The sequence below is a fragment of the Acinetobacter sp. 797_lipA genome (assembly GCF_058243025.1).
Genome location: NZ_JBZAYQ010000001.1, coordinates 173,014 through 230,684, shown reverse-complemented (window position 1 = coordinate 230,684; position 57,671 = coordinate 173,014). Strand labels below are relative to the sequence as shown.

At 41.7% G+C, this 57,671-nt stretch carries 47 protein-coding genes, 3 pseudogenes and 1 riboswitch (1 of these 51 running past the window's edge); of the genes and pseudogenes, 19 read left to right on the top strand and 31 right to left on the bottom strand.

Features of this window, described 5'->3' with window-relative positions:
- Positions 1-417, bottom strand: partial view of a methionine synthase gene (locus AC4CU2_RS01005; RefSeq protein WP_279741407.1) — the 5' end (the start) only. 630 nt of this gene lie to the left of the window's left edge; 417 of the gene's 1,047 nt are visible here — the first part of the coding sequence; it begins with the start codon at positions 415-417; its stop codon lies off the left edge, out of view.
- 36 nt (positions 418-453) lie between these two features.
- Positions 454-1,446, bottom strand: a complete 993-nt coding sequence (locus AC4CU2_RS01000; protein ID WP_438330926.1) for a DUF1852 domain-containing protein — start codon at positions 1,444-1,446, stop codon at positions 454-456.
- Between the two features lie 894 nt (positions 1,447-2,340).
- Here AC4CU2_RS01000 and AC4CU2_RS00995 point away from each other — a divergent pair.
- Positions 2,341-3,639, top strand: a complete 1,299-nt coding sequence (locus AC4CU2_RS00995) for a dicarboxylate/amino acid:cation symporter (RefSeq protein WP_490768157.1) — start codon at positions 2,341-2,343, stop codon at positions 3,637-3,639.
- 203 nt (positions 3,640-3,842) lie between these two features.
- Here AC4CU2_RS00995 and AC4CU2_RS00990 read toward each other — a convergent pair whose 3' ends face one another.
- Both AC4CU2_RS00990 and AC4CU2_RS00985 read right to left on the bottom strand, forming a co-directional pair.
- Positions 3,843-4,868, bottom strand: a complete 1,026-nt coding sequence (locus tag AC4CU2_RS00990; protein WP_081405716.1) for an IS30-like element ISAba125 family transposase — start codon at positions 4,866-4,868, stop codon at positions 3,843-3,845.
- A gap of 100 nt (positions 4,869-4,968) precedes the next feature.
- On the bottom strand, positions 4,969-5,859 hold the full coding sequence (locus tag AC4CU2_RS00985; RefSeq protein ID WP_078425068.1) for a LysR substrate-binding domain-containing protein: 891 nt from the start codon (positions 5,857-5,859) through the stop codon (positions 4,969-4,971).
- Between the two features lie 134 nt (positions 5,860-5,993).
- Between AC4CU2_RS00985 and AC4CU2_RS00980 the strand changes: the two genes are divergently transcribed.
- Entirely contained in the window at positions 5,994-7,412 is a 1,419-nt protein-coding gene (locus tag AC4CU2_RS00980) for an aspartate ammonia-lyase (RefSeq protein ID WP_490768156.1), read from the top strand.
- A 209-nt stretch (positions 7,413-7,621) separates the two neighbouring features.
- Here AC4CU2_RS00980 and ssb (AC4CU2_RS00975) read toward each other — a convergent pair whose 3' ends face one another.
- The 4 genes from ssb (AC4CU2_RS00975) to AC4CU2_RS00960 form a co-directional block, all read right to left on the bottom strand.
- A complete protein-coding gene (ssb, locus tag AC4CU2_RS00975) occupies positions 7,622-8,227 on the bottom strand; it encodes a single-stranded DNA-binding protein (RefSeq protein ID WP_406935379.1) in 606 nt (201 codons plus the stop codon).
- A gap of 347 nt (positions 8,228-8,574) precedes the next feature.
- Positions 8,575-9,159, bottom strand: a complete 585-nt coding sequence (gene ssb, locus AC4CU2_RS00970) for a single-stranded DNA-binding protein (RefSeq protein ID WP_004691666.1) — start codon at positions 9,157-9,159, stop codon at positions 8,575-8,577.
- A 51-nt stretch (positions 9,160-9,210) separates the two neighbouring features.
- On the bottom strand, positions 9,211-10,575 hold the full coding sequence (locus AC4CU2_RS00965; protein ID WP_005401546.1) for an MFS transporter: 1,365 nt from the start codon (positions 10,573-10,575) through the stop codon (positions 9,211-9,213).
- Positions 10,576-10,734: 159 nt separating this feature from the next.
- The gene (locus AC4CU2_RS00960) at positions 10,735-11,814 is read right to left on the bottom strand and encodes a DUF475 domain-containing protein (protein ID WP_058952492.1); all 1,080 of its coding nucleotides are present in this window, start codon (positions 11,812-11,814) and stop codon (positions 10,735-10,737) included.
- Between the two features lie 212 nt (positions 11,815-12,026).
- Between AC4CU2_RS00960 and tenA the strand changes: the two genes are divergently transcribed.
- The 4 genes from tenA to AC4CU2_RS00940 all read left to right on the top strand — a co-directional run bounded on the left by tenA (position 12,027) and on the right by AC4CU2_RS00940 (position 17,832).
- Entirely contained in the window at positions 12,027-12,701 is a 675-nt protein-coding gene (gene tenA, locus AC4CU2_RS00955) for a thiaminase II (protein WP_004691671.1), read from the top strand.
- Positions 12,702-12,863: 162 nt separating this feature from the next.
- Positions 12,864-13,238, top strand: a complete 375-nt coding sequence (locus AC4CU2_RS00950; protein ID WP_058870673.1) for a hypothetical protein — start codon at positions 12,864-12,866, stop codon at positions 13,236-13,238.
- Between the two features lie 320 nt (positions 13,239-13,558).
- Complete coding sequence (uvrA, locus tag AC4CU2_RS00945) at positions 13,559-16,390, top strand: excinuclease ABC subunit UvrA (RefSeq protein ID WP_490768155.1); 2,832 nt, start codon at positions 13,559-13,561, stop codon at positions 16,388-16,390.
- A 65-nt stretch (positions 16,391-16,455) separates the two neighbouring features.
- Positions 16,456-17,832: an anti-phage deoxyguanosine triphosphatase gene (locus AC4CU2_RS00940; RefSeq protein WP_419282745.1), complete on the top strand. Its 1,377-nt coding sequence runs from the start codon at positions 16,456-16,458 to the stop codon at positions 17,830-17,832.
- A gap of 87 nt (positions 17,833-17,919) precedes the next feature.
- On the opposite strand, the pseudogene AC4CU2_RS00935 reads toward AC4CU2_RS00940, so the two are convergent.
- The 4 genes and pseudogenes from AC4CU2_RS00935 to AC4CU2_RS00920 all read right to left on the bottom strand — a co-directional run.
- Positions 17,920-18,201 (bottom strand): annotated as a pseudogene (locus AC4CU2_RS00935) (diadenosine tetraphosphate hydrolase); the annotation flags it as partial.
- An 11-nt stretch (positions 18,202-18,212) separates the two neighbouring features.
- A protein-coding gene (locus tag AC4CU2_RS00930) for an IS5 family transposase (protein WP_094148576.1) occupies positions 18,213-19,035 on the bottom strand; the annotation gives its coding sequence in 2 pieces (ribosomal slippage) (positions 18,213-18,653 and positions 18,655-19,035; 822 coding nt in all).
- Positions 19,036-19,057: 22 nt separating this feature from the next.
- A complete protein-coding gene (locus AC4CU2_RS00925) occupies positions 19,058-19,270 on the bottom strand; it encodes an HIT family protein (protein ID WP_419282953.1) in 213 nt (70 codons plus the stop codon).
- A gap of 63 nt (positions 19,271-19,333) precedes the next feature.
- Positions 19,334-21,079 (bottom strand): GGDEF domain-containing protein, encoded by a 1,746-nt coding sequence (locus AC4CU2_RS00920; RefSeq protein WP_078388336.1) that lies wholly within the window; start codon positions 21,077-21,079, stop codon positions 19,334-19,336.
- A gap of 1,084 nt (positions 21,080-22,163) precedes the next feature.
- Between AC4CU2_RS00920 and omp33-36 the strand changes: the two genes are divergently transcribed.
- Positions 22,164-23,048, top strand: a complete 885-nt coding sequence (gene omp33-36, locus AC4CU2_RS00915; RefSeq protein ID WP_490768154.1) for a porin Omp33-36 — start codon at positions 22,164-22,166, stop codon at positions 23,046-23,048.
- 49 nt (positions 23,049-23,097) lie between these two features.
- Here omp33-36 and AC4CU2_RS00910 read toward each other — a convergent pair.
- Positions 23,098-24,204: pseudogene (locus AC4CU2_RS00910) on the bottom strand (glycine betaine transporter); the annotation flags it as partial.
- A gap of 59 nt (positions 24,205-24,263) precedes the next feature.
- Here AC4CU2_RS00910 and AC4CU2_RS00905 point away from each other — a divergent pair.
- Together AC4CU2_RS00905 and AC4CU2_RS00900 are read left to right on the top strand one after the other, a co-directional pair.
- Positions 24,264-24,740, top strand: coding sequence for a helix-turn-helix domain-containing protein (locus AC4CU2_RS00905; RefSeq protein WP_005262470.1), 477 nt, complete (start codon positions 24,264-24,266; stop codon positions 24,738-24,740).
- Entirely contained in the window at positions 24,736-25,275 is a 540-nt protein-coding gene (locus AC4CU2_RS00900; RefSeq protein WP_126038012.1) for an IS630 family transposase, read from the top strand. The genes AC4CU2_RS00905 and AC4CU2_RS00900 overlap by 5 nt, the downstream gene beginning before the upstream one ends.
- A 9-nt stretch (positions 25,276-25,284) precedes the next feature.
- Here the strand turns inward: AC4CU2_RS00900 and AC4CU2_RS00895 are convergent.
- From AC4CU2_RS00895 to AC4CU2_RS00880, 4 genes and pseudogenes are all read right to left on the bottom strand, one after another.
- A pseudogene (locus AC4CU2_RS00895) lies at positions 25,285-26,145 on the bottom strand (BCCT family transporter); the annotation flags it as partial.
- 157 nt (positions 26,146-26,302) lie between these two features.
- On the bottom strand, positions 26,303-26,992 hold the full coding sequence (locus AC4CU2_RS00890) for an ion channel (RefSeq protein ID WP_490768153.1): 690 nt from the start codon (positions 26,990-26,992) through the stop codon (positions 26,303-26,305).
- 251 nt (positions 26,993-27,243) lie between these two features.
- The gene (locus AC4CU2_RS00885) at positions 27,244-28,959 is read right to left on the bottom strand and encodes a cation acetate symporter (protein ID WP_490768152.1); all 1,716 of its coding nucleotides are present in this window, start codon (positions 28,957-28,959) and stop codon (positions 27,244-27,246) included.
- Positions 28,959-29,291, bottom strand: a complete 333-nt coding sequence (locus AC4CU2_RS00880) for a DUF485 domain-containing protein (RefSeq protein WP_004691685.1) — start codon at positions 29,289-29,291, stop codon at positions 28,959-28,961. Before AC4CU2_RS00880 ends, AC4CU2_RS00885 begins: the two co-directional genes overlap by 1 nt.
- A gap of 186 nt (positions 29,292-29,477) precedes the next feature.
- On the opposite strand from AC4CU2_RS00880, the gene AC4CU2_RS00875 reads away from it, so the two are divergent.
- Together AC4CU2_RS00875 and AC4CU2_RS00870 are read left to right on the top strand one after the other, a co-directional pair.
- Positions 29,478-32,975 (top strand): hybrid sensor histidine kinase/response regulator, encoded by a 3,498-nt coding sequence (locus AC4CU2_RS00875; RefSeq protein WP_490769191.1) that lies wholly within the window; start codon positions 29,478-29,480, stop codon positions 32,973-32,975.
- A 402-nt stretch (positions 32,976-33,377) separates the two neighbouring features.
- Positions 33,378-34,145: a hypothetical protein gene (locus tag AC4CU2_RS00870; protein WP_279687111.1), complete on the top strand. Its 768-nt coding sequence runs from the start codon at positions 33,378-33,380 to the stop codon at positions 34,143-34,145.
- Positions 34,146-34,204: 59 nt separating this feature from the next.
- On the opposite strand, the gene AC4CU2_RS00865 is transcribed toward AC4CU2_RS00870, so the two are convergent.
- Positions 34,205-34,855, bottom strand: coding sequence for a response regulator (locus AC4CU2_RS00865; protein ID WP_004691689.1), 651 nt, complete (start codon positions 34,853-34,855; stop codon positions 34,205-34,207).
- Positions 34,856-35,232: 377 nt separating this feature from the next.
- Between AC4CU2_RS00865 and msuE the strand changes: the two genes are divergently transcribed.
- From msuE to AC4CU2_RS00840, 5 genes are all read left to right on the top strand, one after another.
- Positions 35,233-35,961, top strand: a complete 729-nt coding sequence (msuE, locus tag AC4CU2_RS00860; protein WP_004978229.1) for an FMN reductase — start codon at positions 35,233-35,235, stop codon at positions 35,959-35,961.
- Between the two features lie 28 nt (positions 35,962-35,989).
- Positions 35,990-37,096, top strand: a complete 1,107-nt coding sequence (sfnG, locus tag AC4CU2_RS00855) for a dimethylsulfone monooxygenase SfnG (RefSeq protein WP_419282966.1) — start codon at positions 35,990-35,992, stop codon at positions 37,094-37,096.
- 127 nt (positions 37,097-37,223) lie between these two features.
- Positions 37,224-37,634: a DoxX-like family protein gene (locus AC4CU2_RS00850; RefSeq protein WP_419282969.1), complete on the top strand. Its 411-nt coding sequence runs from the start codon at positions 37,224-37,226 to the stop codon at positions 37,632-37,634.
- Complete coding sequence (locus AC4CU2_RS00845; protein WP_419282971.1) at positions 37,631-38,464, top strand: SDR family NAD(P)-dependent oxidoreductase; 834 nt, start codon at positions 37,631-37,633, stop codon at positions 38,462-38,464. The genes AC4CU2_RS00850 and AC4CU2_RS00845 overlap by 4 nt, the downstream gene beginning before the upstream one ends.
- 61 nt (positions 38,465-38,525) lie before the next feature.
- Positions 38,526-39,140: a riboflavin synthase subunit alpha gene (locus AC4CU2_RS00840; protein WP_291390577.1), complete on the top strand. Its 615-nt coding sequence runs from the start codon at positions 38,526-38,528 to the stop codon at positions 39,138-39,140.
- 119 nt (positions 39,141-39,259) lie between these two features.
- Here the strand turns inward: AC4CU2_RS00840 and acs are convergent, their stop codons facing one another.
- The gene (acs, locus tag AC4CU2_RS00835) at positions 39,260-41,203 is read right to left on the bottom strand and encodes an acetate--CoA ligase (protein ID WP_058951548.1); all 1,944 of its coding nucleotides are present in this window, start codon (positions 41,201-41,203) and stop codon (positions 39,260-39,262) included.
- Between the two features lie 454 nt (positions 41,204-41,657).
- Here acs and AC4CU2_RS00830 point away from each other — a divergent pair, with 454 nt between their 5' ends.
- Complete coding sequence (locus tag AC4CU2_RS00830; protein ID WP_004691703.1) at positions 41,658-42,629, top strand: mechanosensitive ion channel family protein; 972 nt, start codon at positions 41,658-41,660, stop codon at positions 42,627-42,629.
- Here AC4CU2_RS00830 and AC4CU2_RS00825 read toward each other — a convergent pair.
- The 5 genes from AC4CU2_RS00825 to prfB form a co-directional block, all read right to left on the bottom strand.
- Positions 42,615-43,325: a 16S rRNA (uracil(1498)-N(3))-methyltransferase gene (locus tag AC4CU2_RS00825; protein WP_419282976.1), complete on the bottom strand. Its 711-nt coding sequence runs from the start codon at positions 43,323-43,325 to the stop codon at positions 42,615-42,617. The two genes, AC4CU2_RS00830 and AC4CU2_RS00825, sit on opposite strands and share 15 nt — an antisense overlap.
- A 213-nt stretch (positions 43,326-43,538) precedes the next feature.
- Positions 43,539-44,819, bottom strand: coding sequence for a 3-deoxy-D-manno-octulosonic acid transferase (locus tag AC4CU2_RS00820; protein WP_419282978.1), 1,281 nt, complete (start codon positions 44,817-44,819; stop codon positions 43,539-43,541).
- Positions 44,820-44,918: 99 nt separating this feature from the next.
- Positions 44,919-45,998, bottom strand: a complete 1,080-nt coding sequence (locus AC4CU2_RS00815; RefSeq protein ID WP_419282981.1) for an alkene reductase — start codon at positions 45,996-45,998, stop codon at positions 44,919-44,921.
- 15 nt (positions 45,999-46,013) lie between these two features.
- Positions 46,014-46,313, bottom strand: a complete 300-nt coding sequence (locus AC4CU2_RS00810; protein WP_004978252.1) for an ArsR/SmtB family transcription factor — start codon at positions 46,311-46,313, stop codon at positions 46,014-46,016.
- 140 nt (positions 46,314-46,453) lie between these two features.
- Positions 46,454-47,549 (bottom strand): peptide chain release factor 2 gene (prfB, locus tag AC4CU2_RS00805; protein ID WP_100222790.1). Its coding sequence is split into 2 segments (ribosomal slippage): positions 46,454-47,476 and positions 47,478-47,549, totalling 1,095 coding nucleotides; the frame shifts between segments, so codons are not numbered across the junction.
- 484 nt (positions 47,550-48,033) lie between these two features.
- On the opposite strand from prfB, the gene AC4CU2_RS00800 reads away from it, so the two are divergent.
- The gene (locus AC4CU2_RS00800) at positions 48,034-48,816 is read left to right on the top strand and encodes a putative porin (RefSeq protein WP_130235401.1); all 783 of its coding nucleotides are present in this window, start codon (positions 48,034-48,036) and stop codon (positions 48,814-48,816) included.
- A 167-nt stretch (positions 48,817-48,983) separates the two neighbouring features.
- Positions 48,984-49,820 carry a putative porin gene (locus tag AC4CU2_RS00795; RefSeq protein WP_159151704.1) on the top strand — a complete coding sequence of 279 codons (837 nt, stop codon included), beginning with the start codon at positions 48,984-48,986 and terminating at the stop codon, positions 49,818-49,820.
- Between the two features lie 45 nt (positions 49,821-49,865).
- Here AC4CU2_RS00795 and recJ read toward each other — a convergent pair whose 3' ends face one another.
- From recJ to AC4CU2_RS00760, 7 genes are all read right to left on the bottom strand, one after another.
- Positions 49,866-51,572, bottom strand: a complete 1,707-nt coding sequence (recJ, locus tag AC4CU2_RS00790; protein WP_395475008.1) for a single-stranded-DNA-specific exonuclease RecJ — start codon at positions 51,570-51,572, stop codon at positions 49,866-49,868.
- Positions 51,573-52,229 carry a pyridoxamine 5'-phosphate oxidase gene (gene pdxH / locus AC4CU2_RS00785; protein WP_490768151.1) on the bottom strand — a complete coding sequence of 219 codons (657 nt, stop codon included), beginning with the start codon at positions 52,227-52,229 and terminating at the stop codon, positions 51,573-51,575.
- Between the two features lie 13 nt (positions 52,230-52,242).
- Positions 52,243-53,574 (bottom strand): phosphoglucosamine mutase, encoded by a 1,332-nt coding sequence (gene glmM / locus AC4CU2_RS00780; protein WP_395475006.1) that lies wholly within the window; start codon positions 53,572-53,574, stop codon positions 52,243-52,245.
- 122 nt (positions 53,575-53,696) lie between these two features.
- Positions 53,697-55,163 (bottom strand): IMP dehydrogenase, encoded by a 1,467-nt coding sequence (guaB, locus tag AC4CU2_RS00775; RefSeq protein WP_004691717.1) that lies wholly within the window; start codon positions 55,161-55,163, stop codon positions 53,697-53,699.
- A gap of 224 nt (positions 55,164-55,387) precedes the next feature.
- Entirely contained in the window at positions 55,388-55,753 is a 366-nt protein-coding gene (locus tag AC4CU2_RS00770) for a YkgJ family cysteine cluster protein (protein ID WP_004691718.1), read from the bottom strand.
- A gap of 94 nt (positions 55,754-55,847) precedes the next feature.
- Entirely contained in the window at positions 55,848-56,645 is a 798-nt protein-coding gene (locus AC4CU2_RS00765; protein ID WP_004691719.1) for an oxygen-binding di-iron domain-containing protein, read from the bottom strand.
- 182 nt (positions 56,646-56,827) lie between these two features.
- A complete protein-coding gene (locus AC4CU2_RS00760) occupies positions 56,828-57,403 on the bottom strand; it encodes a TMEM165/GDT1 family protein (RefSeq protein ID WP_201952863.1) in 576 nt (191 codons plus the stop codon).
- Between the two features lie 75 nt (positions 57,404-57,478).
- Positions 57,479-57,629, bottom strand: a riboswitch (yybP-ykoY riboswitch).
- Positions 57,630-57,671: the final 42 nt, after the last annotated feature.

Sequence of the window (57,671 nt, the reverse complement as noted above, 5' to 3'; positions counted from 1 at the left end):
ATCAATCATGGTCATCGGGCCAGGTAATGCCCACTTGATCGGCTGATTTGTTTGGCTACGTAAAAACTTAGCATCTTCAATAAAAACAGGCTTTTGACGGCTTACTGCACCGACTACAGACGGCACACTCGCATCATAACGATTACGGATACGCACCGTTTCGCGTTTCTCAAAATCAACGCCATCCAGATGTTCAATAAACGTCGTCACAAAATGTTGGCGGGTTTGTTCGCCATCACTAACGATATCAATGCCTGCATGGAGTTGTTCTTGCAATGACAAACGTAAAGCATCTTGTTTCGCTTCGAGTAATGCGTCACCTTCGAGTTTCCAAGGTGACCAAAGTTTCTCAGGCTCAGCAAGCCAAGAAGGTTTCGGTAAACTGCCCGCAGTTGATGTTGGTAATAAAATGGCCATTTTAAATCTCTATTTCAATATTCTGTTTCAGGTAAATTAAGCAGCGTTGCTGTTTACGGTGTAATTCGCAGCCCATTTTTCAAGGATGTCTTGATACGGCTTGATAAAGTTTTCTTCTGTCCATTTACCTTGCTTGACCGCGAGCTGACCACGTTCAACGCGGTCATAGACGATTCGCGTTAATGAGTAATCTGGGTACTCTAGGCTGGCTTGATAGACTTGAGCTGCTGATGAATTTGCATTGTAAATTTCAGGGCGATAGATCTTTTGGAAAGTTTCCATGGTGCTAATCACACTGATCAATTCAAGATCGGTGTAATCACGCAGTAAATCACCCGCAAAATAGAATGCTAAAGGTGCAGCGCTCCCTTTCGGCATAAAGAAGCGAACCTGTAAGCCCATTTTATGGAAATACTCATCGGTACGTGAATATTCATCTTGTTTATACTCAACACCTAAAACAGGATGCTCATTGGCAGTACGGTGGTACTTCTTCGCCGTTGAAACACTCAAACAAATCACAGGCTGTTGATTAAACTCTGCTTTAAACGTCTCTGAGTTCACCAAATATTGATACAGCTTGCCATGTAGATCACCAAAACCTTCAGGTGCATACGACTTCGAATTCTCTTTATTATGTTCTTTCAGCACCACGCTAAAATCGTAGTCACGTACATAAGATGAGAAGCTATTCCCAATCATGCCTTTAATACGTTGATTGGTGTGATGATCTGTAATTGTGCTTTTCAGCATTTCAATGATAGGGAAAGCTTGACCATTCCCCTCAATGTCTAAATTTGCAGAAATAATATCGATTTCAAGCGAATAACGATCACCATTCGGGTTATCTGTTTGTGCTAAGGCATTGAAACGATTATTGATCATACGAAGTGTATTACGTAGGTTCTGCTCACGACTTTCACCGCGCGCCAAGTTAGCAAAGTTCGTCGTTAGACGTGTGTTATCTGCTGGTTGATAGTTTTCATCAAAACGAATGCGTTTAATTGAACATGCAAACTCTGTACTCATGGCGATCTGTTACCCTATATTTCTGCGATAAAACTGAATTTCTTTCATGCTCTTTCTAGAGGGTCCAATTTTCTTTTTGGACCTTTCTAGCGAATCGTCTTTCCAGCCTTTTCAGTTTTTTCTGATCCTCAGGCTAAGAAGTAACGATGAATATGATCTATCGTTAAGAGCGTGGTTTAATTTATACCTGAATGATCACATGAATAAAAATGATTTAATCTCACACAAAAGTGAACTAAATTCATGTTTAGAAATTCTGTCGCTTTAACAATGAATTGCGCATAGATAATTTTTTGTGGATGTACGAAAGGAAAGAATGAAAACATCAAGCCCTTGTGCATGAGCTGTGAAAAGTCATGATATTGCTCAATCAACGTCATCAACACGCTACCTCTCTATTTTAATTATCTATTTATATCAGCAACTTAAATTCATGAGCTGATTATTAAAATATTAGATAAAACGGGCAATTCAATGGTTTTGTCCGTGGGAAAATTATGAGCGAAAGCTTGGTTTTGAGTTCGTGCATTCATTAACTTTGACTTCGCTTTCTGACCTTGGCTCTTCCTCACAGAATCAGGAAATTTAATATCTTTCCTATCACCAATCAGAATTAAAAAAACAAACATTCGGTCGTTATATTAAGAACAGCTCACCTATATCAAGTAAAACTAAAGAATCATCTCATGCATTTTTTGCATAACTGAATTAAAAATTGCATTGTCGTTTTTTTAAAAAAAGTAACACTTGCCACAGTTAAATCCCCAATCGATGATTTAGCACTCAATACCTAAAGCAATGCCTCTATAAATTGATCAACATGGAATGTCATCAATGCCTTGCTACATCAGGCCAAAAGTTGATGAAAAGAAGATTAAAGAAGGAACGATAAGTATGAAGCAGAAGAAACTACTGAAATATATTCTGATTGCCATGATCTCAGGAATACTGATTGGTTGGGCTTTTCATAGCACTTTAACGACTGCACAAACCACAGAACTTGCAGCCTATTTTAAAATTGTGACCGATGTATTCTTAAGATTAATTAAAATGATTATTGCACCCTTAGTGTTTGCAACAATCGTTTCTGGTCTGCTCTCGATGGGAAAATCCTCATCTCTGGGATCAATTACCTTAAAAGCCATGAGTTGGTTCATTGGTGCATCATTTATTTCACTTTTACTGGGCATGGGCTTAGCCATTTTATTCCAGCCCGGCGCTGGAATGAATCTCACCGTTCCTCAAACAGCGGTTGATATCGGTGTCAGTGCGACAAGTCTGAGCTTAGAAAGCTTCATTACGCATATTTTCCCGCGTAGTTTTGCTGAAGCCATGGCCAATAATGAGATATTACAGATTTTGGTTTTCTCCATTTTCTTTGGTTCTGCACTGGCCTATGTGCAACATCAAAGTGAAGTGATCGTCATTGGCAAAATTATTGATGAACTCTGTAAGGTCATGTTCCGAATTACAGATTATGTCATGGCATTTGCCCCTATCGCCGTTTTTGCAGCCATTGCTTCCGCGATTACCATCCAAGGCCCTAAGCTGATTATCGATTATAGTATTCTCATTGGACAGTTCTATGTGGGACTCTTGGTGCTTTGGACTCTCCTGATTGCATTCGGCTATATCTTCTTGAAAAAAGATATTTTTAGATTGATGCGAATCGTGCGTGAACCCACCATGTTGGCATTTGCGACCGCAAGTAGTGAATCGGCTTATCCAAAAACCATGGAAGCTTTGGATAAATTCGGTGTGCCTAAACGCATTACCAGTTTCGTTCTCCCTTTAGGTTATTCTTTCAACCTCGATGGCTCGATGATGTATATGGCATTTGCCGTGTTATTTATTGCACAAGCCTACAACATTGATTTAAGTTTTTCCCAGCAAGCACTCATACTCTTTACCCTCATGATTACGAGTAAAGGGATTGCAGGTGTTTCACGAGCATCTATTGTGGTGATTGCCTCCACTCTGGCTATGTTCCAACTTCCTGAAGCCGGTATTCTATTAATTTTAGCGATTGATCAGTTTTTAGATATGGGCCGTACGGCAACCAATGTGATTGGAAATAGTATTGCAACTGCCGTGATTGCACGTACTGAGGGCAATAAAGATGAGAGTACCGAGCAAGAAGGTATTATGGTGAACAACATTTCTCCCGCAAACCAATTAGCCGATAACACTTAGAATTATTTATAGATAAAATAAAAGGTGATTTTTAAATAGTAAGTAAAGTCCTTTATTTAATATTCATAAAATCACCTTATTTATTATTTAAATAGACCTCTTGCGAAAGTATAGTTTTATCTAATTTTTGAATTGGCTAAAACCTCACAAAATATAGCTTTCGACTGCTTAAAATTTGACTAACGCAAGAAGTCTAGGCGAATTCAAACATGAGGTGCGACAGTTTCAAAAGCCTTATGATAATCAACAAGCTGAGCAAATTTCTCTAATGGTGTAAGCCAATCTAACGCCTTTCTAGGACGAGTATTCAGTGACATGGCAACTTGATTTAAATAATGCTGATCTGCCTGATTTAAATCAATCCCTTTAGGTAAATATTGCCTAATTAAACCATTCATATTTTCGCATGTGCCTTTTTGCCAAGGTGAATGTGGGTCACAGAAATATACATCTATGCCTAAATCTTCTTCGAGTATTTTATGTTCTGACATCTCGCGTCCACGGTCATAGGTCAACGTTTTACGCAGTTCTGCAGGTAAATATTTCAGAGCTTCAGTTAAAGCCTTGCGCACTGATTCTGCCTTTGCATCAGGTAATGTTGCCAAGATACAGAGCCGTGTATTTCGTTCAATAAGTGTTGCTATCGAACTTTTATTGTCTTTACCTTTAATTAAATCAGCTTCCCAATGACCCGGTATTTTTCTTTCTTGAACTTCGGCTGGGCGCTCATGAATAGTTTTAATATCCTGTAATATAGAATCTTTTTTAGGTTCACCGTTAGCTTTTCGCTTTTTATTTTCATGACGCAGACAGGATAATAAGTCTTTTTTCAACTCACCCTTGGGTAATGCGCGTATCGTTGAATAAATCGTTGTATGGCTTACATTCATTGTTTGATCCAAATCAGGAAATGTCTTTAAACGCTTTGCTATTTGCTGAGGAGACCATAAACAACGGATCGCTTCAACAATAAATTTCCAGAGGATTGAATCGATTTTGAGTTTTCTGTGACCACGTCTACGTCTAGCAAAAGTGTTATCAGAAGCATATCGAGCTTGATAAACGTCATTGATGCTATTTCTTTTAAGCTCACGATAGATCGTACTAGGATGTCTTTTAATAAGTTCAGCAAATTTTCTGGCTGAAAAGCCTTCTTTTCTTGACTCAAGCATTAATGCAGTACGATCTTCAAAGTTAAGATGATGGTATGACAATTTTATATACTCCATAAACCCTTTAAATTAATTAGGTGGTTTATGTCGCACTTCAAGTTTTACTCTGCCCTAATATACCTCAAAACGATTAACAAAAATAATCCATAAAGTCCAATTATTTATTTTTCTGAATTAAAATATTCCAAATATAATTAATTCGATTTGAAAATGACATTTCTCGTTTAACCAGATAGACATCTTGAAATAAATAGTACTGATTACCATCCAGTACTTTTAATTTATTTTCTTGCATCTCTCTTTCAACCAATAATTTAGGCAACCATGCCACACCTAAACCTTGTAATACCAACTCTTTTAAATCACCTGCATTATCCGTCTCATATAAAGTTCTATAATCCAACTTATTTTCAATCGCTTCATCCACACAGTTTCTTAAATATGCTTGTTTACTATAAGACAACAAAGGAAAAGACTGATCGAGTGAATATTTGGCCGTCCCATCATGATCTAAGGCCGTCACCGGGAGTATTTCCATTTCAACAATTTTATGAAATTCGAACAAAGAACGATCGAATTGTTCTAATGTTTTTTGATCGCAATAGCTGATTAAAAAATCACACGAACCATCTTTTAATAAGCGCATGCCCTGTTTGAAATTTGAGGCAATAATTTCCAATTTTAAGTCCGTCATATCCATCGATAACTCATGAATAAAGCGGGGGAAAAACTGGGTAATGAGCGAGTGTGACACTGCAAACTTGACGGTTAACTCATCATGTTTCACATTCTTTTCTAAATATTTTATTGTTGTAGTGAGTTGATTTTGTATATTTTTTGCCGAAGCCAGTAAAACCTGGCCTGCTTCTGTGAAATCAATATTTTTACTGTATCTTTTCAAAATTTGGAAACCCAATGAGTTTTCAATATTCTGAATTCTGCGCGTAAAGGCAGACTGCGTGACATGTCGTAGAGCTGCTGCTTGAGATATCGATTTTTCTTGCTCTAATGCAAGTAAATCTTCAATCCATCGAATTTCTAAAGTCATAACTCATTCTTCACTCATCCTTTGATCAATTATAATCTATTATGCAAAAAATGCATGTAGTAATATATTTTTACATTAGAAAAAAAACCGTGCGCACTTTAATATCGATTTATTCGAGATTAGAGTCTATTTAAATGAACATTAAGATTAACACACGCGTTGAAAAGGATTTATTAGGGCATAAAGAGATTCCCGTTCATTGCTATTATGGCGTACAAACTTTAAGAGCTTTAGAGAACTTTAATTTAAGCCCAAATAAACTCAATCAATTCCCTGTTTTTATTAATGCCCTTGCAATGGTTAAAGCTGCATGCGCAGAAGCCAATTTTAAACTCAATAAGCTTGAAGAAAATAAATACAATGCTATTCAGTATGCATGTGAACAAGTTATTAATTATAAGTATCATGACCAATTTCCAATTGATATGATTCAAGGTGGTGCGGGAACATCCACCAATATGAATATCAATGAAGTACTGGCTAATATTGGCTTAGAACATTTAGAGCATTTAAAAGGCGAATATCAATATTTACATCCAAATAATGATATTAATATGTCTCAATCAACCAATGATGTCTATCCAACAGCAATTAAAGTGGGTTTAATTTTTGCAATAGAGCAATTGAATAGCCCGTTTCAAAATTTAATTCAAAGTTTTAAGAACAAGTCAGATGAGTTTTCGCATATCTTAAAAATGGGTCGTACCCAATTGCAAGATGCCGTTCCAATGACCTTGGGTCAAGAATTTGGCGCATTTGCAAATACCTTACAAAATGATTTAAACAAGCTCAATGACATCATGCCGTCTGCTTTAAGTGTTGTAAATTTGGGCGGAACAGCAATTGGAACAGGCATCAATACCGAAGTTAAGTATCGTGAATATGCCATCGCAGCGTTGTCTGAAATTACGCAAAAGCAGATCAGCAGCTCACCTGATTTAATCGAAGCAACCTCAGATATGGGTGATTTCGTTTTATTATCGAGCTTCTTAAAACGTACCGCGACTAAACTCTCAAAAATTGCCAATGACCTGCGTTTACTTTCTAGTGGCCCTCGCACAGGTCTGAATGAAATCCATTTGGAACCGCGTCAACCAGGCAGCTCAATTATGCCTGGCAAAGTGAACCCTGTTATTCCAGAAGCAATGAATTTAGTGTGTTTTCAAGTGATTGCAAATGATTTAGCCATTACTTTGGCGGCCGAAGCAGGTCAACTGCAGCTCAATGCGATGGAGCCATTAATTGCTTTTAAACTGTTCGAATCGATCGATTTGTTGGGTAAAGCGATGCAAATGTTCCAATATAAATGTATTGAAAACATCCGTGCCAATGCTGAACACTGTCAGGCAAATGTAGATAATTCAATCGGCATTATTACTGCACTCAACCCATATTTGGGCTATGAAACAACGACTCGTATTGCAAAACAAGCGAATGAAACGGGTCAAAGTGTATTGGCTTTAATTAAAGCTGAAAACCTATTGTCTGATCAACTTTTGGCTGATGTGCTATCCATCAAAAATATGGTTCATCCTCAGCAATCTTTATCATGATTTATTAGCATTTCGTATTTTTAAAAAGGGATCTCATCAGAGGTCCCTTTTTTATAGAGAGGAAAAGTATGCTATGTCACTCGTATTAGCTGAACATCTTTATTCTATAAAGCTCTTTTTTAAATACCAAATTTGCCTAGCCATAAAAAAAGAACTTGATATAAATCAAGTTCTTTTTCACTTCATACAATATTTAGATATTATACAAATCAGAATGGAAGATCATCATCCATATCTGCTGGTGCTGCCGCAGGCGCTGACTGAGGAGCCGCCTTTGGTGCAAAACCGCTTGGGTTATTGTTCGCATAACCACTTTGTTGGTTGTTGCTATTGCCCGCTGCAGGATTGCCGCCATAACCGCCTTGGTTGTTGTTATTGTTATAACCACCACCTTGGTTATTGTTGAAACGTGGTTGTGCATAACCATCATTTCCGCCTTGCATTTGCTCGCCTTGCTGACGGTTGTTGTCGAGCATCTGCATTTGCTCACCACGAATTTCTGTGGTGTAGCGTTCTTGACCATTTTGATCTGTCCACTGACGAGTACGCAGTGAACCTTCAATATAAACTTTCGAACCTTTACGTAGGTATTGTTGCGCAATTTCACCTAGACGGTTGTGTAACACAATACGGTGCCATTCGGTTTGCTCTTTACGCTCACCTGTGCTTTTGTCTGTCCAAGAGTCGCTCGTTGCAATTGAAAACTGGGTCAACGAACCACCGTTTGGAAAAGTTTTCGTCTCTGGATCTCGGCCTAATGTGCCCACTAATATGACTTTGCTCATATTAGTTTTACTATAAGTTGCAGTATCCATATGGGCTTTGTTGCATAAATATGTAAGCATCTGATTTAAATAAATTTAATTTTGGATCAAAAAATAATCAAAACTTTTAAAATCATATAGTTATGAAATCTTTGTGCAACAAAGCCACTTAACATTAGACCTATTGCGTTAGTCAAAATTTAAACAGCCTAAAGCTACATTTAATAAGGTTTTAGCCAATTCAAAAATTAGGCAAAACGATACTTTCGCAAGAGGTCTATTTTCTATAGTTTAAAAAATAGCCTCTCTTATTTACAACATAAAAGAAGCTATTTTTCTGTTTAAGTAATTAATTTAAAATAAATTTAAAACAAAATTATCTTAAATAACTTAACAAGTTAGAACGGAAGATCATCATCCATATCTGCTGGTGCTGCCGCAGGCGCTGACTGAGGAGCCGCCTTTGGTGCAAAACCGCTTGGGTTATTGTTCGCATAACCACTTTGTTGATTGTTGCTATTACCTGCTGCAGGATTGCCGCCATAACCGCCTTGGTTGTTGTTATTGTTATAACCACCACCTTGGTTATTGTTGAAACGTGGTTGTGCATAACCATCATTTCCGCCTTGCATTTGCTCACCTTGCTGACGGTTGTTGTCGAGCATCTGCATTTGCTCACCACGAATTTCTGTGGTGTAACGTTCTTGACCATTTTGATCTGTCCACTGACGAGTACGCAGTGAACCTTCAATATAAACTTTCGAACCTTTACGTAGGTATTGTTGCGCAATTTCACCTAGACGGTTGTGTAACACAATACGGTGCCATTCGGTTTGCTCTTTACGCTCACCTGTGCTTTTGTCTGTCCAAGAATCGCTCGTGGCAATTGAAAACTGGGTCAACGAACCACCATTTGGGAAAGTTTTCGTCTCTGGATCTCGGCCTAATGTGCCCACTAAAATAACTTTATTTACACCGCGCATCTGATGTTTACTTCCTATCTATTTCTATTATTTACTTTATAAGAGTTATGCTTAAATGGCTACCTCTTTCCCCAACAACTGCGTTAAATCTTGTCGCGTAGCATCATCTATTTGCTGCTTATCGACTTTTACATACGCTACTTGCTGATCAGACATCACCACGACCTCTTCAATACCACGAATCGCTAAAAGCTGTGAAGTCCATTCGTCCGTTTGTTTATGCTCAGGTAAACGCAATACCATCGAAGACAAATAACGTGGTTGTGCCAAGCCAAAACTAATCAATAACCAAACAATCGCAAGTCCAGTCAGGATGCTCCAACCCAAGGCAGTATTGTTTAACAACAACAACTGACCACCTGTGACACCACCAAAGAATGCGCCTAAAAACTGGCTACTAGCATTGACGCCCATCGCAGTCGCTTTGGACTGAATCGGTGCAGCTTTCGATAACCATGACGGCAACAACGCTTCCATGACATTAAAGGCAATAAAGAATAAACCCAAACCTGTCAGCAAAATATACTTCGACTCAAAGCCAAAAATTAGGATGCCTAAGCCTAAAATAATGCCGCCAATAGCCGTTAAAAAGATGCCTCGCATCTTGCGATATTTTTCAGCCAACACAATACTTGGAAAGGCAAAAAATAGGCTAACTACCAACAGCGGTAAATACACCCAGCCATGCGAATTTAGTGGAATTTTTGCAAAGTCGATGAGTTGCGATGGGACATAAATAAACATTGCCGTCAGCAATAAATGTAAGCTAAACACCGATACATGCAGACGGTTCAGATCGCCCATTTTTAAGACTTGTTTGAGCTGAGCCAAATAGCCTTGCTGATAATTACGATGATGGCGGGTGACTTTTGGCACCAAAAACAACATCGAAATGGCCGCCAAACCCATGATGGTCGTTACCCAGAATAATCCTGAAATCCCTACTAAACCGGTAAGCCACGGCCCCAAACTAAAAGCTACAGCAAAAGAAACCCCGATACTCATGCCCATGGTTGCCATGGCTTTCATGCGGTTTTCTTCACGGGTCACATCCGCCAGTAGTGCCATCACCACTGCAGACACTGCTCCACCACCCGCAATGGCACGACCAATAATCACCCCATAAATGGTGTCTGACATCGCGGCAATTGCACCACCCAAAGCAAACAGAAGTAGCCCAAAAACCACCAAGGGCTTACGACTATAACGGTCAGCAATCAAGCTGAAAGGAATCTGTAAAATAGCCTGTGTTAAACCATAAATCCCCACAGCCAAACCGAGCAGCGCAGGCGTTGCATATTCATAGGTCTGCCCTGCCACAGAAAATACAGGGATGATCATGAACAAACCCAACATGCGTAAGGCAAAAATACTGCTTAAGGCAAAAGTTGAACGACGTTCTAAAGCATTCATCATAAACGAGGACAGACTGTATTGAATTAATCTTGGATCAAGATTATAGGCTATTCAATCCGACTAGCGGCATGAATTTTATGTTTAATAAAAGCCTTCCTAATCTGAAAAACAAAAAGCGCAGCCTGAGCTGCGCTTTTCTGCGGTTTAAAGCAATCTGCTTTAAGCGGCTTGATGTTTTTTGTATTGAATAGAAGCAATAACTGCCCAAACAATAAAGGCCACACCAATTAAACCCGTGACAACTTCTGGTACATGTAGACCTGTACCACTTGCCAGCATAATGAATGCTAAAGCACCAATGGCGTAGTGTGCACCATGCTCAAGGAAGACATAGGCATCCAAAGTCCCTTTTTCTACCAAGTAAATCGTCATCGAACGCACGAAAATCGCACCAATCGCGAGACCCAACATAATAATCACGACATCGGAAGTAATGGCAAACGCGCCAATTACGCCATCAAAACTGAACGATGCATCAAGTACTTCTAGGTATAAGAAACCACCAATACCTGCTTTGACCACACCCGTGGTTGCGCCATTGGCATCATGTGTAACTGCATTGCCGTCTTCATCAACTTCAGGTTCACCACCCAACAAATGACTCAAGACTTGTACGCCAATGTAAACCACGATGCCCCAGATTCCCGCCATGGTCACCACGAGACGTTTAGCTTCATCGACATTAGCCGCCATCACCAAAAGTGCAATCAGTGCAAGGAAGACTGACATTGCAGGAACATTAGCCAAGTTCGCCAAACGGCGCTCCAACCAACGGAACCAGTGCGTATCTTTACCTTCATCCAAAAAGAAGTTAAGAAACACTAACAATAAGAACGCGCCACCAAATGCAGCTATTTCAGGGTGGTGATCCATCAGACGTTGTGAGTAGGTTTTTGGATCATTTAAAGCCAATTGAACAACTTCAACGAAGCCCATATCTGCAGTTACCGCCACAATTGCGACAGGGAAGATTAAACGCATACCAAATACAGCGACTAAAATACCCACGGTAAGGAATAACATTTTCCAAAAATGATCCCAACCTCGTAACACAGATGCATTGACAACGGCATTATCAAAAGATAACGAGACCTCCATCACCGCTAAAATTGCAGTGATGGTCAAAGCAGTAAACATGGTCTTTAAGCCCGCTTCTGGTCCATGGGTAAAACCCCAGTACGCAGACAACGCAAGACACACGATCGTAAAAATGATAGAGAAACCAAAATGTTTCATCATGACAGATCGACCTATAAAAAAATTTGGAGATGAACGAAAACTTAAAAAACAGGTTGAGTTTTATGGCCGCAATTATGACGCTTTTTGCGCCTGAAACCAAAACATCTTCGTTAATTTTTACTTATCTCACCGATGTACGGAGATGGATTGTTGTTCCGCGTAAACTGTTGTTATAGTCTTGCCCATATTTTGGCTTCCCTCAGGATCTAATCATGGCCTTTTCCCAAGACGTTTGGCAACGTAATGTCGACTTATATCAAAAAACACTGGCTTTACCTTTTAACCAAGAATTGGCTTCAGGCACACTTAATAAAGAAGCGTTTTGCCATTATGTGATTCAAGATGCGCACTACTTGGTGGCTTATGGTCGTGCTTTAGCGGTGTGTGGTGCCAAAGCGTATGAGGCTGACGACATTATTCAGTTTAGCCAAGGGGCTAAAGAAGCGATTGTGGTGGAACGCAGTTTACATGATGGCTTTATGAAAAATTTTGATATTTCAAAGCAGCAGTTTGAAGAAACACCGCTAACTTTAGCATGTCACCATTACACTTCATTTCTAACGGCAACAGCATGGTCTGAAAGCTACCCTGTAGTGTTAGCAGCACTCTTACCTTGTTTTTGGATTTATGCTGAAGTCGGTAAAGACATTGTGGGTAACTCTATCGCCAACAACCCGTACCAAGCGTGGATTGATACTTACGCGGGGGAAGAATTCAACCAAGCGGTACGTAATGTAATTGCAACCATCGATAAAGTGGCTGCACGTTGCGATGCGGATACCATTGAGAAAATGCATAAAGCCTACCGTAAAGGGGCTGAACTGGAATGGTTGTTCTGGGACAGCGCTTATAAACAGCAGCAATGGCTCGGTTTAGACCACGCTTAAAAGCGAAAATGATCCAAAAAGCCCTGAACCCTTCAGGGCTTTTTTATTGACCGAATATCGTATTTTTTCAGAAGGCGCGATTGCTATTTTAAGCATTTAAAACTAAACTCCAATAATGATAATAATTATCATTTATATAATTAACTTTCGAGGGCCGTTCTCATGCATCCTGATACTCTAGGTACTGAAGCCATTCGTGCATTTTTTACCGTACAATGTTGCTGGCTGAATAACGAAGAAATTTACCTTGAAAAAGGCTGTTTACACTGCGGTTCTGCCGCGACCTATCTCATTTATTATACCAATCCACATATTCAAAAATTGATGTTGGCTTTTATTAAAAAATATCATTGCGTTTTAAGTCGAGAACAAGACTTACTCGACCTGCCAGACTTTGAAGATGACTACGACGCCTTCTTACAAACTCTTGAGCATGAAGTCAATTTCTATGCCCGTCTCCATCATGACATTATCCGTCCCTTTGCTTTTGAGACGGTCGATTCAATCTTTGAACGTCCTTATGCGCTAGCATGCTAAATGCTGCAACCACAACAACACTCTATCCCTGAAGGCGTATGGCAAACCAAAAATAGCACAACCATGATACAACTTTTGCTCTGCGCCGAATGGGTGATCCTCTCTTTTTTAGGGAACTTATAAATACCTTTCTGTCTTCAGTCGCAGCCAATATCGATAGCTTGAGACTTGTTTCAACACTGAAATCTAGCTACAGTCTAGCAGCATCAATTTTCTTTTGGCCGACATGATTTGTCGCTATAAAATCATGTTTAACACTTGAATAAAGCATAAGTCGTTATCATATACCTCCTTCATCTGCACAATTTCGAGATAGTTTTATGAGCCAAAGTCATATCCGTATTCGAGGCGCACGTACCCATAACTTAAAAAATGTGAACCTTGATATTCCCCGCGACAAATTCGTGGTGATCACGGGACTTTCTGGTTCAGGTAAGTCATCGCTTGCATTTGATACGCTGTACGCCGAAGGCCAGCGTCGTTATGTCGAATCGCTTTCGGCCTATGCGCGCCAGTTCTTGTCACAAATGGAAAAGCCTGAAGTTGACTCAATTGAAGGTTTAAGCCCTGCCATTGCGATTGAACAGAAGTCAACCAGCCATAACCCACGTTCTACGGTAGGTACCATTACCGAAATTTATGACTATTTACGTCTGCTCTACGCACGTGTCGGCACGCCATTTTGCCCAGAGCATGATTTGCCGATGGTGGCACAGACCGTATCGGAAATGGTCGATGCCGTAAAAGGATTGGATGAAGGAACAGCGCTGATGCTGCTTGCACCTGTGGTGCGTGAGCGTAAAGGCGAATATTCCAACCTGTTTGAACAGCTACAAAGTCAAGGTTTTGTAAGGGCGCGCGTCGATGGTGAGATTGTTGATCTCGACCCAATTCCAGAACTCGATAAAAAGAAAAAACACACCATTGAAGTGGTGGTGGATCGTTTTAAAGTCCGTGATGACCTCGGCAACCGCATCGCAGAATCTTTTGAAACTGCTCTACGTTTGGGCGGTGATATTGCCATTCTCTCGTGGATGAATGGTGAACACCCAGATCGGGTCTTTTCGGCTAAACACTCATGTCCTGAATGTGACCGTGCCGTTGCAGAACTTGAGCCGCGTTTGTTTTCATTTAACAATCCCTTTGGTGCCTGCCCAACCTGTGATGGTTTAGGGACCCGTAGCCATTTTAGTGCCGAAAAACTCATTCCAAGTCCTGAGGTTTCTATTAGCCAAGGCGCGATTCGTGGTTGGGACAGACAACGTCCGTACTACTACAGCATGATTGAAAAAGTGGCAGCACATTTTGGTTTTTCTTTGGATACACCTTGGAATGAATTGGATGCCGACACCAAAAAGAAATTTTTATACGGTACTGGCAAAGAAAAAGTTGATTTAAGTTATATCGACGAACGGGGTCGCAAACATAATCGTGTGCAACCTTTTGAAGGAATTTTGCCACATTTAGAACGTCGCTATCGTGAAACAGAGTCAAACTATGTTCGTGATGATTTGGCACAATATTTGTCTAATGCGGCATGTGATGCCTGCGGTGGATCACGTCTGAATGAAATTTCACGCCATGTTCGGGTTAAAGACAAAACCATTGCCCAAATTACTAAAATGTCGATTGGTGATGCGGAAAGTTATTATCAAGATTTAAATCTTGATGGTGCAAAAGGCGAAATTGCCGATAAGATTTTTAAAGAAATCCGTGAGCGTTTACATTTCTTAGTTTCAGTGGGTCTGAATTATTTAAGCCTTTCTCGTTCAGCAGAAACATTGTCTGGTGGTGAAGCGCAACGTATTCGTTTGGCTTCGCAAATCGGCGCAGGTTTGATGGGTGTGATGTATGTCCTCGATGAACCATCGATTGGTCTGCATCAACGTGATAATGATCGCCTATTGGAAACCTTAGTCCGCTTACGTGATTTGGGGAATACCGTTTTAGTCGTTGAGCATGATGAAGATGCGATTCGTGCAGCAGATCATATTATCGATATTGGTCCTGGTGCTGGTATTCATGGTGGTCATGTGATTGCTGAAGGGACTTATGATGAAATCCTTGCGAATAGTGAATCACTTACAGGTCAATATTTATCAGGCAAACTGAAAATTGAAGTACCGAAAAAACGTACTGAACCGCCAAAGCCTGAAGAACAAATTAAATTGATGGGTGCTGCGGGTCATAACCTACAAAATGTGGATTTAACTATTCCTTTGGGTGTGATGACCTGTGTGACTGGTGTGTCTGGTTCAGGTAAATCTACGCTGATTAACCGTACTTTATTGCCTTTGGCAGCGACACAGCTTAATGGTGCAACGACATTAACGGCCGAGAAATTTGATTCGATTGATGGTCTGCAATTCCTTGATAAAGTGGTTGATATTGACCAAAGCCCGATTGGTCGTACACCTCGCTCTAACCCTGCAACGTATACGGGTTTGTTTACCCCAATTCGTGAATTGTTTGCGCAAACGCCTGAAGCCAAAGCACGTGGTTATGCTGCGGGACGTTTCTCATTTAACGTGAAAGGTGGTCGTTGTGAAGCCTGTGAAGGTGACGGCATGATCAAAGTGGCTATGCACTTTTTACCTGATATGTATGTGCCGTGTGATAACTGTCATGGTGAACGCTATAACCGTGAAACTTTAGAAGTTGGGTATAAAGGGAAGAATATTTCCGATGTACTGAATATGACGGTTGAAGATGCCATGCATTTCTTTGATGCGATTCCTGTGATTCACCGTCGTTTGGAAACGTTAAATCAAGTCGGTTTAGGCTATATTCGTTTAGGTCAGTCTGCAACGACACTGTCAGGTGGTGAAGCGCAACGTGTGAAATTAGCACGTGAATTGGCAAAACGTGATACGGGTAAAACGTTGTATATCTTGGATGAACCCACTACAGGTCTACATTTCCATGACATTGCTAAACTGTTAGATATCCTCCATGAGCTTCGTAATAAGGGCAATACCATTGTGGTGATTGAGCATAATTTGGATGTGATCAAAACTGCTGACTGGGTGATTGATTTGGGCCCTGAAGGTGGTGCAGGTGGTGGGATGATTATTGCGGAAGGTACACCTGAGCATGTGGTGAAATCTAAAGTTTCACATACTGCGAAGTTTTTGAAGCCGTTGCTTAAATAACATGCAATAAGTTTAATATAGCGGTATGATAAATCACCATTAAAACTTATTTATCATACCAATTTATGACTACCCAAGATTCTACACTGTGGTTTTCTCGTTTAAGTGACTCTGCTCAAATAACTAATAATAATGGATTTGCATCTTCATATTCACAAGATAGAGCTAGAATAATTCATAGCGCATCGTTTAGAAGGCTTCAAGCAAAAACTCAAGTTTTAGGTCTAGGTGACAGTGATTTTTATCGGACTCGCCTTACACATTCTATGGAAGTAGCTCAAATAGGTTCTGGTATTTGTGAAGGTCTTAAAAATAAATACAAGAATCAAAATTATGAAAACTTTATACCTGACTTACACTTAATTGAATCTATCTGCTTAGCTCATGATTTAGGTCACCCTGCTTTTGGACATGGTGGTGAAATAGCCTTAAATTATTGTATGAAAGACAATGGTGGATTCAAAGGAAATGGGCAAACTTTACGTATAGTTACTAAACTAGGGGAGTTTCATGATCATTATGGACTCAACTTAACACGTAGAACCTTATTGGGTTTAGTCAAATATCCAGCAATATATTCCAACGTACATAACTCAGAAATTGATAGATTCTCATCAAAGGATAGTATAAATCTTGACGCTTACAAACCGCCTAAATGCATTCATTCTGAGGAAACTGAAATTTTATCTTGGATATTGGCTCCTTTTAACAAACAAGATAGAGAAAACTTTCAAGCAATACAAAAATGTTCCATAGAATATGATGCCGATAAAGACAATCGTAATGATATCAAACACCATAAAACAAAGTATAAATCTTTTGATACTTCAATTATGGAGCTTGCAGATGATATTGCATATGGAATTCATGATTTAGAAGATGCAATCGCTTTAAATCTAGTAACCAAACAATTATGGCAAGAGAAAATTCAAACTCTTTTAGATGAAAAAATTACTTATGAAAATTTAAAGACCTTAAATATTGATAGCATTCAGTCTCTGACAAATATGCTTTTTGAGCCTGGTAAAAAACCAAGAAAACACGCTATTAGTAAATTAGTAAGACTCATGGTAACGAGTATTTATATTAATGAGAATACCGTTTTTCAAAATGAACTCTTACGCCTACAAGCCGTTTTACCGCCAAATTTGAAAGAGATACTAAATGATCTTAAAGGCTTCGTTTATGAAACTGTTATTCAAGCCCCTGAAGTGCAATTACTTGAATACAAAGGGCAAATCATCGTATTAAAATTATTTGAAACATTAAAGAGTAATCCTTCAAGATTATTACCAAAGAATATTTATGACTTATATCTTCAAGAAAATTTCTCAGATAGAGTTATATGCGATTATATCGCAGGAATGACGGATAATTATGCTACTAAGATGTATCAGAAACTATTTATTCCAACAATTGGGTCTGTTTTCGATCGGCTCTAGATACCTTCTTAGGTATTAGAATACTCAAGGGACTGAGTACAATCAAAAAATAGTTTTTTCATTTTACCCAGTGGAAAGTAAAAGAGCCTATTCCCCTCTAATCTTTTCAGCCAACTTCGCCAACTCTCTATCATCTGCTCGCTGAAAATCATGTGAAGAAATATAACCTTCGTATTGGTCAAAATACTTATCGACATTCGAGTTCACAGCTTGCCAGTTTTCATGCACTTGCTTAGTACCATGCATTGGAAATAACTTAGCGTGAACATGATCTACACCAAAACCTTCAAATACCATTGCTGTGCGCCCAACATCTTCAAAAAAGCCATCTAACTTTTTCGCAACTTTCTTGGTATATAACAGATCTCCTGCGAAAGTCATTATTGCAAGTTTATCCGGTTTACGAGTGCAGCAATTAAGTTAATGCGTAAGCCGAATCTTTTCCGTCTATTTCGATAGCGTTCACTTAATATTCTAAATGTTTTCAATTGACTATTAATGTGTTCGATCACAACTCGTATTTTTCCAACCATTTTATTGTACTTTTTCTCAACATCAAATAAAGGTAAATTCTTCTTTTTCTTTATTGGCATCAATAATTTAAAGCCATCTTGCTCTAATCCGTAGTACCCTAGATCAGTCATAACATATTCACAATGTTTGAATTTCTTAACCGTTTTTCTTGCCAATTTAATGTCATGCTGACTGCCATTCGATATATCTAGCCCTATGATTTGTTTGCTGTTCGGATGATAGATCACTTGTACTTTTAGCGTATATTTCTTCTTTTTACCACTGTAGAATTTACTCTGATTTTTTTTTCGGACGTTCTATTGAACATTCTGTCGCATCAATAATTACCCAGTTAAAGTGTTCGTCTGCCGTGGTAATGCTTCGTTTTGGCAGAGTAAAACGTCTTGATTTCATCAATGCATCTTCAACCTTTTTAATGGTTCGATTCACATTACTTTCAGCGATATGGTAATTTGCCGCTAATTCCAGTTGAGTGCTGTAGTTCCGTAAGTAATTGAGAGTTAATAACAACTGATCCTCTATATCTAAAGTATGAGGACGACCTGATTTCTTTTTGAGTGATTCTGCTTTTTCTAAAACCTCTACCATTTCAGTAAAAACATGTCGAGGTACGCCAACCAAGCGTTTGAATTCAGAATCTGAAAAACGATTTAATTTCTGATATCTCATGAAATTTATATTGAGGTGGTTTTTACTTTCGCAAGAGGTCTAACATCAAACCAGTTAAAACATCATCATCCAAATCAAAAGCATAACTTGAATAATGCTTTTTAGGGATTACAACAGCTGCACCTAACGTATTCGGAAAAATTGTTAAAAATGCCATGTAGTCATTATTACTATCAATAATATGGCAAGATATTTCATTTCGTGTCATCTGACAAAAAATACAGCCTGTTCCCATTTTCCCCTCATTTATTCTTTTGTACTGTTATTTAATTTACTTATTTATTTTGATCTAGTTCTTTTAAATATAATATGACTCATTCACTTCATCGACTGAATAAGCCACAACCTTATTTTTCCCCTGCTCTTTGGCTTGAAACAAAGCACGATCGGCTTTTTCTAACAGTGCCATCCAACTGGTCGCACCAATTGCCACCCCAATACTAATACTGACTTTCAAATCAGGGCAACGTATGCTATCAACCGACTTCGCTTCATAAATCTCAGAACGAATCTTTTCCGCAATTTTTAAAGCGCGCTCCATTCCAACATTTTCAATCAGCACAATAAATTCGTCACCACCGTAACGTACCAACAAGTCAGATGTCCGAATATTTTCTTTTAATTTTTCAGCCACAAACTGAATCACCTGATCCCCCATCAGATGTCCATATACATCGTTGACCTGTTTAAAATGATCAATGTCGATCACCATTAAACAAGTCTCCGAAAACTGAGTCGGCTGATTTTCCAAAAGTTTAATGTATTCATTCAACGCATAACGGTTTGCAACCCCGGTTAATGAATCCAAATGCGCAATATTCTTGAGTCGAAACTCCAACGCATCTCGCTGCTGAAGCGTCTGTTTTAACTGCTGAATTGCTGTAAATAAAGAATACATATTGGCTGGTTGATCTTTGGTATCCATCGGGTTGGGGCGAATACTGGAATGGGATAAATCAAACAAAATTTCACGCGCTTGAATGAGTGGACTAAACACTCTCTTACGCGCATAAATCATGGTAAACAGTGCCGCAAAAATTGAAATGAGTGAAATACCCACCGTTGTGAGCAAAATATTTTGTGCTTTATGCTTTTCAATGATGGCTTTTTCAACGCTATATTTGAGTAAATAATTTTGCAACTCCACCACGGTCGAAAATTTATCAACGATTGCTTCAGTTAACTGTGTCCCAGTTAAATAGTACGGTCGATGGTAAATACTTTCATTCATCAAGCGTTCAACAATCAATAGCCCTTTGGCTAAAAACTCGTTATAAACCGCTTGATGCAGCACTTTAAATTCTTCGGTTTTATCACGCTCGGGCTGTAAGGTATCAATGAGTTCCCACAAATACATCACTTGCTTCCGAGTCTGTAAAGAACGCGCTAAATTGGTTTCAGGAATCGGTTGTTTAAAAGCTACATGCGCCATCACATTGGATGCAGCACGACCAGCCTGATCGCGTAAGTCCGCTAATAATAAAATTTGGACATAGAAGTTTGAAACAGCGGTGTCTTTGCCTTCAGATACAGCGATTACGTCTTTTAAAACATCATGACTACGATCCCAAGCATTGAACATTTTTAGGATGGCTTGATCCATGGTCTCGGCATTACGTTGCTCACGTGGTAGAGCTGCATAAGCATCTACCTGCTGTCTGCCTTGCGTTAAAGCTTCATCTAAACGGTCAAATAAACTTAAGTCTAAATTTGGGAGGTTCGAATGCTTTAAAACCTCTAAAGTCTTTTGCATCTGCTCATCCACCGTGAGCCGATATAGTTTTAACTCAAGCACGTGTTTGGCAAAGTCTTGTTGATTACTCGACATGAGTTTGTTGGCTGGCGCACGCTCTCGTGAAATCTTATTGGCCAAGTCTGCAACAGCCTGTAAGGCTTGTATTTCAGTTAAAGCTTGGTTGGTTTTGTTGTAATCACGATAACTTTTAACTATCAACGGAATGGATAAGCTGCACAATGACAAAATAATAATGCTCATTGCAATATACAGCTTTTGACTCAAATACTCAGAGCGTATTTCTCGCATACTTCAACCACGCCCCCATTCCCAAATAAAAGAAAACTAAATTAACTGTTTATTATACGAACAGTATATCGTGTATTTAAGTGATTAATTCTTTGTTTTGCATCGTTTTAAGATTTCATCATCCCCAAATGATCACAGCTAAACTTTCACTCACCTATGAAAGCTGAGTCAATCCATCCTTAATAATATTCATGTTTAGTGTGAATTTCATTCAATATTTTTAATTCCCATTTTTTAAAGTGCCTATATTTACACATGCAACATTTAGGTGCATAATGCACATTATTGGGGCAAATTAGAGTATATCCTCAGCAAATATTCTAATTTTCCCACAAATTTTGGCGGAAAAATCCAACCTCTTTTAGAAGTTGGTTTTTTTTTGCTCAAATAAAAGTTTTTAATGAAAAATATAGCCTTAAATTCGCACCATTATTGTTCATTAAATTCCAATAGATTTTTATTAGAAAAAATAAGATCTCGAAAATTTAAATAAAAAAAAGCCCAACCTTGGGGAAAGTTGGGCAGATAAACAAAAACTGTTTGAGGAGAATTAGCTTCTCAGAAAACAACAATATTGTTAAATGATTCGCTAAAATCATTATGAAATAAATCCGTTCACTTGTAAAGCCAACTAAAGCATTATGGATTAACACAACGCTATAATTAGCGTGAAAATTATCACAAATACTCAGAGGATATGTACATTATGCAAGCAAAAAACGAGCTTTTTGCGCTAATTTTAGGCGTTTTTTAGATTTAGGACACAAAAACGCCTATATTTGAGGTACCTTATTTAACTTTTTTACCGTTTATATCTATATATTCAATCTAATTTACCAATGAAAAATCAAGTTCAGTACAATTCATTTTCCTGCATTCTCTGTTTTCTAAATAGGTATACCCTATTGTTCTGCTGTAAGTTTTTTTTGGTTGACATGGATACACTCAATTGAGCACTTTTTAACCTCTAACACATCTAGAGTAATTACTCAATAATATAATACCATTAGAGCTCATTGACTTAATAAATTGTTACAATAGAATAGCATTAGTTTAATCCAATGTTAACAATCTGGTAAATATCATGAAAAAACTCGGTTTAGCCACTGCTTTATTATTAGCCATGACCGGTGCTCAAGCATACCAATTCGAAGTACAAGGTCAATCTGAATACATCGATGCATCTGATGCAAATGACAAAGATTTTACTGGCGGTTTACAAGGTACTTTCTACTTTAAAGATGTTGATTCATCTAAAGGTCCTTTAGCTGAAGCTGCTTTTTTAAACCAAGCTTCAAATGTTTCTTTGGCATATAACTATGCTGAATTAGGCACTGACGGTACTGATTTCATCGCACACAACTACGGCGCTAAAGCAGAAGCGTATATTCCTACTAAATTAGTTCCAGCATATGCAAGTGCGTCTTATAGCCACACACATTTCGATGGTAAAAACAGCGAAACGCCTGATGGCAATGGCGACCGTTATGCACTTGAAGTGGGTGCTTTAGCTGCTCCAAACTTCTTGGTTGCTGTAGGTTATACTAGCGTTGCTGACCAAACTGCTCTTGATGCGTTCGGTATCATGAACAATGGTGTAGTTAAAACTTTTGGCGAAGCAGCGACTATTGCTGACGACCAAGATGCGATTACTGCACGTACTAAATACGTAGGTAACATCGACGGTACAAACATGGCGCTCGGCTTAGAAGCTGGTCTTGTTTACGGTGAAGACACCGCTTACCAACTTAAAACTGACCTTTACTTAACACCTGCGTTAAGTGTTGGTGCTTCTTATGTTGAATCAAGCTTTGCTGGTACTCCAGATTCAGCTTGGGGTGCAAACGTTAACTACTTCATCACTCCAGCAGTTGCTGTAGGCGCAAGCTATGTAAATGCTAACGCTAAAGACAATACTGAGAATCTCGATACACAAACTGTTGGCGTAAACGCTAAATTCCGCTTCTAATTCAATTTAGAAACTGAATAGAAAAAAGGACGCTTTAAGCGTCCTTTTTTTAGTTTGTGGCTCTGACTAAATTTAAAAAATGTAAATGACGCTCATATTGGTCAATAATATCTTGCAAGAGATCATCTAAAGTCCAATCCATTACATCATAATTCTGCCCACCTTCTCTTAAGAAAACTTCAGCTTGATAAAACTGCTGTTCTTCAAGTCGATCTGCCATAAAACTAGGTGGCTGGGTTTCACGGGCAACCACCTGATAGATGAAGTTAATTTCATTATGGTGATCTACGCGTAACTGTAAGCCATGCTCAATCGGTTGGATGGTCACGTCTAGCTGACGGCGCTGAAATTCCTTTTGCACCGCTGAAAATGCATGTTGTACTTGCTGACCAATGAATTCTTCAACCTCAGACTGAGTATGTGGATAATGCATAATCAGACCTAGACGCTGTTGCCAACTGCGTGGATTTTGAATCGCACGTGGCGTGATTCGCGCATCTTGTAGTGCACGCATTTTGGTGACATCCAAACGCAGTGCTTTCACTAAGCCCCAACAGACCAGTAACATAATCAAAGTAAATGGTAAGGCACTCATAATTGTGGCCGATTGTAAGGCCGAAAGTCCGCCTGCCATCAGTAAGATAATCGACAGTAACGCAATCAAAATGGTCCAAAACAATCGTTGCCATAAGGGTGAATTTTCTGTTTCTGCGGTTAAGTAATCAATCACCAATGAGCCTGAGTCGGCAGAAGTCACAAAGAATAGCACCACCAGAACGGTCGCAATCAGGCTCGATATTTGAGAGAAAGGTAAATGGGTCAAAAATTCAAACAGTGCGACGGATGAATCTTGTTGTACCGCTGAGATTAAAGAAGTGTGCCCATCTTGAATAATACTGAACAGCGCTGCATTCCCCATGAAGCCCATCCAAATCAGGGTAAAACCTGTTGGAATGAACAACACCCCGACAATGAACTCGCGAATGGTTCGACCTTTAGACACTCGGGCAATAAACATTCCAACAAAAGGCGACCATGAAATCCACCAGGCCCAATACATAATGGTCCAACCACCAATCCAACCATTGGGTTGGTAGGCATACAGGTTGAAGGTCATCGTGAACAGATTAGATACATATTGCCCTGCATTTTGAATAAGTTGACAAAAATAACTAAACATGCGAAAAGACATTTTTGGTTAAACGATGTTTGCACATGCCACGGATTGTTACCGTCCCACTCAGCTTAGAACAGCGTGCACAACTAATTCTCCTGACCAAGCATGCAGCACATTGGCGTGAAAGACAACGTGCCCAAACTATTCTCTGGCTTTCCGAAGGTAAAACTGTTGCCGAAGTTGCTGCGTTACAAGAGCGTATCCCAGAAACCATAAGGCTACAACGCCGACATTGGGAGCTACATCAGTTTGAATCGATTCAAGAAGGTCATCGCTCAGGCCGTCCCAATACACTGACATCAAACTATCAGGCTCAAATCTTAGAGTGGGTCAACACAAGCCCACTCAATGCAGAACAAATCCGAGTCAAACTGCATGAAAAACACGGTGTGTCCGTGTCTGTTGAAACTATTCGCAAGTTTTTGCGAGATTCAGGCATGGTCTTCAAACGCACCCGCCACAGCTTGAAAAAAAAGAGACCCGACCGCATTTGGACAAGCGCAACAGCAAATTGAAGCATTACGTGAGCAAGCGGCACGTGGTGAAATTGTATTGGGCTATGTCGACGAAACAGGATTTTCGGCTACGCCAGATAACCGTTATGCATGGACAAAGATAGGCGATGTTCATGCGGTTGATGCTGTAAGACTAAAGCGAGTTAATGTGATGGGTTGTCTCCTGTCAACGGGTCATCTGATCACCAGTTGCCTACAGGAGTCCGTTAACAGTCGCTGGTTTTATGCCTATTTGATGGGTGTAGCAGCACAGGTGAAACGCAGCTATCAAGTTCCTTTGGTGTTGATTGTTGACAATGCCTCGATTCATCGCAGCAAACAGATGGTAGATTGGCGCAAGCTTCTTGTACAAGAATATTCAACGACTTTGTATTTTCTACCTGCGTATAGTCCTGAGCTGAATAGAATTGAGATGGTTTGGAAGCAGATGAAGTATAACTGGCGGGATTTTAAGGTAATGAAGGCAGATCAAATAGAGCGTTGGGTTGGGCAGATTTCAAAGGGTTTTGGTAATGAATACATGTTTACTTTTTAGTTGATACTTACTGGTTTGTAAGATATAAATGGAAGAACTGGCAAAAAACACAAATAACAGTAAAACCACTGCCAGCACCAAGTTCAATTCAGACAGCCGTTTAATGCCTTTGTCCAAACCAAACCCGACTGAGAGCGAAGCTAAAAAAGTGACAAAAATGATTAGCCCGACCTGAATACCAATACTTTGCTGGATACCAAAAAGATAATTCAGTCCCGAATTAATTTGGGTCACCCCAAAACCAAGTGTGGTAGCAACCCCGAAAATAGTGCCTAAGGTTGCAAAGGTATCAACCGCATCTCCCGTTGCACCATAGATTTTTTTGCCCACCAAAGGATATAAAGCAGAGCGAACCTTTAAAGGCAAATTATGTCGGAAAGAGAAATAGGCGAGCGACAACCCCACAAGCGCATAAATGGCCCATGCATGTAATCCCCAGTGGAAAAAGGTGATCCGCATCGCTTGTTGTGCGGCATCTACGGTTTGCCCGTCTCCCGTGGGCGGGTTGACATAGTGCATCACGGGTTCAGCGACACCGAAGAACATCAAACCAATCCCCATCCCTGCGGTAAACAGCATGGCGAACCAAGAACCACTGCTATATTCAGGCAGACTATGATCAGGGCCGAGTTTGATTTTCCCCATATCGGAGAGTGCAATAAAGATCAGTAAGATCAGAAATAACGCGACAGATAAAACGTAAAACCAGCTAAATGAGTCAATAATCCATTGATTTAAATGTTTGGTTAAAGCCTCAAAACCACTTGGGTCAAAAAGAATCAAGGCCAGAAAAAGCACCAGAATCACGACAGTGCTGAGAAATACATTCCGTTTGATGTTTGCAAACAGCGATGGCTTTATGGAAGGCATAATTCCCCCAGAAAATTATTTTTAGTACAAAGATATAACCAAAATGGTTAATTAGACGAGTCTAATAAAGAGTGAAGAATGAATAGCTTAAAATTTAACGATTCTGTTCCATCATAATTTATGTTTAAAAATAAGGCAGTGCGAATCCTGTAACAGTTTAATTCTCTTTATGATCATTCGGTCGATGCTGAATATACTGCAAGGCAATCAAGCGTGAGACGACTAAAGCCAAATACATCACCCCACAAAACATCTGTAACATCGCAATCATACGAGCCAGCGGTGTCAGTGGCATTAGATCGGACAAACCTGTCGCCGACTGCAAACTAAAACTTAAAAAAAGTAATTCGAGCCATGACTGTGCGCCCGCTACATTGGGATTTAAAAAGCTATTGGGTTCTAAAATCTGGCAAATGCTATATAAAAAGGCAAAACCCCATGCAATAAGCGTAAACACTGCCCCTGCAGCAAATAGCTCATCTTTGGTCAAATAACGGTCTGCAAACATATAGCGCAGCAAGCCATAGGCCGCAATAAAATAGGCCATCGCCTCAAAGGCATGACTAATCACCAAAAGCATTGGATCTCGCGCACCCAGCAAAATCAGTAAGGAAAAGAACAATGCCCCACCAACAAAGCTCAAGCCGAGGATGGTAAACACGGGAGTTTGACGAATGACCTTGGCAATGAGTAACAGGACCAAAACACCTAAGCCCCAAACCAATACACGTAAGGACAAGCTATGGCCGCTCAACAGTGCCAAAATCAGCATAATAAATTGCAACAGCAGTAACCATGCTGAAGGCAGTAGACGGAAACCTTTCCAAAATTCGACAAATACTTGCATATGCAGCCTGTTGTTTTTAAAGCCAAGTTTGATTGGTTCTTGTTCTCGCTTTTTAACTTAGCATGAATAGCCACTGAAACCGATGCTTTTTATTCGTGTCAGTCGATTCATTTTGTCCAACAATTTGAGTACTGCTTGAATACTGAATGTCACGATCTATGCATTTCAATATACAAAGCTGACACAGTTAGGAGCGTCAACACCATAAAAAAAGCCCCAGTGAATGGGGCTTTTTTTAGTTCAGGTTCAGATTAGTGATCTGAAGCACCTGAGATACCAATACCTGTTTGTGAACGTACATACTGCGCATCAAATGCTTTACGTTCTGCTTGTGCACGTGCTGAATTATCAGTCACAGAGAACAACCAGCAGCAGAAGAACGCCAATGGCATTGCAAAGATTGCTGGACCATTGAATGGGTTTACTGGGGTTTCAGAAATGCCCAATGTATCGACCCAAACGGCTTTAGATAAGATAATCAGTGTTACTGCAGTCGCTAGACCAATCACACCACCAATCACCGCACCACGTGTGGTTAAACCTTTCCAGAACATTGACAGTACAAGCACTGGGAAGTTGGCACATGCTGCTACAGAGAATGCTAAACCTACCATGAAGGCAACGTTTTGTTTCTCGAACAGAATCCCTAAAATCATTGCAAAAATAGCAAGACCTAAAGTCGCGATTTTAGACATACGAAGTTCAGATTCAGGAGTCGTTTGACCTTTCTTGAATACGTTTGCGTACAAGTCATGCGAGATTGCTGAAGCACCTGACAAGGTCAGACCTGCAACAACAGCAAGAATCGTTGCGAACGCCACTGCTGAAATGAAGCCCATGAACAAGTCACCGCCCAATGCATCAGACAAGTGAACCGCTGCCATGTTGTTACCACCAACAAGCTCTAGCTTGCCCGTCACGGCCATTTTCGCAACATCAATGAACTGTGGGTTGTTCGATACATAAAGGATCGCACCAAAACCAATGATGAAGGTTAAAAGGTAGAAGTAACCAATGAAACCCGTTGCTACAACCACTGATTTACGTGCTTCTTTAGCATCTTTAACGGTAAAGAAACGCATTAAGATGTGTGGTAGACCCGCTGTACCGAACATTAATGCCAAACCTAAAGAAATGGCATCAATTGGGTTCGCTGCAAGTTTACCTGGGCCCATGATATTGCCCGCTTCGGCTAGAGAAATGTCATGTACTTTAGAGAAAACTTGAATTGACTGCGTGAACATTTCAGAGAAGCTGAAGCCTACGCCTTTCATCACCATGAAAGCCATGAATGTCGCGCCAGACAAAAGCATGACAGCTTTAATAATCTGTACCCACGTCGTAGCCAACATCCCACCGAAGATCACGTAAGCCATCATCAGAAGACCAACAATTACTACAGCAATGTTATAGTTCAAACCAAATAACAGTTTGATCAGCTGACCTGCACCCACCATCTGAGCGATCAGATAGAATGCAACGACAACCAATGAACTTACTGCTGCAAGCGTACGTACTGGTTTTTCCGCTAAACGGAATGACACTACGTCAGATAAGTTGAACTTACCTAAGTTACGTAGACGTTCAGCCACCAAGAACAATACGATTGGCCAACCCACCATGAAACCCAATGAATACAGCAAGCCGTCGAAGCCTGAACTGAAAACCATTGCGGAAATACCCAAGAATGACGCTGCGGACATATAGTCACCCGCAATCGCTAAACCATTTTGGAAACCTGAGATCCCGCCACCTGCTGTGTAGAAGTCAGCAGTGTTGGTGGTTTGTTTTGCCGCCCATTTGGTGATGAGCAAAGTAAATCCGACAAAGATACCGAACATGATAATTGCATGCCAGTTTGTCGCTTGTTGTTGAGCCTCACCCAAATCTGGGCCTGCAACTGCTAGGCTCGAAGCCAACAGTGCTGTAGCAGCGACTGCAAGCGCTTTCAATGAATTCCATTTCATTAGTGCTGTCCTTTCTCTTGCGCAATGGCTTCAACTTCACGCATTGCTTCTTCATTTAATGCGTCGAGTTTGTTATTCGAGATATACGAATAAACACCACACAAAACAAAAGACAATACAATAATGCTTAGACCCAATGGCATGCCAATCGTGGTCACCCCACCACTGACTGAAGTCATTAAAAATTCTTTGTTGTAGCCGACCAACAACATGAAACCAACGTATACAACCAACATAATAGTTGTCAGTGTCCAGCTCAGTTTACTTTTACGACTAACCATTTCCTTGAATTTGGGATTTTGTAGAATCTGTTCTACTTGTCTCTCATCCATAACCATACTCCTGTGCGTATCCAACCGTAGATACAATTTTTTAATTCGAATTATTACATTTGCTAAAGTAGCAAGCTTCTGTATTGGTTGTAATTTAGACTTTGGTCTGTAAATTTTAAACAAGCTCAGCAGCCTCTATCCCAGATGCGCTATGATGGCCGAGATGAAGGAAAAACTTTAGGTAAAATGAACAGCTGGCTCATTATCGGGGTATTGGCCCTCTATATCGTCTTACTCTTTATCTGCGCCTTTTTTGGTGAGAAACACGCCAGTCGCTTGAGCACGCGTGGGCGCATGCTATTGTTTAGTTTAACTTTAGGGGTCTACTGTTCATCTTGGACCTTTTATGGCGCAACAGGTGCAGCGGTTCGTGAAGGCATTATCTTTCTGCCGATCTACCTTGGCCCACTACTTTTCGTCGCACTGGGCTATGACATTTGGCGTCGTTTAGGCCGCGTCCGTCAGCACCATGCTATTTCATCGATTGCCGATTTTGTCGCTGCACGCTATGGTAAAAGTGGGCCTTTGGCCTCAATGGTGACTATCCTCGCCGTCATTGCGATTATTCCTTACTTAGCCCTGCAGTTACGCGCTATTGCACTCAGTGCTGCGGTGATTTTAGAGCCCACCGCAGGCAGCATCGCTTCAACCACCAATGGTGTACTGTTCCTCACTGGTATCTTGGCCATTTTAGCCATGATTTTCGGGACCAGACAGATTGCCAATACAGAACAACATGGCGGTCTGATGTTGGCGGTTGCCTTCGAGTCTTTTGTCAAACTGTTTGCTTTGCTGTGTGTCGCGCTCTTTTTCGTGTTTGCTGCACCTGAAAACATTCATCAAATCTCTAAGGATGTTGCAGAGACTTTCCATCAAGTACAACTCATTGGTGTGCCCGATACGTTTTGGATTCAAACCTTGTTGGCTGGACTCGCGATCATTTGCTTACCGCGTCAGTTCCACGTTGCTGTGGTCGAATTGCGTGATGAAAAACATATTCGTGGGGCACGGCGCTGGTTCGCAGTCTATTTAGTTTTGACCATCATTGCCATTATTCCGATTGCCAGTTGGGCGCTACATGCAACGCCAGGTTACTTAGCGATCCCCGATGTAGCGGTTTTGTCTTTACCCTTAAGCTATGGCCAAGACTGGTTAACCCTATTGGCCTTTTTAGGTGGCTTCTCTGCCTCTACGGGTATGCTGTTGGTGTCTTCAGTGGCGCTATCGATCATGCTCAGTAATGACTTGATCATGCCTGCCTTATGGCGTACCAATTTACTGTCCCGCCACGATAAACGCTTACCCTTGGTGCTTAAATTTACCCGTCGGGTCTGTATTTTAGCCGTCATGTTATTGGGCTTTTTGTTTTTCCATTTTTTCAATGATATTGACCAACTTTCAGTCTTTGGCTTATTGGCCTTTAGTGCGGTGGCTCAGTTCTCACCGGCCCTCATAGGTGGTCTGTACTGGCGTGGCGGCAGTAAACAAGGCGTCTATGCAGGTTTATTGGCCGGTTTTGGTATGTGGGCCTACACCCTGCTGTTACCCACTGTACTGCGTAGTTTGCCTGCTGAATATTCACACTTTACCGAGAGCTTTCTCAATTTCGGGCCAATGGGCATTAACTGGTTACGCCCAGAAGCCCTGCTCGGTTTTGAATCCTTTGCCGCACTTACCCATGGGGTGGTATGGGCACTGGGTCTGAATATTATTTTATACATTTGGATTTCCCGAATTTTCCGCCCCAGCGTGGCCGAACAAATTCAAGCAGAAAGCTTTTTCTATTATGAAACCAAACCACTACCAACGCAGAGCACGTCTACAGACATCAATTACATTCATCACGATGTTGCACGTTTAAAAGTTGGTGATTTAATTACCTTAGCCAAACGGATTACAGGTGATGGCGCAACCATGCGCGCTTTCCAACAGTTCTGTGCGCAGAACAATGTGGTGCTGAATGAAAACAGCAATGCCAACGGCATGTGGTGGCGTTTTACCGAACAATATTTAGCAGGCACTATTGGCGCTGCATCGGCACGTACTCTGCTCACCACCGCAATGGTCAACAATGGCCTCGCTTTGGGGCAAGTGGCAAACATTCTAGACCAAGCCTCACAGTGGCAACGTTTTAATCAAAACCTGATCATGACCATGATTGACCACATGACCCAAGGGGTGAGTGTGGTCGATGAAAATATGTGTTTGGTGGCGTGGAATAATCAATATTTAAAACTGTTTGATTATCCGAAAGATATTGTCTATGTCGGTTGTCCGATTTCCGATTTGATTCGGTATAACGCAGAGCGCGGCGAATGTGGCCCGGGTTCGGTCGAAGAACATGTGCGTAAACGGATGCACTGGATGCAAGTCGGTAGCGCACACGAGTTTGAACGGATTCGTAAAGATGGCCGTGTCATTCAAATGCGTGGCAACCCAATTGAAGGCGGTGGCTTTGTCACCACCTTTGCCGACATTACCGCCTTCCGTGAAAATGAAGCCATGCTGGAGGCACGGGTTCAAGATCGAACTCAACAGCTAGCAGATGCATTAACTGAACAACAACTGGCACGTGAGCAAGCAGATAAAGCCAATATGTCGAAAAGCCGCTTTATTGCCGCGGCCAGTCATGACTTATTGCAACCAATGCATGCCGCGCGTCTGTTCAGTACGGCTTTAGAACAAAGCGTACAAAGTGAAGAAGACCGTAAAACCTTACAACAACTTGATCGTGCCTTACACGGTGCAGAAAGTATGTTGTCTGCCCTACTGGATATTGCCCGTCTTGAAGGTGGCACCATTCAACCCAACCGTCAGGCTTATCCGCTGCATGATTTACTCAGCGACCTTGAATTGCAGTTTAAATCCATTGCCGCACAGCGCGGTATTCGTTTTAGCGTACATGATGCTCAGTTCTGGATAGATACCGACCCACAATGGATTCGCCGTATTATTCAGAACTTTGTCAGTAATGCCCTACGCTACACTGCCAAAGGCAAAGTGGTGGTGGGTGTACTCCGCTCTACGGACAAACCACGCCATATTCGAATTGGAGTGTGGGATACTGGACCCGGCATTGCAGAAGAACAACGGATTAAACTATTCCAAGAGTTTGAGCGCTGTGGCCATACCTCACCGTGGGGTGAGCAAGGGCTTGGCTTGGGCTTAGCCATCGTACAACGGATGACCAGCCTGCTCGACTACCCAGTGCATGTCTATTCAGAGTATGGCAAAGGTTCATGCTTTATGATTGAAGTACCAATCATTGACCCACCAAAAGTCGTAGCAGCGTCTGTACAAGCAGTTCCACTCAAAACCAAAGCCTATAAGATTTTGTGTTTGGACAATGACGAAACCATTTTAGAAGGGATGTCGACTCTCCTGACCAAATGGGGCTATCAAGTGTTTAAGGCAACCGAACCTGAGCAAGCTTTTGAGATGATTCAACAAGAAAACATTCAGGTCTGGTTGGTCGATCAGCACTTAAATCATGACAAAATTGGTTTGGACTTTATTTTGGCCAATCGCCAAGAAAATGTCCCTGTCGCTTTGATCACCGCAGACTCAGATCCTGAACTGCCACAACGGGTCAAAGATATGAATATCGTGCTGTTGAAAAAACCATTAAAACCAGCCTCTCTAAGGGCATGGTTATCAGGTTTAAAAATTTCAAATCCTGAATAAATTCACTACATTTACTCACAAAACTCAAGTCATCTGACTTGGGTTTTTGTCTTTTTTAGGCCCTGTATATACGCAAACTGACTAAAGTTTTAAAGGTTTCGACCAAAGTGCTCATTTCCAGCTCTTTGAAGCCCCACAGTATTGGCTAAAAATTACACATCCATTTTTACTATGGCAAAATACACCACTTACATTAGTGAACACTTGTATACTTAGTTACAATTTTTCAAGTATTTGTTTTATTTAAACTAAATATACACAAAAACACAAACTACGACTTTAGTCGTATTCATCTCCACAGGGGATTGGCAGATAACTAGGACTAAGAAAAGATCAGTTTTTCTACCTATATACCCCTTCCTTCGCTGAAGAAACTGATCATCCTTCTCTTGGAGTTTTATGATGAACATTTCTAAAGCAATGCCACATGGCTCAGATCAGTCACAACAATTTTTGCGCCAGTATAGTGCCAATGCCTTTTTACCCAGTATTGACTGGGTCGAACTCTTTAAACAAAGTAGACTCAACGAGACTCATGTTCAGGCCTTAGATACGTTGTATCACACCGCTATTCCCCTCGCATTACAAGTGTTTGAACAACTCGACTTTGATGTGTTTCGCCCCGCGGCTTACCAACCGCAAGGTTTAGGTCTCTTTGAAAAACTTCAACAACAAGAAGACCCGTTCTTGCTGGCATTGGAAGCCGAATCCAGCGGACTCAGTGAAGATGTGCGCCATCAAATTTGGAGCATGCTCCTTCGCGGCGGTGCAGTTTTGGTGTTTAAAGCATGGCTCGGTAAAGTCAAAACCGATCAGGATCAACTCAACACCACCCAGTTTGACCATTTGTCGGATCTGCTCTTTATTAAAACACCACCGCAAGTCTTGGCGGATCGCTTAAGTATTGATGCCCAAGGAACACAAGACCATATTTTCCTCATGTATGACAACGAAATCTACTTAGACCGTTTCAACAGCTTGGAAACGGCGGCTTTATTTGTCGATCTTGGCGTGTATGATGCGGCCTTTTTAAGTCTGCGCGATGACCGCGTTGCTGCTTATTTGAAACAACAGGGCTATGTCTCTGAAGAGCAAATTGATGACTTGCAATGTGCTTTAAATCCTTTATTTTGTACCGATGTCACCAGCAAACAAAACTGCTTGGCTTAAACTCAAAACCGAAAAAAAGCGCTGATGATTCAGCGCTTTTTTTAATTCAATAGATCAGCTTACATTCGTTTTTCTTCAATATTTAAAGCATTGATCGCGAGGACCGCTTGAGTTCGGTTTTGTACCCCGAGCTTACGGAAAATCGCAGTCACGTGCGCTTTAATCGTCGCTTCTGAAACATCAAGTTCATAAGCAATCTGCTTATTCAGCAAACCTTCTGCCACCATCATCAAAACACGGAACTGCTGCGGTGTTAAGGATTGGATGCGCTCAGCCAGTGCAGTTTCATCGGCAGCACGTGGGTCAAAGTTCATGTTAGCGGGTAAATTTGGCGGCAACCAAATTTCACCATCTAAGACTTCGCGAATTGCTTCGCCAATATGACTTGGATGTGCCGACTTTGGAATATACCCCATCGCACCATGCGCAATTGAACGCTGAATGATTGACGTCTCTTCATGTGCTGAAACGACAATAATCGGTAATGATGGATACTGGGCACGAACGTGTACCAATGCAGAAAAACCTGAAGCACCTGGTAAGTTTAAGTCCAATAGCACCAAATCAGGTTCAGGACCTTTTTCAAGGCGTTCATAAAACTCGTTTACTGCGGCTGTTTCATGAATTTGAGCTTGCGGTAAGCTATAACGAACAGCTTGGATTAACGCATGGCGAAACAGCGGATGGTCATCAACGATTAATATATTCATAAGCAACGAGAGATTTCGAGTGCACTAGTCTTGACTATTCTAACCATACAAGTGCCGATAAGGATATGCAAAGTCTAACTTTTTTTCACTTTATCACGCTTTAGGCAGGAAAATAGCCTCAATTCCAAGTCGATCTTGAAATATAAATAACTAATCACATTTTGATATAAAATTTATCAGCACATCGAAAAAGGTTATGTATTTTAAATATATATAAAAAATACAAACATTTAATAAAAATTTTAGCAGCCTTTTTCAAGTTCAACAGATATATCTTAAAATCAGATAACTTAACGCTATTTCTTTATTTTACAGACCAAATGCAGATATTAGATAAATAAGCCCATTCCGAGATACAACACTTTAGGGCTGTCCTTATGTCTACTTTACTGCAAAAACCACTCAATATTGTCGCTGTGTCAGGTGGTTTAAATACCCCGTCTAAAACTGAGGCATTAGTACAAGAAATATTAAATGAACTGGGCAATGCAACCCCAATCAATGTACATTTCATTAAATTCAGCGAAATTGGCCATTTACTCGGTGGCGCGATTTACCGCAACCAACTGCCACAACGTGTGCAAGATGACCTAGCCGCGGTCGAAGCTGCCGATGCTTTGATTGTTGGAACACCAGTTTACCGTGCTTCATTTACTGGTTTGTTTAAACACTTTTTCGACTTTGTTGAACAAACGGCGCTGGTCGATGTACCGGTACTACTTGCAGCCTCAGGCGGCAGTGAACGTCATGCCCTGGTACTGGAGCACCAACTTCGCCCACTATTCAGTTTCTTCCAAGCACAAACTTTACCGATTGGGGTCTATGCCACAGACAAAGACTTTACCCCAGCGTATACCATCCAAAGTGAATTATTACGAGATCGCATCACCCTTGCTGTGGCCCGCGCTTTACCCATCCTAGAATGGGCACCTGCCAAAGGTCAACGTGCAGAAGTGGTTAAAGAAAAGACCCAACTTGCCAATCAGAACTTGGGTATCAACACTCAAATCGAACAAGACGATGTGCTGCCTTCAGCCGCGGTCCCGAATTTAGATGCAGCCGAGTCCCGCTTGCATCAGAAAAAAGCCAAACCACAGGTCGCTTAACGCAGAAAAGCATTGAGAGGGTTTTCACATGTCTCAACAGAATAAAAATATAACGTTTGCTTATTGGGTACCCAATGTCAGCGGTGGCTTAGTGGTAAGTAATATTGAGCAACGCACAGACTGGAGTTATGACTATAACGTTCGTTTAGCGCAGGCTGCGGAAAAAAATGGCTTTGACTATGCTCTAACTCAGATTCGTTTTACTGCGGGTTATAACGCAGAAAACCAACATGAGTCGGTCAGTTTTAGTCACGGTATCTTAGCCAAAACCAGCAAACTCAAAGTTATTGCCGCTATTTTACCTGGCCCGTGGAAACCCGTGCTTGCCGCAAAACAGCTTGCAACCATCGACCACTTAACCCAAGGACGTATTGCGATTAATGTGGTCAGTGGTTGGTTCCGCGGCGAATTTGATGCGATTGGTGAAACATGGCCTGAACATGACCAACGCTATGCCCGCTCGGAAGAGTTTATTCGTGCATTAAAAGGCGTTTGGACCCAAGACAACTATAGTTTCAATGGAAAGTACTACCAGTTCAAAGACTACACCTTGTCACCCAAACCTGTGCAAAAGCCGCATATTGAAATTTTCCAAGGCGGCAGTTCACGCGCTGCACGGGATATGGCTGCACGAGTTTCAGACTGGTATTTTACCAATGGCAATACCCCTGAGGAGCTCAAAAAACAGATTGATGATATTCGTGCAAAAGCCCAACAGAATGGCCATCAGGTCAAAATTGGGGTCAATGCTTTCATCATTGCCCGAGATACAGAGGAAGAAGCGAAAACGGTTCTGCAAGAAATTATTGATAAAGCCAATATTCAAGCGGTTCATGCCTTTGGCGATGCCACCCGTGAAGCGGGTGCTGCAACACTGGAAGGTGAAGGCAACTGGGCCAAATCGAGCTTTGAAGATTTAGTTCAATACAATGATGGCTTTAAAACCAATTTGATTGGTACACCACGCCAAATTGCCGAACGTATTGTAGAATTAAAAGCCGTTGGTGTGGATTTAATCCTTTCAGGTTTTTTACATTTTATCGAAGAGGTTGAATACTTCGGTGCCAAAGTGTTGCCATTGGTTCGTGAGTTGGAAGCTCAGCAGCAATCCGTTGAGACTGCCAAATCTGCTTAGCTCGGTAAGCAGCAGACACGAACTAAAAAATAATAATCATAGGTGACTCTATTCTTCCCTCGAGGCTCGGCTTGAGGGTTTTTTTATTGGTGTATAATCCGAACAAAGTAAAAAATAACCCCTTTATATGAACAACAGCCAACCCTCTAAATTCATTAATCTCTCTTTGGCCTTTTTATGGGGCTATCAAGGTTTAGTTCCTAAAATCCTTTTTATCAATCCCGATGAGATTGCCATTTGGCAAACTTTTGGGCTGTCCTACGCACAAGCTCAACTAGCAGGTCGGGGCTCAGGCATACTTGAGTGTATTTTTGCTTTATTATTTCTGTTGAGCTCTAGTAAATATCTGCATTACCTCAGTATCTTTAGCTTAGTGTTTTTATTCGCACTGGTCGCTTTTCTGATCCCAGACAGTCTCATTCGTGCTTTTAATCCTGTGGTCATGAACCTTGCAATGATCAGTCTATCCGTTTGTTATTGCATGCTTCACAGCCAAAAAGCGACGTCCTTTAATTCACAAAGTAAAGGCTCAATATGAATTCAAAATCAGGTTGCATCGTCATTACAGGCAGTTCTAAAGGTATCGGCTTGGGTTTAGCTCAAGCCTTCTTGGAACAACAACAAGCTGTCGTGATTTCTGGGCGAAACAGCACAGATTTGCACAGCGCCCTGCAACAGCTACGGCATCGCTTTCCCGCTGCGCTGATTCATGCTGTCACTTGTGATGTCACGCAAATCCATGAAGTACAAACGCTTTGGGATGAAGCCATTCAACAATTTGGTGCTGTTCAGATTTGGATTAATAATGCAGGCAGTTGTACAGCGACACTAGACTTTAAAGATCTCACAGCAGCAGACATACAAACTGTAGTTCAAACCAATATTCTAGGCAGTATGTTCGGCTCACAAGTGGCCTTAAATGGCATGCTAGCACAAGGCTATGGTCAAATTTTCAATATGGAAGGTTGGGGTACTCGAGGCGAATGGAGTGCAGGCATGACCGCCTATGCCACCACCAAACGTGCCGTAGGTTACTTTAGTCTAGCCCTGTTTAAAGAAACCAAACAGACCCACATTCAAGTCGGCACACTCAGCCCTGGAATGGTGGCAACCGACCTACTGGTATCCTCTTGGCAAAATGGCAATATTCAGCACTGGAACAAAATGAAACGGCTTTTTTTGTTTATTATCGATCCTCCCGAAGTGGTCTGCCGCTATTTGGCCCAACGTATTTTAGAGAATAAACGTCGCCATACTCGAATCGTATGGATGACGCCCTTACGGCTGTTGCTCCGATTTTTGCGGCCCTATTATTGGCGTCGAAATCCCATTAAAGATACAGCTTTAGCGCATCTCAACTCAAAATAATGCCACATCGAGTGATAGATCATTTACATTAAACATAACCCCCGAATTAGGAAGACTTCTGATGTACACAGGTATTGTACAAGGCTTAGAGAAAATTCTAGATGTCCGTCAAGGCGACGGTTTTAGCACCCTTGTGGTTTCAAATACACACAACTTTTTTCACGATGTCTTCATCGGTGCAAGTGTAGCTATCAATGGCACCTGCTTAACTGCAACGCACATCGATCTGACCGCCAATCAAGTCCATTTTGATGTCTCAGATTTGACTCGACGTCTGACCACTTTAGGCACTTTACAGGCAGGTGATGAGGTGAATATCGAACGTTCAGCCAAAGTTGGGATGGAAAATGGGGGACACAACTTATATGGACATATCGAAGGAACAGCCACGGTACAGCAGCTGAGCCGTCACGGCGAGACTCTACATGTGGATCTCCACATACCCGAGGGTAATATCAAATACTTTTTCTTAAAAGGTTTTATTGGTCTGAATGGTTGTAGCCTCACCGTCAACCGTGTTGATCGTAACAGCCATGAAATTTCAGTTGATTTGATTCCTGAAACCTTGCGTTTAACGACATGGGCATCGGTACAAGTCGGTGATGCGGTCAATTATGAAATTGATCAGATGACACGGACGATGGTGGATACCTTAGAAAGCATCCATCAGCGTTAGAACTATTTAATTTCTAAACGTCTCGTACTTACAAATTTGTATACAGCAACCCGACGTATTCCATCAATATGTCAAAATAAAAATACCGTCTGCTTAAGACGGTATTTTTTAGGTTGATTTTATCCGTTTGGATATACTTCTTTAATCAACACTTCGACCACTTGCGGTTCAGCCAGCGTCGATGTATCGCCCAAACTATCTAACTCGTTCGCCGCAATTTTTCTTAAAATACGGCGCATAATTTTGCCTGAACGTGTTTTAGGTAAAGATGGTGCCCAATGTAAGGCATCTGGTGTTGCCACAGGACCTAACACCTTTCTTACCCACTGAATCAGCTCTGCACGGAGTTCTTCCGTTTGCGCTGTGCCTGCTTGTAAAGTGACAAAAGAACAAATTCCCTGTCCTTTGATTTCATGTGGCATTCCTACTACGGCAGCCTCAGCAACCGCCTCATGTGCCACCAAAGCACTTTCCACTTCAGCCGTGCCTAAGCGGTGCCCTGACACATTCAGTACATCATCCACCCGACCTGTGATCCAGTAATAACCATCTTTATCACGGCGTGCACCATCGCCCGTGAAATACGTTCCCGGATAAGTTGCAAAATACGCTTCGATAAACCGCTCAGGATCCCCCCAAATGGTTCGCATTTGTCCCGGCCATGAATCCTTAATCACCAGATTGCCTTCAGCCTCTCCTTCCAACTCATTGCCTTCAGCATCGACCAAAGCGGGTTGAATCCCAAATAAAGGACGCGTTGCAGATCCGGGTTTAAGTGGTGTCGCACCCGGAAGTGGAGAAATCAAAATCCCGCCTGTTTCGGTTTGCCACCAAGTATCCACCACTGGGCAACGGCTTTCTCCCACCACCGTGTAGTACCAATTCCATGCTTCAGGGTTGATCGGCTCTCCGACGGAACCAATTAAACGCAAACTGCTACGATCACTCTCACGGACAAAGGCATCCCCTTCACGCATCATGGCGCGGATCGCTGTCGGGGCAGTGTATAAAATCGTCACATTGTGTTTGTCGACAATATGTCCTGTACGTGCCCAACTTGGATACTGTGGAATCCCCTCAAACATCACTGTTGTGGTCCCATTCGACAAGGGGCCATACAGCACATAAGAATGTCCGGTAATCCAGCCTACATCGGCGGTACACCAAAACACATCATCTTGTTTTAAGTCAAACACTTCACGGAAGGTACTATTCACATAAGTTAAATAGCCCCCTGTGGTATGCAGCACCCCTTTGGGCTTACCGGTTGAACCTGAGGTATATAAAATAAATAGGGGATCTTCTGCATTCATCGCTTCAGGTGGACAAATCTCGTTGACGGTCATGATTTCCATGTGATACCACAAATCACGCCCTTCTTTCAGCGTGATTGGATTGCCTGTACGGTGCACCACAATCACATTTTGTACCGAGTCTGTCCCAGGTAGATTCAATGCTGCGTCTACATTTTCTTTCAGCGGAATCGGTTTACCCCCGCGCATTCCAGAGTCTGCGGTAATCACAATTTTAGCTTGACTGTCATCAATTCGGCTTGCCAATGAATCAGGCGAGAAACCACCAAACACCACACAATGCACGGCACCGATTCGGGCACAGGCCAACATCGAAATGGCCGCTTCTGAAATCATTGGCATATACAGCACCACACGATCACCCTTCACCACGCCATGCTTTTTCAAAACATTGGCAAAACGACACACTTCGTCATACAGTTCAGCAAAGGAAATGATTTTATGGCGCGACGGATGGTCACCTTCCCAAATAATGGCAGGTTTATACGGATGCTCTTTTAAATGTCGATCAAGACAGTTGGCGCTTAAGTTCAGTTGACCATCTGCAAACCATTCAATTTTAAAATTGTCTTTATCATAACTGGTGTTTTTAACTTGGCTAAAAGGCTTGATCCAATCTAGCTTCAACGCTTGTTCAGCCCAATACTCGTCAGGTTGTTCTATCGATTTTTGATAGCGTTCAAAATATTCTTGTTCATTGGTGCGCGCAGTTTTTTCAAATTCAGCAGGTACAGGATAGACTTCTTTCATATCATACTTCCTTATATTCTGACTCTCATCGCGAGAGTTCATGCCACAGTTATTGGTTTATTATTGGACTGCATAACCACAGTATGACGATTGTTTTTTAAACAGATCAACACGGCTTTGGTCGTATATTATTTCTACAATTTAAAACACATTTTATAGTGATCTTTCAATGAGATCCTGTGTTTAATCCGTAACATGAACAACGCCGAACTCCGTAAAGTCGCTCCAGCTAGGCTTTTTAAAGCATATTGTTACACTTCAGTCGGTGTTATTTCATGCATAAGGAGCATGACTCAGTGCCTTCATTCCAAAACTCAAGCATTTAAAAAACAGAGAGATAGATTTTTATCCGTCTATCAATCAACCAGAATGCGATAATTTCATACGCTTTTCTCTATTAAATACACACAATTTTCAGGCAAAATATGCCAAATTTTCAGCGATTGGAGCACCAGTGTCAGAACAAACCCATACCTTGAGCGAGGTTGCTCAAGGTACGTCAGAGATGCTACATGACGCGACAGCGAAAACCACGCAAAGTGTAATTGCACATACGGCAAAATATAATGACGCCTATTCCACCATCGACAAATTTGTCGATAGTTTTTGGGAGCGTATGCCTTATTTTTGTATTGCGCTGATTACCTTCGTCATTTTTTATTTGCTCTCCAAACTGTTTAAGCTTTTTGTTCGTAAAGCACTGTCTGATCGTTCTTATACCAAGCAAAACCTTGTCCTTGTCCTGAACCGTGTCGGCAGTTCAGCCATTGTCTTTATTGGCTTCCTGATTGCCATGGTGATTGCGATTCCGGGTTTCACACCTGGTCAACTGATGAGTGCTTTGGGGATTGGCTCGGTTGCGATTGGTTTTGCATTTAAAGACATCTTCCAAAACCTACTTTCAGGAATCCTGATTTTGCTGGGTGAACCGTTTAAGATTGGCGATGACATTATTGTCTCGGGTATGGAAGGCAACGTTGAAGATATTCAAATTCGTGCCACTTACTTACGTGCGCCAGATGGTCGCCGTATCGTGATTCCGAATGCGACTGTGTATACCAGTGCGGTCACTGTTAACACCGCCTATCCACGTCGTCGCTGCGAGTTCTTGGTCGGTATTGGTTATGAAGATGACATCAAAAAAGCCAAAGATATTATTTTAGGCATTTTAGACCGAGATACGACCATTTTAAGTCAACCAGGTTTTAGCGTGAACGTCGCTGCACTTGCAGATTTTTCGGTGAACCTCAAAGTTCAATGGTGGGTCAACACCACAGAAACCACGGTATCTGGCTCGATCAGTTCGGTACAAGAATATGTGGTTCAGGCCTTTGCTGAGCAAGGAATTTCTATTCCTTACCCAGTCCAAGAAGTTCGCGTCGCAAAAAATGACAGCTACCCGACAGAAACTTCAACCGCTAAATAAGCGTCCTAAAACATAAGGGATCACGGTTTCAGTCCGAATAATACGGTTGCCTAAGCTCACCGCTTGGCAGCCATTTTTTACAAGTAATTCAACTTCGTAAGGGATAAATCCTCCTTCCGGCCCAATCACAACCGTACAGGGATGCTGAATCGCAAAAGGCATTTTGGCATCGCTATAGGGATGTGCCACATAGGCAGGACAGTCGGCTGAAATCAGGCTTGGCAATTGATCTTCAACAAAAGGCTTAAAGCGTTTATAAATTTCAAGTTTCGGTGCAACCGTATCGCCTGCCTGCTCTAGCCCCAAAGTCACATATTGGTCCAACTGTTGTAAGAACGGGGTTTGCCAATAACTTTTATCGACCCGATAGCTGTGCAGCAAAATGATTTTTTCAACCCCTAAAGTCACCGCATCCATAATCAAACGACGCAGAACTTTAGGGCGTGGCATCGCGACAATTAAAGTCACTGGTAGTTTGGCTGGTACAGGTTCTTCATATAAGGGTTTTATGCGTACAGCTGTTTCGGAAACCTCAACCACTTGCGTAAGATGACGCTTTCCGTTTTGTATCCCGACTTTTAAAGTATCACCGGCTTTCAGCTCTAAATGACGATGCAAATGTTCAAGCTGGCGCTTGGCACTAATGGACCAGAGTTCAGATTCAGTTTGGCGCGGATCTAAGAGAACGATATTCATAATAAATAGAAAAAATCCAAACAGTGGAGGCCTCATCAGCACATGTCATCGTGAAAGGCAACAAGGATGTCGCCTGCTGTGCTGAGCTACAGGATGTACCTTCAGCACAGCAAAAGATTTTGTTATTTGTCATCTTTGAAAAGTAAGAACCACCTACGCAAAGCCATTCATAAAATCTACAGTATTTGTAGTAATGACAAACTCACTCAAGTTTTATAAATAAGCATCAATCACTTGAATATGCTTTTTCAAAGAGCCCGTATTTAACTGCATAATCTTTTGTGCAGATTCATTCAGTGTGTTGGCCTGCTCAGTATCCTCTAACAGTATCATCAACACCGCAGCAGCTTGTTCAGCATCCTCAACAACTTTCACCGCGTTGGCTTGTACAAATTCATCGACAATGGTTTGGAAATTAAAATAGTTTTTGCCCAAAACCGTCGGCACATGTAACGCAATTGGCTCTAAAATATTATGTCCGCCACCCGGTTCATTTAGTGATCCCCCGACAAAACAAGCATTCGATAAGGCATACCATAACCACATCTCCCCCATCGAATCAGCTAAATAGACTTGGGTTTCCGCCTCTATTCTTTGTCCCGTACTTCTGCGAGTGGTGTTTAAATTTAAACTTTGTGCAACAGCAAAGACCTCATCAAAACGTTCTGGATGACGCGGCACAACAATACACAACAGTTCAGACTGCGCATCCAAATATGGCTTAAGCGCATTTAACAATTTTTGTTCTTCAGGTGCATGGGTACTGGCAATAGTGATGATCTTACGCCCAGTGAGTGACCATTCTTGCTTGAGCTGAGCTGCTTGTTTGACAGCCAATTCTGGTGCATGAATATCAAACTTAATACTCCCCACCACCTGTGTCACCGATGGCGTTGCACCAAGCTGAATAAAGCGCTCTGCAGTTGCCCGATCTTGTGCCAAGAGCTGATCTAGCCCGTGTAACATCGGCTGCGTAAGGCTAGATACTTTGGCATAGCCTTTGGCTGATTTTTCAGAAAGACGGGCATTAATCAAGATACATGGCACCTGACTCTGCCCCGCTTGGGCAATTAAATTCGGCCAGAGTTCAGTTTCAACCAAAGCCAAAAGTTTGGGCTGATACAATGCGAAAAACTGACGAACTAAAGGTTTTTGATCCGCAGGTAAATATACAGCTTGGAACAGATCTAGATACGGTGCTTTTAAAAATAGTGATTTGGCCCGCGCCTGACCCGTTTTGGTGGTATTGGTCACCAAGACTGGATGACCCGCTTTTAAATAATGCTCGATGAGAGGCTGCGCTGCATTGGTTTCACCCACCGACACCACATGGAACCAAATCGCTTGGCGATTTTTAACCGGTTGAAAGGGCCCGAAACGTTCGAGACATTCTTGTTGAAATTGTTCTGTACTCTCTGCACGTTTTTTTATTTTAGACTTATACAGCGGTTTGATCAGCGCAAGTGCTGCGTTATACCAAAAAGGAGTAGCCAAATACGTGCTCCAAAAATTAATGCAAAAATAAAACAGCGCAACTCATATTATCCCATGAATTGCGCTGTTATCTTGTCGCGAATTGAACGGAAAAGCAATTTAAACCGCAGCAGTTTCCATTTCAGCTAAAGTCGGATAGTCCACATAGCCTTCAGCGACACCCGTTCCAATCATATTTTCCAGTTTCAGTTCATTCAGTGGTGCATCTTGCAGTAAACGCTCATACAAGTCTGGATTGGCAATATACGCCTTACCAAAAGACACCGCATCAGCCTTGCCTGATGCCAACAGCTGAATTGCATCTTCACGACTCAGTTGCATATTGGCAATATAAGGCACTCCACCAGAACGCTCTTTCATATATTCAGAAATACTGTCTTCAGCCAGATATTCACGGGTAAAGAAGAAGGCAATCTTGCGTTTGCCCAGCTGCTCCATGGCATAGCCAAATGTTTCACGTGGATTATCATCGCCCATGTCATGGTCATCACAACGCGGCGCAAAATGCACCCCTACACGATCTGCGCCCCATACTTCAATCAGTGCATCAGTGGCTTCTAGCAGGAACCGTGTACGATTTTCCACTGAACCGCCGTATTCATCTTCACGCTGATTGGTTTTGCTTTGCAAGAACTGGTCAATCAGATAACCATTGGCAGCATGTAATTCCACACCATCAAAACCGGCTTCTTTAGCACGAATCGCGGCTTGCTTATATTGCTCGCTAATCGCGTGAATTTCAGAAACCTCCAAAGGACGTGGCAATACATAAGGACGTTTTGGACGTAGTAAGCTGACATGACCCGCCTGTTGTACTGCACTTGCAGAGACTGGTGTTTCACCATTTAACAGATCCGGATGCGATACACGACCAACATGCCAAAGCTGGGCAATAATCAGACCGCCCTTCTCATGAACCGCTTGAGTGACCTTTTTCCAGCCTTCGACCTGAGCATCGGTAAACAATCCTGGAGTATTCAAATAGCCATTGGCTTCTTCAGAAATCACTGTAGCTTCAGAAATGATCAGGCCAGCACTTGCACGTTGCGCATAGTACTCAACCATCATTGGGGTTGGAACGCGATCAGCAGTTGCGCGGTTACGGGTCAGCGGCGCCATGATGACACGGTTTTTGAGCTCTAACGCACCGAGCGTTAAAGGAGAATTTAATTCAGCCATCGTTACTCCCACCTGTTAAAGGTGTTGTTGTAGGTGTTCGATAAATTGCTGAATCAACGCTTCATTGCGAGAAAAATAAGACCATTGTCCATATTTTTCCACTTGAATTAAACCGGCCTGCTGTAAAACGGACAAATGGTTCGACATCGTCGATTGCGATACATTTCCCAACCGTTCGATATGACCTGCACATACGCCGCGTCTAAAGTCACCACATTCGTCACTCGATAAAAATTGTTCCGGTTTTTTTAACCATTCCAAAATTTGGCGACGCGTTGGATTAGCCAAGGCTTTAAAAATTAAATCTATATCCATACTCAAGACACGTTTAATGGGCAACAAAGCGTTGTCAGCTTGTTTTACTTAATATATCGCATTTTTTCGATTTTAATATCGATTTTTTTAGATATATTGTGAAATAACTGATAACCCTTTGCTTTCATTCATCATTTAAATTACAAACCTTGTTTTAAGCTTGCTTCAATAAACTTATCAAGGTCACCATCTAGTACTGCACCTGTGTTGGAGTTTTCAACACCCGTACGTAAGTCTTTAATACGCGAGTCATCCAATACATAAGAACGAATCTGACTGCCCCAACCAATATCCGACTTCGAGTCTTCAAGTGCTTGAGCCGCTTCGTTACGTTTGCTCATTTCCAACTCATACAACTTCGCACGTAATTGTTTCCAAGCATGGTCACGGTTGGCATGCTGTGAACGTTGGTTCTGACACGCCACCACAATCCCTGTTGGCGCGTGGGTTAAACGTACCGCAGAGTCTGTTTTGTTAATGTGCTGACCACCTGCACCCGAAGCACGGTAAGTATCGGTACGCACGTCAGATGGGTTGATATCAATTTCAATGTTGTCATCGACTTCTGGCGAGACAAACACAGCAGAGAATGAGGTATGACGGCGGTTACCCGAGTCAAATGGCGATTTACGCACTAAGCGATGCACACCCGATTCGGTACGCAACCAGCCATAGGCATACTCACCTTCCACACGAATCGTTGCTGACTTAATCCCAGCCACATCGCCGTCTGACTCTTCCATCAATTCAGCTTTAAAACCATGACGTTCAATCCAGCGCATATACATACGCAGTAGCATTGAAGCCCAGTCTTGTGCTTCTGTCCCACCTGAACCGGCTTGAATTTCCACATAACATGGATTTGGGTCCATTGGGTTACTGAACATACGGCGGAATTCAAGCTTCGCTAACTCTTCTTCTGCAGAAGTCAATTCAGCTTGGACATCAGCCAACAGACTTTCATCATCTGCTTCTACTGCCAAATCAAGCATCGCTTGCGCATCTTCAAGCTGCGTTGCCAAACCATCTAACACATTTAAGACGTTTTCAAGTTCGCCTTTTTCTTTGGCCATGGCTTGTGCACGGCTTTGATCATTCCAAATCGCTGGATCTTCTAATTCACGGAGAACCTCTTCTAAACGCTCTTTTTTCAGATCGTAGTCAAAGATACCCCCGTAATGTGAGACCACGGTCGTTTAAGTCTTTTAATTGGTTTAGATACGGATTAATTTCCACGTGAATTACTCTCAATCAATATAAAGCGAAAAATAGCCGCTGATTATATCACAGTCGACGGCTGGGATTATTCATCTCAAATTCGACAAAATCACACCCTTCTTTCTAGAGCTTAAAATTTTTTAGCCTCCCAAAAAGTATTCACTTGATCCAAAATCAAGCTGCATACAAATGCGAACCATCCAAAAAAAAAATACGTCTGAGAAGCTTTCTCAACAGACGAACGGACTAAACATTTTGAGTTAAAATTGGTTAAAATAGCGTCAAAAATTATGAAATCCACATAATCTACACAATTTTAATAAAACAAAACATTATAAATTTATAATTTATTATCAATCATTTAAATTTAAAAAATTACACGATGTAACCTTAGATACAGAGCATTAACTTTCCTTTGGTTGACGCTTTTTTATTTTGCCCTAGACTGAAGTTGTAACAAAAAATTAATGAAATACAGTTCCACTTACGAGGGGTACATACCATGAAAAAATTAGCAATTGCTTCAGCATTACTTTCAGCTCTAGCGATCACAGGTACTGCACATGCATACCAAGCAGAAGTGGGTGCTTCAGCTGGCCTAATTGATCCAGACAACGGTAGTTCAAGCGGCTCTTTTGGCGTAGATGGCACATACTATTTCAACCCAGTTCAAACACGTAATGCGCCACTTGCAGAAGCAGCATTCTTAGACCGTGCAAGTAACGTTAACGCAAAATACCAATACGACGAAGTAGGTGATAATGAACGTCATCGTTATGGCGTCGGTGCTGAAGTCTTTGTCCCTAACTCAGATTTCTATGTGAGTGGTAATGTTGGTCGCGATGATAGGAAATTTGACCGCGGTGGCGATTTTGATGAGACCGTTTATGGCGCTGAAGTGGGTTATTTACCAGCACCAGGTTTATTAATTGCTGCGGGTCTAAAAGGCTATGACAACGATTATGACGATGGCGTAGATCCTACTCTTCGCGCTAAATATGTCACTTCTCTAAGCAATGGTAAAGATATTAACTTAGAAGCAGGCGCAGGTTTTGGTGATTTAGACGAATATAATCTTGCAGCAGATTACTTCATCGATAAAACCTTAAGCCTAGGTGTAGATTACTACAGCAAAGACCGTGACTATGGTGATACTAACGAATTTGGTATCAATGCACGTAAATTCTTTACCCCGCAAGTCAGCCTTGAAGGCCGTGTTGGTTTTGGTGAAGATGGCAACAACGACTACAACAAATTCGGTTTAGCTGCTAAATATCGTTTCTAAAACCAATTAAAAACCTTACATACAAAAAGCCCATTTTCGAATGGGCTTTTTGCCCTCTCATAAAGCATTGTTATAAATAAAGATTGACTCCCTGCTACTTTTTTGTACACTTCGTTACAACTGTCATAGAACAGTCATATTTTTATAACAAAGAGAGAACCTCTAAAATGCTTAAACAACTTGCACTTACTACCGCACTTATTGCGAGCTTCGGGACTGCACATGCTTACCAAGCGGAAATCAATGCAAACTACGAAAATACAAGCTTTGATGGTGACAGTGAAGATCTTGATACTTTTGGCATCAGTGGCAAGTACTACTTAAATGGAGTGAACACTAAAAATTCGCCACTTGCAGAGGCTGCTTTTTTAAGCAAAGCAAGCAACATTGGTCTTGGTTATGCGAACTCAAGTATTGATGAAGACGGCGCCGATTTAGAAATTGACACAGTCGGTTTAAATGGTGAATTTTTTATCCCAAACTCTCAATTTTATGTTTCTGGTAGCCTCAACCGCTCTGAAGTAACGGTTGAAAGTGAATTTGGTAAAGCATCAGATGATAATGTGGGTTATGCATTAGAAGCAGGTTACCTGCCTGTCGATGGGCTACTCATTGCGGCTGGTGTAGCCAAAGAAAATCTTGATCCAATGTATGTTTCAAAAAATGGCTTCATTGATACATTCTCAAATATCTCCGCAGTAGCAGACGATACAGCTGTGACCTTACGCGCTAAATATGTGACTCAAATTGGTAACTATTTTACCAATTTTGAAGGTGCAACATACTTTGGCGATGAAACTGCTTACCGCTTAGGTGCCGATTTATATATCGATCCAACCTTAAGTGTTGGTGTTTCGTTTATGGATACAACATTCGATGACTTTGACACTGTTTGGGCTGTTCGCGCGCAAAAATTCTTTACGCCTGCTATTGCTGTTGGCTTGAACTACACAACAACGGAAGATGCTGATTCATACGGTATCAATGGTACATTCCGCTTCTAATTGAAACAAAAATGTATTAAAAAAACCGCTCTATAGAGCGGTTTTTTAGTGTTGTTCTAAATGCAAAATGCGAAGTTGTACGCTGACATTGCCACGAAATTCATTTTTATCCAGCTCATAGACCAAACGAATTTGATGGTTCATTTCATTGAACTGGTATTTGCCCAACGCATTAAAAGCAATCGCATCTACCACCTGTCCATTGTCTAAAGCAACACGTAATTTTAAATGCACTTCTTTCAGCCAGCGAAAATCTAAAATTTGAAAATTTCCTTCAAAAATAGGCGCTGGAAACTTTTGCCCCCATGGACTAATCTGCTGCAGCAGATCGACCGTTTCAACCTGAATATTCTGTGCAGCTAACTCGCCATCGGTCCATAAAGTCGCCGTAAATAAACGTTCATCCTGAGCTGTCATCAGTGCTTCAAAGGCCTGCTTGAACTCTTCAAAATGGACTTTTTGAATGGTTAAACCCGCTGCCGCAGCATGCCCACCAAAGTGGCTGACCAAATGTGGATATTGCTCAGCAACACACTCAATGGCATCGCGGATATGGATTCCTTCAATCGAACGGGCAGAACCTTTGATGTGTATCCCATCTTCATCTGCAGCAAACACAATACTCGGACGATGAAACTGTTCTTTTAAGCGCCCCGCAACAATGCCAATCACCCCTTGATGCCAATGCGGCTCGAACATAATTAAAGCCGCGGGTAAGACCGTATCATCTAGTTGAATTTGATCCAAGGCTATTAAAGCCTCTTGTTTCATCGTGGTTTCAACCTGACGACGTTCCACATTCAACTGATTCAGTTGTTCTGCCAATGGATAGGCAGAGGCAAAGTCCTGTGCCAATAGACATTCAATCCCGATATCCATGGTTTCCATGCGACCTGCCGCATTAATACGTGGTCCCAGTACAAACCCCAAATCTTGCGCTTTTAAAGTTGCAGCCTCTCGACCTGCAATCTCCAGTAGAGCACTGATACCAGGGCGGCATAAATGCTGTTGAATGCGCTTCAGGCCAACATCGACCAAGATGCGATTGTTATAGTCAAGACTGGCAACATCGGCATAAGTGCCTAAGGCCACCAAATCCAAATACTGACTCATGAGTGCCGAGGACTTATGCAGTTTTTTACGATAGGTCGATAAATTGGCCAAGACATAAAAGGCCACACCCACCCCAGCTAAGGCTTTACTTGGAAAATCACACCCCAACTGGTTCGGATTCACTACCGCTTGGGCACTGGGAGTCGGTTTGGTGGTCAAATGGTGATCGGTAATAATCACCTGCATACCATGATCTTGCGCTTGTTTCACGCCGTCATGACTGGAAATACCATTATCCACAGTAATCAATAAATCAGGTGTAAAGCTGGTAAATGCTAAATCCGCAATCGCAGGCGTTAAGCCATAACCATATTTAAAGCGGTCTGGAACCAGATACTCTACCTGCGCCCCCATTTCTCGCAAAGCCAAGATCATTAAAGCAGTGCTGGTTGCACCATCTGCATCATAATCACCCACAATGACAATTTTGTGTTGCTGATCAATTGCAGCATCTATCAACTGAATCGCTTCATTTAAGCCTTTCAGACTAGGGGCCAGTAAATGCTTGAGCTTTAACTCCAGCTCCTGCGTTGACGCCACCCCACGGCGGGCTAAAATTTCTGCAATAAACGCAGGAATGTCCTGAAATAATTCAGGACAGGTCATGAAGGGTCTTTGCTTAATTTGAATAGATGACATTTACGGCATCAAACGCTTCAGCATCCAAACATCTTGCTGTTTTTCATAACTTAAACGGTCATGTAAACGGTTTGGACGCCCTTGCCAAAACTCATAATAGTCAGGCTCGAGACGGTAGCCACCCCAAAAGACAGGTTTATTCAGTTCTGATTTACCTTCAACTTGGCTTTGCAATTGCTCAAAACGTTGTTGCAATACCTCACGGCTTTCAATCACACCACTTTGTGGTGTACTGATATGTGCTGCAATTTGACTATCTCGTGGACGCTTATGATAGTAGTCCGTCGATTCAGCTTCAGAAATTTTGACTACTTTACCACCAATGCGAATCTGACGTTCCTGCTCTTGCCAATAAAACAGTAACTCTGCATATGGGTTTTCTGCCAAATCATTGCCTTTTTGGCTGTCATAATTGGTAAAAAAAGCATACCCTTCTTCGGTTGCACCACGTAGCAATACCGTTCGCACATGTGGGCGACCCTGCGCACTTGCTGTCGCCAATGACATGGCATAGGGTTCGTGCAGTTGTGCTTCTAAGGCATGATTAAACCAAAGCAAGAACTGAGCATGTGGATGGGTTTCTACTCGATCTTCATGCAGCTCGCCTTTTTGATAACTTAAACGAAGCTCACTGAGATCTTTAATTAAATCACTCATTTTTCACTCCTTATTAAGCTGCATTCACACGTACAGCATCAGCCAATGTATGGGCTAAAGTGCTGACTTCATCGAGATCATCTCCTTCCACCATGACACGAATCACAGGTTCAGTACCTGATTTACGAATCAACAAACGACCACGACCTTTGAGTTGTTGCTCGGCTTTATCAAATTCAGCCACCAAAGCAGGCACCGCATAAGGGTCAAACATCGCCTCTAAACGTACATTCACCAGCACATTTGGTAGAAGCTTAAAGTCAGCAACCAATTCATGCAGCGCTTTCTTCTGCTCGACCATCACGGTAAGGACTTGTAGAGCCGCAATAATGGCATCACCCGTGGTACTTTTATCCAAGGTTAAGATGTGTCCTGATGGCTCACCGCCAATGACCCAGCCTTTTTCTTCTAGACCTTGTAGGACATAACGATCCCCCACTTTAGCACGTAATAGCGCTACACCCGCTTTATCCAATGCCAACTCTAAAGCCATGTTTGACATCAAGGTGCCCACTATTCCAGCAGGCTTTTTAGCACTTTGTGTCGCCAAGATATATAAAATATGGTCGCCATCAATCAGCTTGCCATCTTTATCCACTAAAATAACGCGGTCTGCATCCCCATCAAAGGCGATGCCCAAATCAGCTTCATGCTTCACGACAAGTTGCTGCAAATGCTCAGGATGGGTCGATCCACATTGCTCATTGATATTTACACCGTTAGGCTCATTATGAATGGCAATGACTTTGGCACCGAGCTCACGAAAGACCGATGGACCCACGTTATATGCTGCACCATTAGCACAATCCACCACAATCGTTAAATCGTTCAAGTCTAAATGATATGGAAATGTAGATTTACAAAATTCAATATAGCGGCCATTGGCATCTTTTACACGCACACTTTTACCTAAGTTTGCTGTGTCTTCAATCACTAATTCTTTTTCAAGTTCTTGATTAATTTCTTCTTGAATAGCATCTGGTAGTTTCTTACCTTCACTGGAAAAGAACTTGATCCCATTATCAAAATAAGGATTATGTGATGCTGAAATCACAATGCCCAAACTTGCATGTAAAGCACGAGTCAAATGTGCAATCGCTGGGGTTGGCAATGGGCCTAGTAAATGTACATACACCCCTGCTGCGTTTAAACCCGCTTGTAATGCTGACTCTAAAATATAACCCGATAAACGTGTGTCTTTACCAAGTACCACCAATGGTTTTGATTTTTTACTGTGGCGTTTTAAAACTTTCCCTGCGGCAAAGCCTAATTTAAGGGCAAATTCAGGGGTAATAGGGAGGACGCCAAACTTACCGCGAATACCATCGGTACCAAAATAACTCATGTTCTACTCACTTCTTAATGGTGATCTAAATCATCACTTTTTTACTCACGACACTTTACACCAAAACGAAAAAGCCGTCATAAAAATGACGGCTTTTACATTCAACAATTCGTATAACTTTATTAGCCAACGCGATAGTTCGGTGCTTCTTTGGTAATCGTCACATCATGAACATGCGACTCAGACATACCTGCCGAAGTGATTTTCACAAACTTCGCATTTTGACGAAGATCTTCAATCACAGATGAACCCGTATAGCCCATAGAAGAACGTAAACCGCCCATCATTTGATGCACAATATTGCCCATTGGACCTTTGTATGGCACACGACCTTCGATACCTTCAGGAACAAGTTTTTCAGCGCCTGCTTTAGAGTCTTGGAAATAACGATCCGCAGAACCTGTTGCTCCTGCCATCGCGCCCAATGAACCCATACCACGATACGCTTTATAGTAACGACCTTGGAAGAATTCCACTTCACCTGGCGCTTCTTCAGTCCCGGCAAGGAGTGAACCGACCATAATCGTACTCGCACCCGCGCCAATCGCTTTCGCCATGTCTCCAGAGAAACGAATACCACCATCTGCGATCAATGGAATTTGATCTTTCAATGCATTAGCCACACTGTCAATCGCAGAAATCTGCGGCATACCAATACCTGCCACAATACGAGTGGTACAAATTGAACCTGGGCCGATACCGACTTTAACCGCATCTGCGCCTGCATCAAGGAGTGCCAATGCAGCATCACCAGTTGCAATGTTACCGCCAATCACTTGGACTTGTGGGTAATTCGCTTTCACCCAACGTACACGCTCGATCACACCCGCAGAGTGACCATGTGCCGTATCCACGACAATCGCATCAACACCCGCTTCAACCAAAGCCTCTACACGGCTTGGTGTTTCTACACCTGTGCCGACTGCAGCACCCACGCGTAAGCGACCAAGGTCATCTTTACAGCTGCTTGGATAACTTTCCGCTTTACGGAAGTCGGTAACTGTAATTAAGCCTTTAAGTTCGTTGTGTTCTCCAACGACCAAAACTTTTTCAATCCGATGCTTTTGCAGTAATGCTTGAATATTTTCTTTCGACTCACCTTCACGAACAGTCACAAGGCGGTCTTGGCCGGTCATGATATTGCTTACAGGTTGCTCAAGGTTCGTTTCAAAGCGTGTATCGCGACCTGTCACAATACCGACCACTTTGCCATCTTTCACAACAGGCACACCGCTGATGTTGTTGGCTTGAGTAATCGAGATCAATTCGCGTACTGTGGTTTCAGGTGTCACAGTAATTGGATCTTTCACCATTCCTGCTTCAAATTTTTTCACACGACGGACTTCTGCAGCTTGTGCCGCAATATCCATGTTCTTGTGCAAAATACCAATACCACCGTTTTGCGCCATTGCAATCGCCATACGTGATTCAGTCACCGTATCCATTGCTGCTGAAACAAGGGGGATATTTAAATTAATGCCGCGCGTGAATCGTGTCTTTAATGAGACATCTTTTGGGAGAACAGTAGAATAGGCAGGGAGTAATAGGACATCATCAAAAGTTAACGCGTCTTGAACGATGGTCAACATGGCAGTCTCACTGGTAATTTCCGTGCGCTATTATAAACAAATATGAACTTAAATTTCATTTCAATTGAAAATTTATTTTTTTATCTTAGAAAATAAAGTGATAAAACCTATATTTTATTTGACACCTTCATTTTCACCTTTATTTTTTTATTTCTTGTTTTGAGATGGGTTCAATTGACGTTCTAAAACTCAAAAAAGCAGAGCCTTGACTCTGCTTTTACTGATTAACACACTTGATCAAAACCTTCATCGTTGACGGCAATGCTCGCTTCCAATTGCACAAATGGAATCATATTGTGTGCACGTCGTGCTTTGTTGCATTGATCATCAGCAATTTGAACTTCTTTACATGAAGAGCTACGCTGTTCATACATCCCACAACTGACGTGCTCACCAATGGTGCCTTGCAGTGCGATACAGCGTGGGCTGGCTTGATTGGTTCCAATCATACATGAATACACAGCCGTCACTGGCTCTGTGTAATGTTCAGGCATGGAGATGCCTTCAGCCCAGTAAAATGAGACTCTAAAAAAGGCACAACATGCCCCGCAGCTTAAACAGGCATCTTCCGTTGGAACTTGAGACAACATCCTTTATATTCTCATTTTCAAAAACTTTTTTTGGAAGAAAATATTAAAAAAATTGTGGTTGCCAAACAAGCAAAATTTACGACTATTTTGTCACTTAAGTTGGACAGGTAAAAACACTCTCATCCATCAAGTCTGTACCGCACTCCAAAGTCTCAATCCAGTCTAAAAATTGATGAATCTGCTCTTGCCCAATAAACGGTGTTCCATGCTGCGGTACAATCATTTCGACATCCATGGTGCGGACCATATTGACCCATAAACGAATCACTTTGTTATTGCACATATAGCGCTGATGAAACCCTTTCATTTTAGGAATATGCGCAGCAAAGTTTTCCAAAGGTTTTGAGGCATCATCCACCATCGATGCCCCCATATCGCCTGAAAATAGAATCTTGGCAATCGGGTCATAAAACTGAAAATTACCCACTGAATGTAAAAAATGCGCCGGCACAGCAATAATCGAAGACTGCCCCAAGGTAATCACCTGACCGTGGTCCGGTAGCTCCACTAAACGATCCAGCCAGTTACCTTTCATCCGCTCACTCATAAAGGCAGAGTTCAAGTGGGGTAAAAAGCGTGCCCAAAGTTTAGACGCCACCACTTTCGCTTCGGTATAGACCAACCAACGCGGCATTGAAGTAATAATGTCGGGGTCTTGGTGTGAGGCCATCACAAAATCAAGATTGGTCAAACGCGTATACTTATTCAACTCCATGGTCAACGGCACATAAGTTAAATCACCACCCGGATCTAAGACTGCTGCACGCTCATGATCAATAATTAAAAACTGATTTGCCTGTACACCCTCGCCTTTGACCAAGCTGGTAAAGCTAATACACTTATGTGTGCCATCATCATATAAAACCTGTGACGTTGTGCGGTCAAATGCCATGCCCATCCCCTCAAAATGCTGTTTTTCTTAAAAGACTTTTTAATACCTACAACATATATGGATTTACACAAACTTACAATGCATTTGCGACCAATATCATTTGATATATCAATAAATTGAAGATAATTTTGCAATAAAAAATCCCGATTTTTTAAGTCGGGATTCTTATTTTCTACGGTGAATTAGAAGAAATAATGCTGTACAAGTGTCGCAACACCAATGACCAAGAAAATGGCCGCACCAATTTTATGAATTAAGGCAATTGGCAACTTGGTCGCCAACTTATCGCCAATAAAGACCGCTGGCGCATTGGCCAACATCATCCCTAAAGTCGTACCCAACATCACCCAAACTATACTGTCAAAACGTGCCGCTAAAGCCACTGTCGCAATTTGGGTTTTATCACCAATTTCGGCCAAAAAGAACAACACAAACGTTGCGCCAAATACCCCTAGTTTCTGCCATTTCTTAATGCTGCCTGACTCATCATCCAACTGATCAGGAATCAACATCCAACCTGCCATAGCAATAAAACCAATCGAGAGGATCCAGATCAGCACATCAGGACTTAAAACTGTGGTGATCCATTGGCCTAAAACAGCAGAGACGCCATGGTTAATAATGGTCGCCAGCAAAATAGCCAATAGAATTGGGACGGGTTTACGGAAACGTGCAGCAAGTAACAATGCGAGCAGTTGGGTCTTATCGCCCATTTCAGCTAAAGCCACGATGGCTGTGGAGAGGAGGAATTCATACATGATGTCTTTCTCTGGCTAGCATAACAAATACCAATGACTCACCGCTCCTGCTAGCCAAAAATCTGCAGAGTGGTAAATCAAAGGTCTTGCCAACAAAAGAAAGCTCTTTAGGAAGCTCATTTGGTTCTTTGCTATGATGACCATGCTCGTTTTAGAGCAAATATGTTGATCATCACCTGTTCTCACGAACAGCGGCTACTCCCCAATGAAGTAACACCATGTTAGGCGAAAATACGTTTTTTGGCAATCTCTAAATACAAAAGACCCT

What these genes read in the sequence shown, in the direction of transcription:
- ssb (WP_406935379.1), bottom strand. Translation starts at nt 8,227, where the DNA reads ATGGATACTGCAACTTATAGTAAAACTAATATGAGCAAAGTCATATTA.
- AC4CU2_RS00925 (WP_419282953.1), bottom strand. Translation starts at nt 19,270, where the DNA reads ATGGGAACAGGCTGTATTTTTTGTCAGATGACACGAAATGAAATATCT.
- AC4CU2_RS00885 (WP_490768152.1), bottom strand. Translation starts at nt 28,959, where the DNA reads ATGAAATGGAATTCATTGAAAGCGCTTGCAGTCGCTGCTACAGCACTG.
- AC4CU2_RS00765 (WP_004691719.1), bottom strand. Translation starts at nt 56,645, where the DNA reads ATGGCATTTGACCGCACAACGTCACAGGTTTTATATGATGATGGCACA.
- ssb (WP_004691666.1), bottom strand. Translation starts at nt 9,159, where the DNA reads ATGCGCGGTGTAAATAAAGTTATTTTAGTGGGCACATTAGGCCGAGAT.
- AC4CU2_RS00990 (WP_081405716.1), bottom strand. Translation starts at nt 4,868, where the DNA reads ATGGAGTATATAAAATTGTCATACCATCATCTTAACTTTGAAGATCGT.
- AC4CU2_RS00875 (WP_490769191.1), top strand. Translation starts at nt 29,478, where the DNA reads ATGAACAGCTGGCTCATTATCGGGGTATTGGCCCTCTATATCGTCTTA.
- AC4CU2_RS00770 (WP_004691718.1), bottom strand. Translation starts at nt 55,753, where the DNA reads ATGTTGTCTCAAGTTCCAACGGAAGATGCCTGTTTAAGCTGCGGGGCA.
- acs (WP_058951548.1), bottom strand. Translation starts at nt 41,203, where the DNA reads ATGAAAGAAGTCTATCCTGTACCTGCTGAATTTGAAAAAACTGCGCGC.
- AC4CU2_RS00815 (WP_419282981.1), bottom strand. Translation starts at nt 45,998, where the DNA reads ATGGCTGAATTAAATTCTCCTTTAACGCTCGGTGCGTTAGAGCTCAAA.
- AC4CU2_RS00995 (WP_490768157.1), top strand. Translation starts at nt 2,341, where the DNA reads ATGAAGCAGAAGAAACTACTGAAATATATTCTGATTGCCATGATCTCA.
- AC4CU2_RS00965 (WP_005401546.1), bottom strand. Translation starts at nt 10,575, where the DNA reads ATGATGAATGCTTTAGAACGTCGTTCAACTTTTGCCTTAAGCAGTATT.
- guaB (WP_004691717.1), bottom strand. Translation starts at nt 55,163, where the DNA reads ATGTTGACCATCGTTCAAGACGCGTTAACTTTTGATGATGTCCTATTA.
- AC4CU2_RS00800 (WP_130235401.1), top strand. Translation starts at nt 48,034, where the DNA reads ATGAAAAAATTAGCAATTGCTTCAGCATTACTTTCAGCTCTAGCGATC.
- glmM (WP_395475006.1), bottom strand. Translation starts at nt 53,574, where the DNA reads ATGAGTTATTTTGGTACCGATGGTATTCGCGGTAAGTTTGGCGTCCTC.
- AC4CU2_RS00950 (WP_058870673.1), top strand. Translation starts at nt 12,864, where the DNA reads ATGCATCCTGATACTCTAGGTACTGAAGCCATTCGTGCATTTTTTACC.
- AC4CU2_RS00840 (WP_291390577.1), top strand. Translation starts at nt 38,526, where the DNA reads ATGTACACAGGTATTGTACAAGGCTTAGAGAAAATTCTAGATGTCCGT.
- AC4CU2_RS00760 (WP_201952863.1), bottom strand. Translation starts at nt 57,403, where the DNA reads ATGTATGAATTCCTCCTCTCCACAGCCATCGTGGCTTTAGCTGAAATG.
- AC4CU2_RS00940 (WP_419282745.1), top strand. Translation starts at nt 16,456, where the DNA reads ATGACTACCCAAGATTCTACACTGTGGTTTTCTCGTTTAAGTGACTCT.
- msuE (WP_004978229.1), top strand. Translation starts at nt 35,233, where the DNA reads ATGTCTACTTTACTGCAAAAACCACTCAATATTGTCGCTGTGTCAGGT.
- AC4CU2_RS00810 (WP_004978252.1), bottom strand. Translation starts at nt 46,313, where the DNA reads ATGGATATAGATTTAATTTTTAAAGCCTTGGCTAATCCAACGCGTCGC.
- AC4CU2_RS00890 (WP_490768153.1), bottom strand. Translation starts at nt 26,992, where the DNA reads ATGCAAGTATTTGTCGAATTTTGGAAAGGTTTCCGTCTACTGCCTTCA.
- recJ (WP_395475008.1), bottom strand. Translation starts at nt 51,572, where the DNA reads ATGTCATCTATTCAAATTAAGCAAAGACCCTTCATGACCTGTCCTGAA.
- AC4CU2_RS00905 (WP_005262470.1), top strand. Translation starts at nt 24,264, where the DNA reads ATGCCACGGATTGTTACCGTCCCACTCAGCTTAGAACAGCGTGCACAA.
- AC4CU2_RS00920 (WP_078388336.1), bottom strand. Translation starts at nt 21,079, where the DNA reads ATGCGAGAAATACGCTCTGAGTATTTGAGTCAAAAGCTGTATATTGCA.
- AC4CU2_RS01000 (WP_438330926.1), bottom strand. Translation starts at nt 1,446, where the DNA reads ATGAGTACAGAGTTTGCATGTTCAATTAAACGCATTCGTTTTGATGAA.
- tenA (WP_004691671.1), top strand. Translation starts at nt 12,027, where the DNA reads ATGGCCTTTTCCCAAGACGTTTGGCAACGTAATGTCGACTTATATCAA.
- AC4CU2_RS00870 (WP_279687111.1), top strand. Translation starts at nt 33,378, where the DNA reads ATGAACATTTCTAAAGCAATGCCACATGGCTCAGATCAGTCACAACAA.
- AC4CU2_RS00795 (WP_159151704.1), top strand. Translation starts at nt 48,984, where the DNA reads ATGCTTAAACAACTTGCACTTACTACCGCACTTATTGCGAGCTTCGGG.
- AC4CU2_RS00980 (WP_490768156.1), top strand. Translation starts at nt 5,994, where the DNA reads ATGAACATTAAGATTAACACACGCGTTGAAAAGGATTTATTAGGGCAT.
- uvrA (WP_490768155.1), top strand. Translation starts at nt 13,559, where the DNA reads ATGAGCCAAAGTCATATCCGTATTCGAGGCGCACGTACCCATAACTTA.
- sfnG (WP_419282966.1), top strand. Translation starts at nt 35,990, where the DNA reads ATGTCTCAACAGAATAAAAATATAACGTTTGCTTATTGGGTACCCAAT.
- AC4CU2_RS00880 (WP_004691685.1), bottom strand. Translation starts at nt 29,291, where the DNA reads ATGGATGAGAGACAAGTAGAACAGATTCTACAAAATCCCAAATTCAAG.
- AC4CU2_RS00960 (WP_058952492.1), bottom strand. Translation starts at nt 11,814, where the DNA reads ATGATGAAACATTTTGGTTTCTCTATCATTTTTACGATCGTGTGTCTT.
- AC4CU2_RS00825 (WP_419282976.1), bottom strand. Translation starts at nt 43,325, where the DNA reads ATGAATATCGTTCTCTTAGATCCGCGCCAAACTGAATCTGAACTCTGG.
- AC4CU2_RS00850 (WP_419282969.1), top strand. Translation starts at nt 37,224, where the DNA reads ATGAACAACAGCCAACCCTCTAAATTCATTAATCTCTCTTTGGCCTTT.
- AC4CU2_RS00865 (WP_004691689.1), bottom strand. Translation starts at nt 34,855, where the DNA reads ATGAATATATTAATCGTTGATGACCATCCGCTGTTTCGCCATGCGTTA.
- AC4CU2_RS00985 (WP_078425068.1), bottom strand. Translation starts at nt 5,859, where the DNA reads ATGACTTTAGAAATTCGATGGATTGAAGATTTACTTGCATTAGAGCAA.
- AC4CU2_RS00845 (WP_419282971.1), top strand. Translation starts at nt 37,631, where the DNA reads ATGAATTCAAAATCAGGTTGCATCGTCATTACAGGCAGTTCTAAAGGT.
- omp33-36 (WP_490768154.1), top strand. Translation starts at nt 22,164, where the DNA reads ATGAAAAAACTCGGTTTAGCCACTGCTTTATTATTAGCCATGACCGGT.
- pdxH (WP_490768151.1), bottom strand. Translation starts at nt 52,229, where the DNA reads ATGAGTGATTTAATTAAAGATCTCAGTGAGCTTCGTTTAAGTTATCAA.